The organism is Streptococcus porcinus (assembly GCF_900475415.1).
GTDB lineage: Bacteria > Bacillota > Bacilli > Lactobacillales > Streptococcaceae > Streptococcus > Streptococcus porcinus.
This window is the reverse complement of record NZ_LS483388.1, coordinates 1,861,788-1,919,458: the sequence shown is the minus strand read 5'-3', so window position 1 is coordinate 1,919,458 and position 57,671 is coordinate 1,861,788. Positions and strand designations below refer to the sequence as shown.

Below are 57,671 nucleotides of genomic sequence, written 5' to 3'. Positions count from 1 at the left end.
CTCCTATGACTGGGAGCGAGAAATCAATACAACAGATCCCAACTATTATAAGTGGACACAATGGATTTTTACGAAACTCTATGAAAAAGGCTTGGCTTATGAAGCCGAAGTACCTGTCAACTGGGTTGAAGAGCTTGGAACTGCAATTGCTAATGAGGAAGTACTACCTGATGGAACTTCAGAACGTGGTGGTTATCCAGTTGTCCGTAAACCAATGCGTCAGTGGATGCTTAAAATCACAGCCTATGCGGAACGACTTCTCGAAGACCTTGAAGAAGTAGATTGGCCAGAGTCCATCAAAGACATGCAAAGGAATTGGATTGGTAAATCAGTAGGGGCTAATGTCACATTTGCAGTTAAGGATTCTAGCGAAAGTTTCACTGTTTTCACCACTCGTCCTGACACCTTGTTTGGAGCTACCTATGCAGTTCTGGCTCCAGAGCATGCGCTTGTTGATGCTATTACGAGTACAGAACAAGCTGAAGCGGTAGCTGAATATAAACGTCAGGCAAGCCTTAAATCAGATTTAGCGCGTACAGACTTAGCCAAAGAAAAAACGGGTGTTTGGACTGGTAGCTATGCCATTAACCCAGTAAATGGACAAGCAATGCCGATTTGGATTGCTGACTATGTTTTAGCAAGCTATGGAACAGGTGCTATTATGGCCGTTCCTGCTCATGATGAACGTGATTGGGAATTTGCGAAGCAATTTGATCTTGACATTATTCCTGTTTTAGAAGGGGGTAATGTTGAGGAAGCAGCCTACACAGAAGATGGACTTCATATTAATTCTGACTTCCTAAATGGTCTCAACAAAGAAGATGCCATCGCTAAAATGGTTGCTTGGTTGGAAGAACAGCAAGTTGGCAATGAGAAAGTGACTTATCGCTTACGTGATTGGCTCTTTTCACGTCAACGCTATTGGGGGGAACCAATTCCGATTATACATTGGGAGGATGGGACTTCAACAGCTGTGCCAGAAGATCAACTACCGTTGATTCTTCCTGTAACGGGTGATATTCGTCCTTCAGGCACTGGTGAGTCGCCTTTGGCCAATCTTACGGATTGGTTAGAAGTGGTTCGTGAAGATGGTGTTAAAGGTCGTCGCGAGACTAATACGATGCCCCAATGGGCAGGATCTAGTTGGTACTATTTACGCTATATTGATCCTCATAATGATCAGGCTTTGGCAGATCCCGAATTATTAAAACAATGGTTGCCGGTTGATATTTACGTGGGTGGTGCGGAGCATGCTGTTCTTCACTTGCTCTATGCGCGATTCTGGCATAAGGTTCTTTACGATTTAGGGATTGTGCCGACTAAAGAGCCATTCCAAAAGCTCTTTAACCAAGGAATGATTTTGGGAACAAGCTATCGTGATCATCGCGGGGCGCTTGTGGCAACAGATAAGGTTGAAAAACGTGATGGTTCCTATTTCCACATGGAAACTGGCGAAGAATTAGAACAAGCACCAGCTAAAATGTCGAAGTCTCTTAAGAATGTCGTTAATCCTGATGATGTGATAGAAGAGTACGGTGCGGATACTCTGCGTGTTTATGAAATGTTCATGGGTCCCCTTGATGCTTCTATCGCTTGGTCTGAGGAAGGTCTTGAGGGCAGTCGTAAGTTCTTGGATCGCGTCTACCGACTTATTACGACTAAAACTATAGTTGCTGAGAATAATGGGGCTTTGGACAAGGTTTATCATGAGACCGTTAAAGCTGTTACTGAACAAATTGAAGTCATGAAATTTAATACAGCTATCGCTCAACTGATGATTTTCATTAATGCAGCTAATAAAGAGGAAAGTCTCTTTGTTGACTACGCCAAAGGCTTTATCCAATTAATTGCTCCATTTGCGCCTCACTTGGGGGAAGAATTATGGCATAAAGTGACTGGCTCAGAAGAATCATTAACCCATGTCGCTTGGCCTATTTGGGATGAGAGTAAGCTCGTCGAGAATGAAATTGAAATTGTTGTACAAATCAAAGGTAAAGTTAAAGCGAAGCTTTTAGTAGCCAAAGATTTACCAAAAGATCAATTAGAAGCTGTCGCTCTGGCTAACGAAAAAGTTCAAGTTGAAATTGCAGGTAAAGAAGTGCTGAAAGTCATAGTTGTACCTAATAAATTGGTTAATATTGTCGTGAAATAAGCCAGTTATTCCTTTTATGAATAATAGAATAAACAAAGTATCTCCTTAATTTTAGGGAGATACTTTTTTGATGCTTAAGACTCTGGTCCATTTTTGAACACAAAGCTGTGTGATACTTGGTCTTTTTTAAAACGCTTTCAATTTTTATAATAAAGATATAAAAATATTTAATAACTTTGAAAAGAGGTAGTCGTCATGGAATTGTTCCTAGCTCCCCTAAATTGGTTCTCGCAAAATATTTTGCAGAATCCAGCTTTTTTTGTAGGTCTTTTGGTACTGATTGGGTACATGCTACTCAATAAACCTCCGCATGAAGTTTTTGCCGGTTTCATTAAAGCAACAGTCGGCTATTTAATTTTGAACGTTGGTGCGGGTGGTCTTGTTACTACATTTAGACCGATTTTAGTGGCTTTAGCTAAGAAATTTGAATTGAAAGCGGCAGTTATTGACCCTTATTTTGGTTTGGCAGCAGCAAATGCCAAGTTGGAAGGTATGGGGTTCATTAGCGTTGCCACTACTGCCTTGCTGATTGGGTTTGGGGTTAACATTCTATTGGTAGCTCTTCGTAAAGTGACTAAGATTCGTACTCTTTTTATTACGGGTCACATTATGGTCCAACAAGCAGCAACTATTTCTGTTTTTGTCCTTCTTTTAATCCCGCAATTTCAAAATGCTTTTGGAGCATGGGCAGTAGGTATTATTTGTGGACTTTATTGGGCAGTAAGCTCTAATATGACGGTTGAAGCTACTCAACGCTTGACTGGCGGTGGAGGTTTTGCTATTGGCCACCAACAACAATTTGCGATTTGGTTCGTGGATAAAGTAGCTCCCTTCTTTGGTAAAAAAGAAGAAAACCTTGATAATCTGAAGTTACCAACTTTTCTAAGTATTTTCCATGATACTGTTGTTGCTTCAGCTACTTTAATGTTAGTCTTCTTCGGTGGGATTCTAGCTGTACTTGGTCCAGACATCATGTCTAATGTTAAGTTAATTGGACCTGGAGCTTTTGTACCTGCTAAGCAAGCCTTCTTCATGTACATTCTACAGACATCACTTACTTTCTCAGTTTATCTTTTTATCTTGATGCAAGGGGTGCGGATGTTTGTTTCTGAGTTAACCAATGCCTTCCAAGGTATTTCTAACAAACTCTTGCCGGGATCATTCCCTGCTGTTGATGTTGCAGCTTCTTATGGTTTTGGATCATCAAATGCAGTTCTTTCAGGATTTGCCTTTGGTCTTATTGGCCAATTGATAACCATTACATTATTAGTTGTCTTTAAAAATCCAATTCTAATCATCACAGGTTTTGTACCGGTCTTCTTTGATAATGCAGCTATTGCCGTTTTCGCAGATAAACGCGGTGGTTGGAAAGCAGCAGTTGCCTTATCCTTTATTTCTGGTGTGATCCAGGTTGCTTTAGGTGCTATTGCAGTTGGCTTACTTGATTTAGCTGGTGGTTACCATGGAAATATCGACTTCGAGTTCCCTTGGTTAGCTTTTGGTTATATCTTCAAATATTTGGGCATCCTTGGTTATATCGTCGTATGTCTCTTCTTCTTAGCTATTCCACAATTACAATTTGCTAAGGCTAAAGATAAAGAAGCTTACTACCGTGGTGAAGCACAACCAAAATAAAAGGGGTTTGTCCCTTGTTTGATTTGTCTTAGGATGGCTAAGCGCAAGAAAGAGATACTTATAACAGATAAGACTTGTTGACTATTCTATTGAGCAATAGTCAGCAAAGCTTATTAGGTTATTACACTATTTAAAAATAAACTCCAATCGTAAGAATTAATAACTAAATAGCTCTGCGATATATCAAAATGAAAGAAAAAGGAAAAAGATTATGGTTAAAATTTTAACAGCATGTGGAAATGGTATGGGATCATCTATGGTTATCAAAATGAAAGTTGAAAATGCTTTACGTCAACTTGGTGTAACGGATATTCAGTCTGCATCTTGTTCAGTCGGTGAAGCAAAAAGCTTAGCAGCGGGTTACGATATTGTGGTTGCTTCTAATCACTTAATTCATGAATTAGATGGTCGGACTAAAGGGCATCTGGTTGGTCTTGATAATTTAATGGATGACCAAGAAATCAAAGAGAAGCTTAGTCAAGTATTGTAAGCTTTTGATAAATCATTTGTTGAAAAGAAGCTTTTTGACTGACAGTAAAGAAAGGATATGACATGAACTTAAAACAAGCTTTTATCGAGAACAATTCTATTCGACTAGGCCTGTCAGCAGAAAGCTGGCAAGAGGCTGTTAAACTTTCAGTGGATCCCTTAATTGAAAGTGGTGCCGTTTTAGAAGAATATTATCAGGCAATTATTGATTCGACAGAAGAATACGGTCCCTATTATATTTTGATGCCAGGGATGGCCATGCCACACGCAAGGCCCGAAGCAGGTGTGCAAAGAGATGCTTTCTCATTAATTACATTAACCAATCCAGTTGTTTTCCCGGATGGTAAAGAGGTTCAGGTTCTGTTGGCTTTAGCAGCGACTAGCTCTGACATCCACACAACAGTAGCAATCCCTCAAATCATTGCACTATTTGATATGGAAAATTCAATTGATCGTCTTCTAGCATGTCAATCTTCTGAAGATGTTTTGGCTTTAGTAGAAGAATCAAAAAATAGTCCCTATCTTGAAGGTTTGGATTTGGAATCTTAAGGCTGACAGTCATGTCAAAAATATCGAACATTTAGAAAGAGGAATAGATAGTGTCAAAACATATCCCAAATTTACAAGTTGCTCTAGATCATTCTGATTTGCAAGGAGCTATTAAGGCCGCTGTTTCAGTTGGTCATGAAGTTGATGTTATTGAAGCGGGAACAGTTTGTTTGCTTCAAGTAGGTAGTGAGTTAGTGGAAGTTCTACGGAGTCTTTTCCCTGAAAAAATAATCGTTGCTGACACTAAGTGTGCTGATGCAGGCGGTACGGTCGCTAAAAACAATGCTCTTCGTGGAGCAGACTGGATGACTTGTATTTGTTGTGCTACTATTCCAACTATGGAGGCAGCCCTTAAGGCCATTAAAGAAATTCGTGGCGATAAAGGTGAGATACAAATTGAATTGTATGGAGACTGGACCTTTGAACAAGCACAATTGTGGTTAGACGCAGGGATTTCCCAAGCTATCTATCACCAATCCCGCGATGCTCTTTTAGCTGGTGAAACTTGGGGTGAAAAAGACCTTAAAAAGGTGAAAAAATTGATTGAAATGGGCTTCCGAGTATCAGTAACTGGAGGTCTAGATGTAAGCACCTTGAAGCTTTTTGAAGGGGTTGATGTCTTTACATTTATCGCAGGTCGTGGTATAACTGAGTCAGAAGATCCTGCTGCAGCGGCGCGTGCATTCAAAGACGAAATCAAACGTATTTGGGGGTAACCATATGGCGCGTCCTATTGGTATTTATGAAAAAGCTACGCCAAAACATTTTTCTTGGCGGGAACGCTTAGAATTTGCAAAAGATTTAGGCTTCGACTTTGTGGAAATGTCTGTGGACGAATCAGATGCTCGCCTTGCTCGGCTGGAGTGGAGCAAAGAAGAGCGTCTAGATATTGTTAAGGCTATTTATGAAACTGGGATTCGGATTCCAACAATTTGTTTCTCTGGACATAGACGTTATCCATTGGGCTCAAACGATCCGACTATTGAAACTAAATCACTTAATCTAATGAAACAATGTATTGAATTGGCTCAGGACCTGGGTGTTCGAACCATTCAATTAGCTGGTTATGACGTTTATTACGAAGAAAAATCACCTGAAACCCGTGCTCGTTTTATCAAAAACCTAAGAAAGGCTTGTGACTGGGCTGAAGAAGCGCAAGTCATGTTATCCATTGAAATTATGGATGATCCTTTTATCAATTCTATTGAAAAATATTTGGCAGTTGAAAAGGAGATAGATTCACCTTACCTCTTTGTTTATCCGGATACAGGGAATGTTTCTGCTTGGCATAATGATTTGTGGAGTGAATTTTACAATGGCCATAAATCTATTGCTGCTCTCCACCTAAAAGATACCTATGCTGTTACAGAAACCTGTAAAGGGCAATTTCGTGACGTTCCCTTTGGTCAAGGGTGTGTTGATTGGGAAGAGATGTTTGCTGTTATCAAGAAGACTAATTACAAGGGGCCTTTCTTGATTGAAATGTGGTCAGAAAATTGTGAGACGGTTGAGGAGACAGTGGCTGCTATCAAAGAAGCCCAAGCCTTCCTTTACCCACTTATTGAAAAAGCGGGATTGAGGTGACAGGATGAAAAATTTACAAGAAATGCGAGAACGTGTGTGTGCAGCTAACAAGTCTCTACCAGAACATGGACTTGTCAAATTCACTTGGGGTAATGTCTCAGAAGTATGTCGTGACCTAGGCTGCATTGTCATTAAACCCTCTGGTGTAGATTATGACCTATTGACACCAGAAAACATGGTTGTCACTGACCTTGAGGGAAATGTTATTGAAGGAGACTTAAATCCCTCATCAGACTTACCAACGCATGTACAACTTTATAAAGCGTGGCCTGAGGTTGGTGGTATTGTCCATACCCATTCTACAGAAGCAGTTGGTTGGGCTCAGGCAGGTCGTGATATTCCCTTTTATGGAACGACTCATGCGGACTACTTTTATGGTCCGATTCCTTGCGCTCGCTCTTTAACAATAGAAGAAGTCAATGGTGCTTATGAAAAAGAAACGGGTACTGTAATTCTAGAAGAATTTAGTAAACGTGAACTTGACCCGATGGCTGTGCCAGGGATTGTGGTGCGCAATCACGGTCCATTTACTTGGGGAAAAACGCCTGAACAAGCAGTTTATCATTCCGTTGTTTTAGAAGAAGTTGCTAAAATGAATCGTTTCACCGAACAGATTAATCCACGTGTGGAAGCAGCACCAAAATACATCATGGACAAGCATTATTTGCGTAAACACGGGCCTAATGCTTACTATGGTCAAAAAGGTGATGAGCACTGAGGTTGTCTTAACTCTGAAGAAGGGGAGAAACAATAACATAATACTTCGCTAACTATCCTTAGGTAAGTCGTATAGACTTACCTTTTTTTATTGTTACATTGGACAGATAAGATTTTTGAGTATAAGCGTAGTCGTCATCTGTCGTCGTTACTTGATAATTGCTTCAATCATGATATAATATGCGTAATGAACGATAGGATGATTAGGAGTTAGACATGTTTGAAAAGGTAACTATTAATGATATTGCTAAGTTAGTTGGAGTGTCAAAAGCTACCGTTTCTTATTACCTTAATGGGAACTATAAAAAGATGTCTCTAACGACGAAAGAAAAGATAAAGCAGGCAATTGATGTTACGGGCTACCAGCCAAGTAAAATTGCTCAGAGTTTAGTCACGCGTGATACACAGACTATAGGGGTAGTTATTGCTGATATTACCAACCCCTTTATCTCTTCGGTGATGAAAGGGATTCATGACACTTGCCAGCGATATGGTTATACGGTTAACTTCACTAACTCAGATAATAACCTTCAGATTGAGCTGGAGAACTTGCACCATTTAAAACAACAAGATGTGTCAGGTATCATTCTTGATTCCGTAGATCCTAATAACCCCTTTGTCAGTGCTTTTGATCCTCAAACCCTTGTCATGGTTGATAGGCAAGCCAACCAGCTTCAGTTTGATACAATTGTTTCTGACAATGAAGCCTCTACAAAACAATTTTTACAAGAGATGATTGCTGCAGGTTATCAGGAAATTTATTTTGTCAGTTTTCCGATTGAGGGAATTTCGACACGAGAATTGCGATATAAAGGCTTTAAAGAAATGGTTACAGCTAGTCAAGACCATTTAATCATTTTAGGTGAGGATGGCAGTGATGAGTATATTTTGAATATTATAAAGAATTCGTCTTCTAAGCCAGCCTTCTTGATGATGAACGGACCTACTCTTTTGAGTTTCATGAAAATTGTTAATCAGTCACCATATCATTATCCTAACGATTTTGGTCTGGGAACTTATGAAGACTTGGAATGGATGCAATTGTTGACGCCATCGGTGTCTTGTATCAAACAAGATTCTTATGGTATTGGTTGTTTGGCTGCGGATCACTTGATAACAAAGTTGAGAGGGGATAGATCTTCAGTTGCTAGTCCAGAACTGTTGGAAGTGGTTAACGAAATCATTATTCGTCACTCTTTTTAGAAATAATAGTGAGTCTAGAATTTCTAGACTCACTAAATTTTTAAAATAATTTCTTGTAAACGCTTGCTTTATTAGTTGGCTAGCGTTATAATAGTGATGTCTTTGGTTAACCGTTTAACGCAAAAGAAAAAGATTTTGTGTGTAACCGTTGCAGTTCAGGTCTTCGCCTCTATTTTTTTACGGAGTTGGTTAACCGTTTAACTCTAAAAGTGAGCTTGCTAAGGAGGTTTCATGCAGGTTAAAAAGTTATTAACAGATGATTTACCAGCTGCTTATGCTGTTTGCCGACTTCAGAAAGGAACTGCAGATTTTCTGTTAGTTGCTTCGGAAGTTGATGCTGCTTGTTTTGCTTATGATCTAAATCGAGGCCTTGATAAGCAAGTGGTTTGGCAGGATATCGGTGGAACGATGTCTATTGTACAAGTTCCGGGAACAATGAATTTTTTGGCGACACAGAAGTTTTATCCAGGTTTTAATGCTAAGGAATGTCAAATCATCTATGGTTTTTTCAATGGTAGCACTTGGAATATCCAAAAGATTGCAGATTTTCCTTATCTTCACAGATTTGATTTAGTTGAAAATCAGAGAGGAGAACTGTTATTTATTGGTGCAACTATTGCTAATTCGAAAGCTTTTGTCGAGGATTGGTCGGATAAGGGGCGACTTTTTGTGGGTAAGTTTGATAGTAAGTCATTATCGCTAGAGCAACTTAAAGAATTACCCTTGTGTCTGTTAAAGAACCATGGTTATTATAGAGCGAACTCAGAAGGTTATTCTTTGATTACAGCTGTAGAAGGGGTTGTTAAGCTGACTTATCCGGATTGTTCAGATACTGACGATTGGCGTTTAGATATTTTATATGGTCAGGAAACCAGCGACATTGTACAAGGAGATATTGATAATGATGGTCATATCGAGAATATAGTGATTCAAGGTTTCCATGGTGATCATTTGAGAGTGCTCTCTGAGGATTTCAATCACGAATTATACCATTACCCAGATTTAACTCCATTTGGTCACGCGATTTGGAGTGGAACTATCTCAGGTATTGCTTCTTTTGTTTTTGGCTGGCGGTCAGAAAAAGCAGAGCTTCGTGTTTTTAATTATCTAGATGGTCACTTTAAATCGTATTTAGTAGAAGCTGGGGTTGCATCAAGTAATTGTTTAGCTTTTGATAAAGATGGGAAGTCTTATCTGTTTTCTGCTAATAATGGTAGTCATCAGGTGGCCCTTTATGAATTATGTTTTTAAGGTCATAACCATATATTATAAATATTAAGGAGGATTTTATGACGAAAAAGAAAGTACTTGTTACAGGGATAGTCCCTCAAGAAGGACTGACAAAGCTCATGGATCAGTTTGATGTTACCTACTCAAAAGATGTACCGTTTTCAAGAGAGTATGTGCTTAAACATTTGAAAGATTATGATGCTTGGTTATTAATGGGGCATCAGGCTGACAAAGAGATGATTGATGCAGGAAAAAACTTACAGATTATTTCTTTAAATGCTGTTGGCTTTGACCACGTAGATATTGCTTATGCAAAAGAAAAAGGAATCACAGTTTCCAATTCTCCTCAAGCAGTACGTATACCGACTGCTGAAATGACTATTGCTTTAATGATGGCAACAACCAAACGTTTAGCCTTTTACGATAAAGTTGTAAGGGAAGGAAAATGGATTGATCCAAGTGAACGTCGTTATCAGGGGATGACTCTTCATGGGGCTACTTTGGGGATTTATGGCATGGGTCGCATCGGATCAACAGTGGCACAATTTGCAAAGGCTCTAGGTATGAATACTGTTTATAATGATGTTTATCGTTTACCAGTAGACCGTGAAAAAGAGTTAGGGGTCGCTTATCTAGAGTTTGATCAGCTTGTTAGTGAAGCTGATGTGATTACAATTCATGCGCCTTTATTACCATCAACTAGGCATAAGTTTGATAAAAATGTTTTCACGAAAATGAAGAATCGCAGTTATTTAATTAATGCTGCTCGTGGACCGATTGTTGCTGAGGAAGATTTGATTTGGGCACTTAAGGAAGGTCAAATTGCGGGTGCAGGACTCGATGTTTTTGAATTTGAACCAGAGGTATCTGAAGAACTACGTCAACTTGATAATGTTATCATGAGCCCGCATGCCGGAACAGGAACGATTGAAGGCCGTATTACCCTAGCTGAAGAGGCTGCTGCTAATATCCTATCTTTCTTTGATGGAAATGCTGTCAATGTTGTCAACGCATAAAATAAATCAGGCCTTACAGGTTTAGAAAAGGGATTTCATCTCTAAGTAAAATGTAAGCGCTTAATGTAAGTAAAAAGGTGACTCTATGTTAGAAGCTCTACACAAATTTTTCGAAGTTTTTGGTGCAGCAACGGTTGTACCTGCAATGATTTTTATTGTTAGTCTTTTTCTAAAAGTTAATCCTAAACGGGCTTTCTTCTGTGCTTTACGTGCAGGTGTTGGTCTAACGGGATTTGGCTGGATAATTTCGGCTTTTGCTCCAATGGTAACCAAATATATCCAGCAAATGGTTGAAACAACTGGACTTAACCTTCCTATTGTTGATATTGGTTGGCAGGCTGGATCTTTGACCGCCTTCTCTTCTGAAATTGGTTTGTCTTTCTTTGTCTTTGGTCTTTTGATTGAGCTTGTTTTATTCTTAACAGGTATTACTCGAGTGTTTGTACCTTCAAATTTATGGAATAATTTTGGTTACATGATTTGGGGGACAATGGCCTACGTAGCGACAGGAAACTTTGTTCTTTCTTTTGCTTTCATGGTTTTTGTTTTACTTTATTCGTTAGTGATGTCAGAAGTCTTAGCAGACCGTTGGTCAGAGTATTATGGAGTTAAAAATGCTACGATTAATTCTATTCATAATATTGAAACCCTTATTCCGGCTTTAATACTTGACCCCTTATGGAATTTGTTAGGCATTAATAAAGTTAAATTAAATCCAGAATCTTTGAAAACAAAACTTGGTATCTTTGGTGAGCCAATGACTTTAGGATTTATTTTAGGCTTAATCATTAGTATTTTAGGAAGTATAAAAAAACTTGCCTCTATAGAAACTTGGGGAGGAATCTTGTCCTTTGCTGTGGCATTGGCTGCAGTTATGACTATTTTTCCATTAATTACAGGCGTATTTGCTCAAGCATTTGCTCCCCTTGCTGAAGCTGTTGAACGAAACAAGAAGAAAGAAAATGAAGAGAGTTCAACTCTTTCTGATAAAAAACGTTGGTTTATTGCAGTGGATGATGGAGTAGGGTTTGGTGAACCAGCGACCATTATTGCTGGTTTGGTATTGGTGCCAATTATGGTCGTCATATCCCTTATATTGCCAGGAAATAAGGCGTTACCAGTAGTTGATTTGATTGCTATTCCTTTTATGATAGAGGCAATGATCGCAGTTACTAGAGGGAATATTTTAAAAGCTATTTTAAATGGAGTTGTTTGGTTTAGCTTAGGTCTGTATGCTGCTAGTGCACTTGGTCCGATTTATACCGACGCCGTTAAACAATTTGGAGCTGCTCTTCCTGCGGGAGTCACTTTGATTATGAGTTTTAACCTTCTTGCTCATCCGTTAACAGCGGTAGTCCTGTTTGCTTGGATTTCTGGTAATCCAATTTATATAGGTCTAACAATTGTCGTTTACTTAGCTTTCTTAGTTCTCCTACGAACAAGAAGAGAAGCTATCTATCGTTATTTAAAAGTAATGTCAGATAAAAACAGTGGATTTGAAGGCTCTAGCGAAAAAATTTTTATCTCAGAAGACTAGTTGTAATGGAGGAAATATACATGAAAAAAATTGATGGACATGCACATATTGTTAATACTATTGCTGGTTTTAATGGTAAAGGACGTCTAAATGCTATCGGCGATGGCTATGCTATTTGGGATGATGGAGATTTGATTAAATTAATTCCAGACGGCTATGGTGATCAATCGTTTACAGCAGAATCTTTTTTGAAATTTATGGATGCTAATGAGGTTGAAAAAGCAGTCATTCTACAAGGTCATCTCAATGGATACCAAAATTATTATACCCATCTTGCTATTAAAAAATATCCAGAACGCTTTACGGGAGCTTTTTCTGTAGATCCTTTCGCTGAAAATGCCATGCAGATTGTTCAACGTTATGTTGAAGTACTAGGTTTTCGTGCCATTAAATTTGAAATCAGCCAAGGTGGGGGTATTCACGGTTATCGTGGACAAAAAACACCATTTCGTTTAGATACAGATTCCCATGTTAGTCGTATTTTAACTTATCTCTTAAATTATCCTGGTTTTGTAGTGACCGTCGATTATGGCAATTGGGATCAAATCAGCCACCAACCTGATGCCATTGCTAATCTAGCTCGCCTATATTCAAGCCTTGATTTTGTCGTTTGTCACTTGTCATTCCCGCATGCTGATACACCAAATCGTCTGCGTGCAGAACTTAGCATGTGGAAGGACTTAGATAATGTCTATACTGATATTTCAGCTATTCAAGATATTGATAGTCCAGACCAATTTCCTTTTCCTAAATCTGAGCAAAATGTCCGTATTGCTAAAGAGATTCTGGGGGCAAAGCGTATTATTTGGGGAACAGATTCTCCTTGGTCAGCAACATTTAACACCTATGAAGAATTGGCAACTTGGTTAGAAGAAGTTGATATTTTTTCACAAGAAGAATTGGAAGATGTTCTCTATAACAATGCAGAACGTGTTTACTTCAAGCAGTCCGCTATTGAAGCTAATCAGCAAGCTATAGATCCTGTTACAAAAGATTTAGGTCTGTATTAAGAGATATTAGGAGTTTGGAACAATAAAGTGTTTCAAACTCATTTTGTCATTTGGAAACCTATGAACATTAGAGTTGTTTTGATATCAGCTCTCAACTATTGATAAATACAATATCCAAGTAAGTTATCATCAGGGAGAGCCAGTTGATATTTAAGAGGCTTACTCATTTTTATAAGAAAGGATAAGCGATGCGCTATTTTTTGAGTATTGATTATGGTGGAACAAGCACAAAAGCAATTTTATTTGATAATAAGGGGAGAGAAATTCTGGTGTCTTCTTTTCCAACTTTAAGAATAGAAAATAAACCTGGATTTCGCGAAATTGATTTGGAAACCATGTGGCAGGCCATCTGTGATTCTATCAAAGAAGTTATTAAAAAAGCAGCTATTAAGAGCTCAGACATTGCAGCGGTAGTGCCTATTGGTCATGGTAAAGGACTTTACTTGTTAAATAAAGACAAGGCAATTTTTTGCCACGGAATTTTATCAACGGATGAGCGTGCCAAAGATTTAGCAGCTAATTTTGAAACTAATATTGATGACCTTTGGGGGCTGACAAAGCAACATGTTGTAGGTGTTCAAAGTCCAGTTTTATTAAGATGGTTGAAAGAGTATGAACCTGCGATTTATGATCAGATTGGCTGGATTATGTCGGCAAAGGATTTTATTCGTTTTAAGTTAACGGGTAAAATTAATCAAGAATATGGCGATGCTTCAGGTAATCACTGGATAAATTTTCAAACAGGAACTTATGACCCAGCTATTCTAAGTTTTTTTGGCATTGATGAGATGTTTCAAGCACTGCCAAAGTTAGTGGATTGTAAGGATATCGTAGGTACAGTAACAAAAGAGGTTGCCAGTTTAACAGGATTAGTAGAAGGAACCCCGGTCTTAGGAGGCTTATTTGATATTGATGCATGCGCTATTGGTTCAGGTGTTTTAGAAGAAGACATGTTTAGTGTGATTTCTGGAACTTGGAATATCAATGCTTTTCCAAGCAAACAAGCGGCTAGTCAGAGTAGTGGTCAAATGAATTCTTCTTTTCCAAACTGTGATTTTTTGGTTGAAGCTAGTAGCCCAACTTCTGCTGGGAATTTAGATATTATTTTAAAAATGCTCATGTCAGAAGAAATGAAAAATATTGAAGAACATGGGGCTGAATCTATCTATGAGACTCTCGAAATATTTTTGGAGAACACAGATGCAACCTATAACGATCTTATTTTTCTCCCTTTTTTATATGGTAGCAATGTCTCCACAGATGCCAAGTCCTGTTTTTTTGGTTTAAGTACTCGAACTACCAAGTCACACATGCTACGTTCAGTTTATGAAGGGATTGCTTTTGCTCATAAACAACACATTGACCAACTTATCTTAGCTAAAGGTTCTGCTCCCCGGGTTATTAGAATGACTGGTGGAGCAACGCATTCAAAGGCTTGGGTTCAAATTTTTGCAGATATTCTAAACCTACCAATTGAGACAGTAGAAGCCAGTGAGGTAGGTGGTTTAGGGGGCGCTCTGATTGCTAGGTCGACCTTGGATAGTATTTCTTTGGAGCAAGCTGTGGCAGAAATGGTATCTGTCAAAGATTCTTATCAGCCAAATTCGGAACAAGGTCAGTATTACCAGAGAAAATATGACATCTATCAGCAATTATTAGGGGCCATGGCTCCCGCTTGGCAATCTTTAGCTGCCTTGTCGAAACTATCATAAAAAGAATAGAAAGAAAAGGAAATGTTTGAAAAAGAAAATCTTATTATCAATAGTATTGCATTTAAAGCCCAATTAGAAGCAGGGCTTTTACAAGAAAATCTCTTAGAGCAAGTTTTCGCAATGGGATTTAAAAAGTTTGAGATTCGTCGGGAGTTTTTAAAAAGTATTCCCCAAGAGTTAAAATCTTTAAAAGAAAAAGCAGACCAATTAGATCTAGTATTGTTTTATAGCGTTAATGAAAATCTACTAGTCAATGATAAGATTAACCCTAATTTAAATGGCTTAATACAAGAAGCAGGAATTCTTGGTGCTCCTTTTTTAAAGTTGAATATTGGTGATGCGACTAGTTTGACTTTAGCAACTCTGCAAGCTTTAAAAGAACTGCTATCAAGTGATATGAGAATTTTTGTAGAAAATAATCAAGATCCTAGAGGAGGGAGTCTCTCTAATTGCTCTTACTTTATGTCATTAGCCCGTCAAGTTGACTTACCTATAAGTTTCGTTTTTGACACGGCAAATTGGGCATTTCTTGGGGAATCCCTTTCCCAAGCGACTTTAAAGATGCGTGAGTTTACCACTTATCTTCATTGTAAAAATTATCAGAAAACATGGTTTGGTATAGAAAATAGTACTTCTTTATTTGAAGGGGAGATTGATATGGAACCTCTCATCTCACAATTTCCCAAAGCAAGATATCTAGCACTAGAATATATGACAACAAGTAACCAATTACTAGCTGATGCCCACAAATTAAACCAACTTAAGCGAGAGAGCTTTTAAAAAAGAGAGATGCAAAGTCGCTGAAATAATGATAAAATAGGCAAAGATAGATTTTAAGGGGAAGATTGAAATGGTGCTCTTGCTAGATAAAAAAAGCTACGATTTATTATCTTATTTGATTAAACTTGATAAGCCTCAGACAGTAATGGCCATTTCAAAAGCATTAGGACAATCACGGCGAAAGGTCTATTATCACTTAGAAAAAATTAATGAGGCTTTGCCTGAGGTGGTTAGTCAAATTATTTCCTTGCCACGCATTGGGATTCTCTTAGATCAGAAACAAAAAGAAGCTTGTCGATATTTACTGAAAGATGTGACGGATTATAACTATGTTATGAAAAGTGACGAACGCATGAAATTATCTGCTATTTTTATTGCGATTTCGACACAACGTGTCACAATTGAGAAGTTAATGCAGATTAATGATGTATCTCGTAATACGATCTTAAACGATCTAAATGAATTACGAGAGACTTTGGCGGCTTACGAGTACTCTATTCAACTGCATTCGACAAAGTCAATGGGTTATTACTTTGAATGTTATCCTTTGTCTTATATTCAATTTCTCTATAAGATGTTAGATGATATATACCACGGGGGCAATCAAACCTTCCTTGATTTCTTTCATCATAAATTAGAAGAACATTTAGCAAAGACAACTTATTTTTCAAGTGAGTTCACTCGCTTTCTTGATGACTACCTCTCTGATTCACAAGCTCAGCTGGGGAAGCGTATTAACAGTCAAGATAGTCATTTTATGATTCAAATTCTACCTTTTATCTTGTTAAGTTATCGTAATATGCGCTGTGATTATCAGGTCATTGAAACATTAAAAAAAGATTTTAATCTGATTTGGAAGCGTAAAGAATATTATATTGCCAAGGACCTAGCAAAAGAGCTATATAAACACTTTAAGTTGCATTTAGATGATATTGAAGTTGGCTTGGTAGCCATGTTAATGTTATCTTTTCGAAAGGATAAAGATAGTCATGTAGAAAGTCCAGATTATGATGATATGCGGACGACGCTTAGCCATTTTATTAAGGCTCTTGAAGATCGGTTTGATTTGCAGTTCACTCATAAACAGGAATTGATTAAACAACTAACCCAACATTGCAAGGCTCTGATTTACCGTAAGAAATATGGAATTTCATCAGTCAATCCTTTGACCGAGCACATTCAAAAAAAGTACCAAACTTTATATCAGGAAACAGTTTCTTGTGCCACTATTTTAGAAGAGGCTTGGGCAGTTCGCTTGTCAGACGATGATCTTGCATTTTTAACCATTCATTTAGGTGGGGAGCTTAGAAATAGTCTTGATAAAGTGGAAGAAACGCGCTTTATTATTGTTTCTGATGATGGCATTGCCATTCAAAAAATTGTTCTTCAGCAATGTAGTCAATACTTAAAAAGTGAGCATATTTTAGCAGTTTTTACGACAGAACAGTTTGAAAGTGTTAAAGATCTTTTAGATGTTGATGTTGTCATCACGACAAATCGAGATTTGGATAGTCCATTTACCACTATCGCTGTTGATCCCATATTAAATGATGATCATATTTTATCATTAATTCGTCTCGCTAAGCGGCAAAATATTAACAAAGAGTCACGTTTTACGGACCAATTAGCAAAATGTATCAGTCAATATATTGCTGATGAGTCCGAAAACTATGGCTTGAAAATGGAAATTGAAGCCCTTATTCATCGCGAGCTACTTCAAGATTTTAAGAATAGTTAGACATACCTCGACGCTTCCCAAGGACGGAATGACTGTTGGGGATTTTTTAGTTTCGTCACCTTTTAAAGCGTCCATTTTTGAACACATAGCTGTGTGAGACTTGGTCTTTTTTAGTTTTCGAGAGAGTAATATACTTAAAGTACATAAATCATTATTATCGGAGGAAAGTATTAATGGCAAAAGTACAAGACATTACTCGTGAATCGTGGATTTTAAGCACATTTCCAGAATGGGGAACATGGTTGAATGAAGAAATTGAAGAAGAAGTAGTTCCTGAAAACAATGTCTCTATGTGGTGGTTAGGGAATTGTGGTATTTGGATTAAAACGCCAGCTGGAGCTAATATCGTGATGGATCTTTGGTCAAATAGAGGGAAGTCGACTAAAAAGGTCAAAGATATGGTTCGCGGGCATCAGATGGCTAATATGGCTGGTGTTCGCAAATTACAACCTAATTTGCGTGTTCAACCTATGGTTATTGATCCTTTTGCTATTAATGAACTAGACTACTACTTTGTTTCTCACTTCCATAGTGATCATATTGATATCAATACAGCTGCAGCAGTTATTAATAATCCAAAATTAGCCCATGTGAAATTGGTTGGCCCGTATGAGTGTGGTGAAATCTGGAAAAAATGGGGTGTCCCTGAGGAACGAATTATTATTGTAAAACCAGGTGATAGCATTACAATTAAAGATATGAAAGTTACTGCTGTAGAATCTTTTGACCGTACCTGTCTAGTTACCTTACCTGTCGAAGGTGCAGATGCTCAAGGCGGTGAATTAGCTGGTTTGGCTGTAACAGATGAAGAGATGGCTCGTAAAGCTGTAAACTACGTTTTTGAAACACCAGGTGGAACTATTTATCATGGAGCAGATTCACACTTCTCAAATTACTTTGCCAAACATGGTCGTGATTTCTCGATTGATGTCGCTCTCAATAATTATGGTGAAAACCCACTTGGTATTCAGGACAAGATGACTTCTGTGGACTTGTTAAGAATGGCAGAAAATCTCCGTGCCAAAGTTATCATTCCTGTTCACTATGACATTTGGTCCAACTTTATGGCTTCAACAGATGAAATTTTGGAACTTTGGAAAATGCGGAAGGAAAGATTACAGTATGATTTCCATCCTTTCATATGGGAAGTTGGTGGAAAATATACTTATCCACTAGACAAAGATAAAATCGAATACCATCATCCAAGAGGCTTTGATGATTGCTTCTTAGAAGATTCTAATATCCAATTTAAAGCTTTGCTATAGCCTTAAAGTATTGAGCAAGTGGGATTACTATGAAGACAAAGTTACTTTGTCTTCTTTTTTATTTCCTCTTTCTTTACTAGCTTGAAACGATGAAGAGATATATTGTAGATTAAAAGACAGAAGGCTACTGGTAAAGGTAAGCTTAAGTATCCCTTCTCATTATAATCGAATACTAAGTATGGCTCCTTCTCTCAATTCAAATAATAGCTGAGCTAAGCCATCAAAAGGATTTTATGTTAAAATGTAAGAAAATAAGGAGAGAAATGAGGGGAGTCTATGAAGAAAGTATTATTAATAGTTAATCCAGCTTCTGGTGGCGAACAAGCCAAGGAATTTGAAAAAGAAGTACGTGATAAATTAACAAATCATTTTGATCATGTCGACACCCGATATACAGAGGATATCGGTGACGCTAAAGCTTTTGCACGAGAAGCTTCGGAAAAGCATTATGACAGTGTTTTTGTCATGGGTGGAGATGGGACAGTTAATGAAGCAGTCAACGGTATTGCTGAGCAAGGCTATGTGCCAAAGTTTGGATTTCTACCACTGGGAACAGTCAATGATTTGGCTAGGGCTTTAGAGATTCCCCTAGATCCTCAAAAAGCTATTGATCGCTTGAATTTTGAGCAGACTCGTTCTTTAGATATTGGTAAAGTAAATGACAGTTATTTTACCAACATTGTGGCTATTGGTAATATTCCAGCTTCCATTAATAATGTGGATGACAAACAAAAAACGCTTCTTGGGCCAATGGCCTATGTCATTTCAGGAATGAAGGAAATTTTAGGGAATAAAACTTATGATTTTGAGATGATAACACCTGAAAAAAGAAAAGAAATTAAAGGATCCTTGATTTTAGTCGGATTAACTAATTCAGTTGGTGGCATGGATCGTTTTACCTCAGAGGCTGAGGTGGATGATGGCTTCTTACATTTGGTATTTACTAAAGATCAAACTCTTTTAGAAACTTTAAAAGCGTTACCGACACTACTTTCAAAAGATGATCAAACTGATGATATTGTGGCTTATGAAAAAGTCAAACAGGTAACCATTACTGTTAAAAATGAGAAATTGCAAACAAATGTTGATGGAGACCAAGGTGACTATCTCCCTGTAACATTAAAAGTCCTTCCTAGTCACCTTCAAGTATATACTTGTTTATCATAAAAAAGTTGTGGAATACAATCCACTTCTTTTTTTATGCGGTCACTTGTTGTTCTGAAGGCGTTCTTGTAGGTTATTTGTCAATAGTAGCAGAGGAAAGAAAGCGATTGCTAAGGGATTTTCGGTCATTTCAGCAAGGGTTCAGAGTTGACATAAGTGACCACACATGGTATTATCGTATATGTTCTGTTTGGAATATGAAAGGTTTCGTTGATAATTATGAGAAAGTAAAAAGTGTTTTCTACATTATTATTATGAAACTGTTAAAGAAAAAATAAGAGAGGTTTACGATGGGAAATATACTAGAAGTTAGGCATCTGACAAAAATATTTGGAAAAAAGCAAAAAGTTGCCTTAGAGATGATAAAGCAAGGGAAAAGTAAAACAGAAATCTTTAAGAAAACAGGGGCAACTGTAGGGGTCTATGATGCAAGCTTCGATGTCAAAGAAGGCGAAATATTCGTTATTATGGGGCTATCAGGGAGTGGTAAATCAACTTTAGTTCGAATGCTTAATCGATTGATTGAACCTTCTGCAGGAGCAATTGAACTTGAAGGAAAAGATATCTCAAAAATGAATGCAGAAAATCTCCGAGAAGTCAGACGTCATGATATTAATATGGTTTTTCAAAGCTTTGCTCTTTTCCCACATAAAACAATCTTAGAGAATACGGAGTTCGGATTAGAATTAAGGGGAGTGCCAAAAGCGGAACGCCAAGAGAGAGCTGAAAAAGCTCTTGACAATGCAGGTTTGCTTAGTTTTAAAGATCAATACCCAAATCAGTTATCAGGTGGTATGCAACAGCGCGTAGGCTTAGCAAGAGCACTTGCAAATGGCCCTAAAATACTTTTGATGGATGAAGCTTTCTCTGCACTTGACCCGCTAATTAGACGTGATATGCAAGATGAATTGGTAGATTTACAAGATTCAACTGGTCAAACCATTATCTTTATCAGCCATGATTTAAACGAAGCGCTGCGTATCGGTGACAGGATTGCTTTGATGAAGGATGGTCAAATTATGCAGATTGGCACAGGAGAAGAAATTTTAACTAATCCAGCCAATGATTTTGTTCGTGAATTCGTAGAAGATGTTGATCGCTCTAAAGTTTTAACCGCACAAAATATTATGATTAAACCATTTACAACAACAGTGGAGATTGATGGCCCGCAGGTTGCTCTAAATCGCATGCATACTGAAGAGGTTTCGATGCTTATGGCAACGAATCGTCGTCGTCAACTTGTTGGTACTTTGACGGCTGACGCCGCTATCAAGGCAAGAAAAGAAGGTTTACCTCTAGAAGCAGTAATTGATCGTGAGGTTAGAACTGTTGATAAAGACACTACTATTACAGACATCATGCCATTAATCTATGATTCATCAGCACCTATTGCTGTTACTGACGATCAGAATCGCCTCTTGGGTGTTATCATTCGTGGGCGTGTCATCGAAGCTTTGGCTAATATTCCAGAAGAAGATGATACCACAATCATTAGAACGGTAGATAATGAGCAAGAGGTCACAGACCAACCCCTTAATAATGGGGTGGCAATGGCAGAGCAATCTGAGTAAGAGGGAGATAATATTTTGGGAAATATATTAGAAACAAAATTACCAGTGGCTAAGCTGGTAGAAAAATTAACAGAATGGCTAACTCATACTTTTTCTGGTTTGTTTAATTTTCTACAAACCATTGGAAGTTATGTAATGGATTGGATAACAAGTGTACTTTTATTTATTAATCCCTTACTATTTATTGTACTAGTAACAGCAGCTGTTTTCTTCTTAGCTAAGAAGAAATGGCCTTTGGCAACCTTTACCTTTCTTGGTTTGCTCTTTATCTATAATCAAGGTTTATGGGAACATTTGATTAATACTTTCACCTTAGTCTTGGTAGCCAGTTTAATTTCAATCATTATAGGAATTCCACTGGGGATTTGGATGGCTAAAAGTGCTACCGTTAGACAAATTGTTAACCCTATTTTGGACTTTATGCAAACCATGCCAGCCTTTGTTTACCTTATTCCGGCGGTTGCTTTCTTTGGTATTGGGATGGTTCCGGGAGTTTTCGCATCTGTTATTTTTGCCTTACCTCCGACTGTTCGTTTTACCAACTTAGGAATTAGTAATATCTCAACAGAGTTGGTAGAAGCGTCAGATGCTTTTGGTTCAACCCCTCGCCAAAAATTATTAAAAGTTGAACTTCCTTTAGCTAAAAATACCATCATGGCGGGAATTAACCAGACTATGATGTTAGCACTTTCTATGGTTGTTACAGGATCAATGATCGGTGCCCCTGGTCTTGGTCGTGAAGTCTTATCAGCCTTACAACATGCTGATATTGGTACTGGTTTTGTTTCTGGTTTGGCTTTAGTTATTTTAGCGATTATTCTAGACCGTACAACACAAAGTATTAACAGTAAGCAAGAAGATAAAGCAGCAGCTGGCAAAACCAATAAAATAGTTGGTTTGCTAGCCTTGGGATTTTTTATCATTGCAGCCCTTGGCCAAACTATTGTAAGTATGAGTTCAGGTTCAGGTGAAAAGGGTGAAAAGGTCAAGATTGCTTATATGCAATGGGATTCAGAAATTGCTTCAACTAATGTTATTGCTGAAGTTTTAAAACAAGAAGGCTATCGTGTAGAAATGACGCCACTAGATAATGCTGTTATGTGGCAAACCGTTGCTAATGGTAATGCGGACTTTACAGTAAGCCCTTGGTTGCCCGTCACACAAGCCGAACATATGAAAAAATATAAAAATCAAGTGGATAATTTAGGTCCTAACCTGAAAGGAACTAAATTAGGTCTGGTTGTTCCCAAGTATATGAAAAATGTAAACAGTATTGAGGATTTATCGGACCAAGCCAAGAAAAAGATTACCGGTATTGAGCCAGGTGCAGGGATTACAACTGCTACACAAAAAACATTAAAGGCTTATCCAAACTTGGCTGACTGGGAGTTAGTCTTATCTTCAACCGGTGCCATGACGACTTCCCTAGACCAAGCTATTAAAAACAAGGAAGAAATTGTTGTAACCGGCTGGTCACCACACTGGATGTTCTCTAAATACGATTTGAAATACCTTAAAGATCCTAAGAAAACTTTAGGTTCAGAAGAAAATATCAATAGTATTGCTCGTAAAGGTCTGAAAAAAGACATGCCAAAACTTTATAAGATTGTCGATAAATTCCACTGGACAATAGCAGATATGGAGTCAGTCATGTTAGATATGAACAACGGTATGAAACCAGAAGATGCTGCTAAAAAATGGGTTAAAGCTAACCAAGATAAAGTTAAAAAATGGATTAACTAAAAGAATTGCCATAAAAAACCTTTGAATCATATTCAAAGGTTTTTTGGTGATTGCTTTAAAAGGTCAAAGAGACTAGGCTTGTGTTATAATAAGGCTATGGAAAACAAGAATAAACTATTATTAATTGATGGCTCTTCAGTGGCCTTTCGTGCTTTTTTCGCTCTTTACAATCAAATCGATCGTTTTCGAAATCAGTCTGGCCTTCACACCAATGCTATTTATGGCTTCCACCTTATGTTGGATCATATGATGAAGCGGGTACAGCCGACCCATATTTTGGTGGCTTTTGATGCAGGTAAAACAACTTTTCGTACTGAGATGTATGCTGATTACAAGGCTGGTCGTGCTAAAACGCCAGATGAATTTCGCGAGCAGTTCCCTTATATCCGTGAGATGTTAACAGCTCTTGGCGTCCCTTTCTATGACCTGGCTAACTACGAAGCTGATGATATTATCGGAACTCTTGATAAAATGGCAGAGCGGACAGAAGTGCCATTTGATGTCACCATTGTTAGTGGTGACAAAGACTTGATTCAACTAACTGATGCTAATACTGTTGTTGAAATCTCAAAAAAAGGAGTGGCAGAATTTGAAGAATTCACGCCAGCTTATCTCAAGGAGAAAATGGGACTGACTCCTGAGCAATTTATTGATTTAAAAGCATTGATGGGTGATAAATCTGATAATATCCCTGGGGTCACTAAAATTGGAGAAAAAACAGGCCTCAAGTTACTACATGAATATGGTAGTTTAGAAGGTATCTATGCTAATATTGATCATTTTAAGGCTTCTAAAATGAAAGAAAACTTGATTAATGACAAGGAACAGGCCTTTTTATCTAAAACCCTTGCAACAATCAATACAGATGCACCGATAACTATCGGTTTAGAAGATTTGATTTATCAGGGACCAAACGTTGATGCTTTAGCTGCATTTTACGATGAGATGGGCTTTGTGCAATTGCGGACAGCTTTAAAAACGCAATTACCAAGTTCTTCAGTTATTGAAATGAACTATCAGGAAGTCATTGATAATGTGACGGACGAGATGTTTGCTGAAGATAGTTTTTTCTACTTTGAAATCCTAAAAGATAATTATCACCGCGAAGCTATAACTGCTTTTGCTTGGGGGAATCAAGAGGCTATTTATGTCAGTCAGAATCCTGAATTGTTGCGTCAGCCATTGTTTACAAAAGTTTTAGAGAAACCAATTTTTACCTATGATTTCAAGAGGGCAAAAGTTCTTTTAAATCATCTGGGAATAGAGATTCCCGAGGCTGCTTTTGATGCACGTCTCGCCAACTACCTTTTATCGAATGTTGATGATAATGAATTAGCTACTATTGCTAGGTTACATACTAGTATCAGTTTAGAGTCCGATGAGGCTATCTATGGGAAAGGTGTTAAACGTGCTTTTCCAGCTAAAGATCTTCTTTTTTCCCATTTAGCTCGTAAGGTGGCTGTTCTTGCGGCTAGTAAGCCAGTTATGCTGGAAAAACTGGCGGATAACGGACAAAGTGACCTCTATTACAAGATTGAGTTGCCATTAGCGAATGTTCTAGCTAAGATGGAAATTGCTGGTATAAAAGTCAATAAACAGACTCTTATGGAAATGGCCGAGCAAAATAGGAATGTTATTGACGCTTTGACACAAGAAATTTATGACTTAGCAGGTGAAGAGTTTAATATTAATTCACCAAAACAATTAGGTAGTATCCTTTTTGAGAAAATGCAGTTACCTTTAACAATGACTAAGAAAACTAAAACGGGTTATTCAACAGCTGTTGATGTTTTGGAACGATTAGCTCCGATTGCACCAATTGTTGCTAAGATACTTGATTACCGACAAATTACAAAATTGCAATCAACCTATTTGATTGGTTTACAAGACTATATTATGGAAGATGGCAAAATCCATACGCGATATGTCCAAGATTTGACGCAAACAGGCCGCTTATCAAGTACTGACCCCAACCTACAGAATATTCCAATTCGAATGGAACAGGGGCGTCTAATCCGTAAAGCCTTTACCCCATCTAGTGATGATTCGGTTCTCTTAAGTTCTGATTATTCACAAATTGAATTACGTGTCTTGGCGCATATATCAGGTGATGAACATTTGATTGCTGCTTTTAATAACAATGCTGATATTCATACAGCGACGGCTATGCGTGTTTTCGGTATTGAGAAAGAAACAGATGTTACTCCAAATGATCGTCGTAATGCCAAGGCTGTTAATTTTGGTATCGTTTATGGTATCTCTGATTTTGGGCTTTCAAACAATTTGGGGATTAGTCGTAAAAAAGCGCGTGACTATATTGACACCTACTTTGAACGTTACCCAGGTATTAAGGCATATATGGATTCTGTGGTTCGAGAGGCTAAGGACAAGGGTTATGTTGAAACACTCTTTAAGCGTCGTCGTGAATTACCGGATATCAATTCTCGTAATTTCAACGTAAGATCTTTTGCGGAGCGAACAGCCATTAACTCACCTATTCAAGGGAGCGCAGCTGATATTCTTAAAATAGCCATGATTAACCTAGATAAAGCCCTAGCCGACAGAGCGTTTAAGGCTAAAATGTTACTTCAAGTGCATGATGAAATTGTCCTTGAGGTACCTAATCAAGAATTAGTTACTGTTCGGCAACTGGTCAAGGAAATAATGGAAGATGCTGTTGACTTGGCGGTACCCTTACGTGCGGACGAGAATTCAGGCCAATCATGGTATGAAGCCAAATAAGCCTTGAAGAGTCTAGGGGTTAAAGTTTTTTTAGCGATCTAATATTTTTATGTTATAATGAAAGGGAAATTGTACTGACAGTGATTGTAAAGGTCACTTATGATAGGAAAATGAGGAAATCAATGACTTATACCTTTCAAAATCCGCCAGAAGAAACACTCAAAACCTACCTTAGCCAGGCTAAAACAATTGCTGTTGTTGGACTTTCAGATCGACCTGAAACGGCTGCTTATGGTGTTGCTAAGTTTTTGCAGGCAATGGATTATCAGATAATCCCCGTCAACCCTAAACTGGCTGGTCAAACCGTTTTAGGACAAAAAGTTTATGCAAGCTTACAAGACATTCCCATATCTATTGATATTGTTGATGTTTTTAGGCGTAGCGAAGCTTTGCCACAAGTTGCAGAGGATTTTATCGAAACGGATGCAAAGGTTTTTTGGGCACAATTAGGCCTCCAAAGTCAGGAAGCTGAGAAGCTCTTAAGGGCTAGTGGGCACCAAGATATTGTCATGAATAGATGCCTCAAAATAGACTATCGGAATATTATATTGAATCAAGATTAAAACTACCCGCCAAAATAGATTGTTAGGAGATTGCTTATGGATGTTCATTCACATAACCAACAAGCTTTAGATGCCTTTGAAAATGTTTTAGAGCATCTACGAGAAAGACATATTAGAATTACAGAAACGCGTAAGGCTATTATTTCATATATGGTTTTGTCAACAGAGCATCCAAGTGCGGACAAAATTTACCGCGATTTAAAGGGCGATTTTCCTAACATGAGCTTGGCCACCGTTTACAATAATTTAAAAGTATTAGTAGATGAGGGATTTGTTTCTGAAATTAAAATTTCCAATGATTTAACTACATATTATGATTTTATGGGCCACCAGCATGTTAATGTGGTTTGTGAGGACTGTGGTAAGATTGCTGATTTCATGGATGTCGATGTAATGGATGTAGCTAAGGAAGCTTATGATCAAACTGGCTATAAAGTTACTCGGATTCCTATCATCGCTTATGGCATCTGTCCAGAATGTCAGAAGAAAAGTAAACGACTCTATTAATCAATGTAAAAAACCAACAAGGATATAAAACTTGTTGGTTTTTTCATATATCAATGAAAGAAGATGATTTATCTAGATTTATTTTAGGCATTATCTCTGCTATTTTGCCTCTTCCTTAGAAACCTTAAGGTCTTCGTAGAAATAGAGTTCAGAGGTTGTTAGGTAAGGATAGAGATAAATGATTAATAACCCAAAAGATAGTAATAAGAGAATAAACCATCCTAGAAAACTAAGATGTAAAAGAAAATTTTTCCACTTGTAACCTTTTGTTAAGGAGACACTTTGATCAATGATATCTGATGCTCCAGTATAGCTTCCATTTTGTAATTGATCAAACAGAATATACTGACTTTTTGAATAGGCATATTGACGATTAATAGCAATAGCAAGACCAATAAGGCTAGTAATAACCCCAATAACAATGGGGAGAAGCGCTACCGATAAACCATTCGTCTGATAGAGATAGATACCTAAGGCTGTGATTGCTAATCCGAGGAGTAAAATAAGTGACCAAACCAATAAAAGGAGCCAACGAATTAAGCTAAGAAAGAGAATTTTCCAGAAGAAAGGCCTAGAAAAGCTGAGACCTAAATCATTAAACGATACTCGGTTTTGTTGGCGTCGGATGACCTTTAAGATGGTAAAAGCAGCGGAGAGGCCTAGTAAGCTTGAGATAATATTCAGAATGGTTGGGAAGATTGAAGCAAAGATAGACAGTTGAATTTGTTCTTCAATTAAATAATTTTGATGAATTTGAATACTAATTAAAAAGAAAATAAATAAAATGGGAAGAAAAAATAATTGGTATTTACCAGGCAAGCCTTTTAGTGTGGCTTTAGCTTGGTTTTTGTATTGAGATAACTTCATTTAGCCTCCTTTTAGTATATTTTATTATAGCATAAGTTAGAATGCTTTTCGACTACCAGATTGTTCCTTAAAGGTCATGACAATCCCTCTTTTTTTTGATAGAATAATAGAGCTGTAGACGAAAAAGACTAGGTCATACTTAGTTTGATCAAAGCGCAAGACTGTTATTCTTGAAAGCGAGGAAAAAATGACTGATTATCCAATAAAGTACCGTCTCATAAAAAAAGAAAAACATACTGGGGCTCGCCTTGGGGAAATTATTACGCCCCACGGAACTTTCCCAACGCCTATGTTTATGCCCGTTGGTACACAGGCTACTGTTAAAACACAATCTCCTGAAGAGCTCAAACAGATGGGCTCAGGAATTATCCTCTCCAATACCTACCATTTGTGGTTACGACCTGGAGATGAATTGATTGCAAAAGCTGGAGGGCTTCATAAGTTTATGAACTGGGACCAGCCTATTCTAACGGACTCAGGTGGTTTCCAAGTTTATTCTCTAGCTGATTCTCGTAATATAACGGAGGAAGGGGTAACCTTTAAGAATCATCTTAACGGTTCAAAAATGTTCCTCTCACCAGAGAAGGCTATTTCAATTCAAAACAATCTGGGTTCTGATATCATGATGAGTTTTGATGAATGCCCACAATTCTACCAACCTTATGATTATGTCAAAAAATCAATTGAAAGAACAAGCCGTTGGGCAGAAAGAGGTCTCAAAGCTCACCGTCGCCCACATGATCAAGGTTTATTTGGAATTGTTCAAGGAGCTGGTTTTGAAGATTTACGTCGCCAATCAGCAGCTGACTTAGTCGCTATGGATTTCCCTGGTTATTCCGTTGGTGGTTTGGCTGTTGGTGAATCACATGAAGAGATGAATGCTGTTCTTGATTTTACAACACCTTTACTACCAGAAAATAAACCGCGCTACTTGATGGGGGTAGGAGCGCCAGATAGCTTGATTGATGGTGTTATCCGTGGTATTGACATGTTTGACTGCGTACTACCAACCCGTATCGCTCGTAACGGAACTTGTATGACTAGTCAAGGACGTTTAGTTGTTAAGAATGCTAAATTTGCTGAAGATTTTACTCCCCTTGACCATGATTGTGATTGTTATACTTGTCAAAATTATAGCCGAGCTTATATTCGTCACTTGCTGAAAGCAGATGAAACATTTGGTATTCGTCTGACAAGTTATCATAACCTCTATTTCTTGGTAAATCTTATGAGAAAAGTTCGTCAAGCTATTATGGACGATAACCTTTTGGAGTTTCGTGAAGATTTCCTTGAGCGTTATGGCTATAATGTTTCTAACCGGAACTTTTAAAAAAACAGAGTTTAGCTCTGTTTTTTTAGTGTTCTACTGTTACCTATTTTATTAAAGGAGGTTGACAAAGGTTTTTTTTTTCATTAAACTGATAGACAGAAAAGAGATATTATGGATTATTATGGAATGGATTTAGATCATGAATCACGTTGCTGTCATTATCATGGACCTAAAGATATTGCTGCCTTAAAATGCCAAGCTTGTCAAAAATATTATGCCTGTTACCAGTGCCACGATAGTTTAGAGGATCATAGTTTTAGCCCCAGCGGCAAGACTGAACTATTTCCAGTATTATGTGGCTCCTGTAAGAGTCAGCTGAGCTTAGAGGCTTATGAAGGGGGCTATTGTCCCTATTGTAACAAAGCTTTTAATCCAAAATGTGCTTTTCATAAAGCTATCTATTTTAAAAAGGAGTAAAGATGTTTACAACCAAAGACTTAGCCTACATGGCTATGATGACAACCTTGATTATTATTCTTGGATTTATCCCTCCAATTCCACTAGGCTTCATTCCTGTTCCTATCGTTTTACAAAATATGGGAATCATGCTTGCAGCTTTGCTATTGGGTGGCAAAAAGGGAAGTATGTCCGTTCTTTTATTCTTATTAGTTGGATTTTTTGTTCCAGTTTTTTCAGGTAAAGCCACGACAGTTCCAGTGTTTATGGGACCAACCGCAGGGTATGTTTTTGCTTGGCTTCTAGTTCCCTTTCTTTTTGCTTTTCTTTTTAACCTGTTTAAAAAGCAGAGTAAACTCATGATTTTTGCCCTCATTTGGGTGATAGGTGTACTCTTAGTAGATATCTTTGGGGCTATTTGGTTGTCCATTCATACAGGAATGCCAATTGGTGCGGCATTGGTCTCAAATCTTGCCTTTATTCCAGGAGATACTATTAAGGCAGCACTTGCAACTCTTCTTGCATTAAAGTTAAGAGAGTCATACATTAATATTCGGTAGTGAGTAAATAAAGACTTTGTTCTTTGTTTAAAAACAGGCCTTCAGGGGGGCTTGTTTTTTATTCTTCAAGAAAGCTAGAAGTGAGGATTTCTGATATAATAATGGAAATGAAGAAAGAAGGTTTAGTCTTATGAAAATTACAACCTTAGGCTCTTGGGGAGGATATCCTTATAAAGATCAAGGGACAACCTCATATCTTTTGACTGGCCATGATGGCTTTCAGCTTTTAATGGATGCTGGTAGTCGTGCTTTAAATGAATTAGAAAAAGTAGTGAGTCCTCTAGATTTAGATGCCGTTATCATCAGTCATTATCATCCTGATCATGTGGCTGATTTGGGTGTTCTTCGTCACTATCGTCAACTCTACCCCAAGCAGCTATGGGAACCTAAACTATTACCTATTTATGCACACAATGAAGACCAAACTGAATTTGCCAAATTAAGCTTACCAGATGTCTCTGTTGGTATAGCTTATGATGTGGAAGGTTCACAATCCATTGGCCCTTTTGATATTTCCTTTATTAAAACGGTTCATCCTGTTGTTTGCTATGCTTTTCGTATTGTCGAGCGACAAACAGGACAGGTTTTAGTATTTACGGCAGATACCGGTTATTTTGATGATTTAGCCTCATTTGCAGCAGATGCAGACCTCTTTTTGGCAGATGTTTATCTTTATGAAGGTAATGAAAATCATATAGCGCACTTAACCACTAAAGAAGCAGGGCAAATTGCTCAGCAAGCTAAGGTAAAAAAACTAGTTCTCACCCATATGCCTCCTGTTCCACCGCAGGGTATTAATCCAAGTCGTCACCTCGAAATATTAAAAGAGGAAACGCAAAAATATGCAGGCTCTATTCCAGTAGAATTAGCCTTTCCTCATAAATCATGGGACTTAGGAAGTATGAACTAATGGCATATAGTCAAGATGAAAAAGAATTTTTCATGCGTGAAGCTTTGAAAGAGGCCGAGAAATCTTTGGTAAAAGCTGAAATTCCAATAGGTTGTGTCATTGTTAAGGAAGGAAAAATTATCGGACGCGGGCATAATGCCAGAGAAGAGCTAAATCAAGCTATTATGCATGCAGAAATTATGGCAATTAATGAAGCAAATGTTCACGAAGGAAATTGGAGATTGCTAGAAACTAGTCTTTTTGTAACGATTGAACCCTGTGTTATGTGCAGTGGTGCTATTGGGCTAGCAAGGATACCGCATGTGATTTTTGGAGCCCCCAATCAAAAATTTGGTGGTGCAGGGAGCTTATACCAGATTTTAACGGACCAAAGACTGAATCATCGGGTGGAATTAGAAAGTGGTCTTCTAGAAGCAGAATGTGCTCAAATTATGCAGGATTTTTTCCATCAGAGCCGTCTCCAGAAGAAAGAAGCTAAAAAGTTAGTTAAAGAGCATGCAAGTTCAGGTCTTGCCAATCAGTCCTTTTAATGGTAGAATATTAGGTGGAGCAACACTTGTGCGTGAAGTGGGTCAGGGGAGGAATCCAGCAGCCCTAAGCGATTTCGGGTGTGTGCTCTATTTTTTCTTTTTATGGGAAGCGCTATTTTCATGTGTTTTTTCTGAAAGTAGAGAAAGCTTTCAAACATTGTGAAAAAATCTTCAAAACGATTGAAAAAACGATAACAAAGAGTTAATATAGTAAATGAAGGCAAAAATTATAAGGGGTATATTATGTCACATATTAAATTTGATTATTCAAAAGTCCTTGGACAATTCGTTGCACCGCATGAATTAGACTACATGCAGATGCATGTTTCTGCAGCTGATGCGGCTTTACGTCAAGGAACAGGTCCTGGAGCTGAAATGACAGGCTGGTTAAATTTACCAGAAGATTATGACAAAGAAGAATTTGCTCGCATTCAAAAAGCAGCTACTAAAATCCAATCTGATAGTGAAGTACTCGTCGTTATTGGTATCGGTGGGTCATATCTTGGTGCGCGTGCTGCTATTGATTTCTTAAGCAATTCATTTGTTAACTTGCAAACTGCTGAAGAACGTAAGGCACCACAAATCCTCTACGCTGGGAACTCAATCTCTTCTAACTACCTTGCTGATTTAGTGGACTATGTTGCTGATAAGGATTTCTCAGTTAATGTGATTTCAAAATCAGGTACAACCACCGAACCTGCGATTGCTTTTCGTGTTTTCAAAGAACTTCTTGTTAAAAAATACGGTCAAGATGAGGCTAACAAACGTATCTATGCTACAACCGATAAGGCTAAAGGTGCTGTCAAGGTTGAAGCTGACGCCAATGGCTGGGAAACTTTCGTTGTTCCAGATAGCGTAGGTGGTCGCTTTACGGTCTTAACCCCAGTTGGTTTACTTCCGATTGCTGCTTCAGGTGCAGACATTACTAAATTGATGGAAGGTGCTAATGCAGCTCGTCAAGCTTATTCTTCAGAAAAAATCTCTGAAAATGAAGCATATCAGTATGCTGTTATCCGAAATATTCTTTATCGTAAAGGCTACATCACCGAAGTGTTTGCCAACTACGAACCGTCACTTCAATACTTTAGTGAGTGGTGGAAACAATTAGCTGGTGAATCAGAAGGTAAGGATCAAAAAGGTATTTATCCAACTTCAGCTAATTTCTCAACAGATTTACATTCCTTAGGACAATTTATCCAAGAAGGTTACCGTAATCTCTTTGAAACTGTTATTCGTGTGGATAAACCACGTAAAAATATTACTATTCCAACTGAAGCAGCTGATCTTGATGGTTTAGGCTACTTACAAGGAAAAGATGTGGACTTTGTCAATAAAAAAGCGACAGATGGTGTCCTTCTTGCCCATACAGATGGTGGTGTTCCAAATACCTACTTAACGATCCCTAACCAAGACGAGTTTACGTTAGGCTATACCATTTACTTCTTTGAAATTGCAATTGCACTTTCAGGTTATCTAAATGGTGTTAACCCATTTGATCAACCGGGTGTTGAAGCTTACAAGAAAAATATGTTTGCCCTACTTGGTAAACCTGGATTTGAAGAACTAGGTGCAGAGTTAAATGCTCGTCTTTAAAAGTCATACTTTAAAAGCCCTTAAGGGCTTTTTTATTTGGGCTTGATTAGTATCACAAATTTTAAGAGTTGGTAAAAAAGGCTGTCTTAATTCCAGCTTGAAAGCGTTTTATAATTAACTAGTAATTATAAAAAAGGAGGAATGGAATGATAGACTGGTTAAATATTGCTGGTAAGGCAGTGATTGTTACGGGTGCCTCATCTGGCATTGGTAAAGCTATAGTGGAGGAACTCTTGGAGCTAGATGTTCTGGTTGCGAATTTTGATATTGTAGACAATGCTTTAAAGCATCCTAATCTGATGTTTGTTCAGGTGGATGTGACTTCTCGTAAAGAAGTGGAAAATGGTGTCTCAAAAGTTTTGGAGCGGTTTGGTAAGATAGATGCATTGGTTAATAATGCCGGAATTAATATCCCGCGTTTATTAGTTGACCCGAAGAATCCTCGTGGTCAATACGAGTTAGACGATGAGACTTTTGATAAAATAACAACTATTAATCAAAAGGGCCTTTATTTAGTTAGTCAAGCAGTTGGCCGAATTTTAGTAGAACAAAAAGCTGGTGTTATCATTAATATGGCATCTGAAGCGGGGCTTGAAGGTTCTGAAGGACAAAGTGTTTATGCTGCTACAAAAGCAGCAGTCTATTCTTACACCCGCTCATGGTCAAAAGAGCTAGGGAAACACGGAGTACGTGTTGTTGGAATAGCCCCTGGTATTATGGAGGCTACAGGCTTAAGGACATTCGCTTATGAAGAAGCTTTGGGATATACTAGAGGAAAAACTGTTGAAGAAATTCGTGCGGGATATTCATCCACAAGTACGACACCACTTGGACGCAGTGGTAAACTCAGTGAAGTTGCGGATCTTGTTGCCTATTATATTTCTGAGCGATCAAGCTATATTACTGGAATTACGACCAATGTAGCAGGTGGGAAGACAAGAGGATGATATCCCTTTAGAAAGGATAGTCGTGGCATTAGTTAACCGTTGGTATGACATCTTAGAAACGTTAGTGATTCAAAATCAGATAACATTTGATGATTTAAGAAAGCGGCTACAGATTAGTCCACAAACACTAACAAAAAGTATTGAACAACTAAATACAGTTCTAGATGGTGACATTGAAATTATTCAGCAGAATAATCTTATTGAACTGGCTGTGTATGATTATGCAAGGTTTGAAACCATATTAACTGGAAGTTTACGCAAAGCAAGTGATTTTAACTCAGCTAGTAAACGAGTTGCTTATATCTTGAAGCGTTTGCTTGAGGCGACCTCTCCCATAATTATCGACGATTTGGCCGAAGAACTAGCTGTAAGTAGAAGTACAATCAATAAAGACTTAAAGACTGCCAAAATGATTGCTGGTGATTACCAAGTCTCTATCAAGGGTATTCCAAACCGAGGGATCCAAATTTATGGAGCAGAAATGCAATTAAGGCTTTTATTTATCCACCATGTCTACAATTATTTTGATCCGGAAATTTTAAAAAAAGATAGCTACTCCTTCTTGGAGAAAGTCTATTCATCTTATCGTCTTCCACGAAAAATTCAAGAATTGTTGACAAAAACAATTACTATAAGTATCAAACGAATTCAGGAAAATCATCACTTATCAACGGCTATCCCTTTCTATAGTAACGAAGTTAATTCAACAAGGTTTATGGAAGAAATCGTTTATCATTTAGAGTTGGATTATCATATCTCAATGAGCTACTTTGAACGGAACTTCATCTCTTTTGCTCTTAATACACAGTACATAGAAGGGCTGTCTTATCAAGAAGGGACGCTAGATCCAGACTTTATTAACTTGTATCAAAAGATGATTGCGCAAGTAAAGGACAGGCTACTGGTTCATTTTGATGACCATAAATTATTTCTTGAGATGCATACCCATCTTAAATTTTTAATTAATCGTTTGATTTTTCATATCCAAGCAAACGATCTTTTTCACGGAGAAATTCAACACAAGTACCCCTTGGCTTTTGAAATGGCGACTGTAGCTGGCAAGGTTTTAGAAGAAATCTTTTCAACTCCCCTTGAGTTATCTGAATGTAGCTACTTAGCCCTTTACTTTGAACTGATTATGCGTGAGAAGGATAAGATTAGAGAAAAAAGCTCAAAAAAAATAGCAGTTGTTTGTACTACAGGTAGGGGAACAGCTCATTTGATTTGTCAGCGTTTAGCAAAAGTTTTAGGTCCAGATATTGAAATTTCTCAATTCTCAGAGGAACAGTTTAATCCAGAAAAAGATGATAATTACTTTGCAATTTTTACAACAGTACCCCTTAAATTTGGCCAGTTAAAATCTCCACTGGTCCAAATTACTAATCTATTTAACGATCAATGGTTACAAAATGAATGGCAAAGGGTACATTATTTCCATCAAAGACGATTGCAGAGCAATATTATCCGTTTCATGAGATTGCAACCAGAAGGAACCTATCCAGATATCTTGACAAAAATGGCTGATGCTTTAGTTAAAGAAGGTTTGGTTGATTGTGGCTTTACTGAAAGAATTATCCAGAGAGAAAGAGTCCAGTCAACCATATTTGGAAATCAGATTGCCCTTCCCCATGCTCTTAACCAGCTAGACAAAAAACCAACGCTGATGGTAGGTATTTTAGATAGGCCTTATCAAGGAAATGGCCAGCAAGTAACCCTGATTTTTATGGTAGCCATCCCTGCAAAAATTGAAGAAGAAATGGAGTCGGAGTTGCTGGAACTTTATGACGATATCTTTAGGATTTCAAATGATCCTATCTTAAAGAGGGAATTAATGTCGCTTGAAACGCAAGAAGCTTTTATTCAATTGACTGAAGAAAGAGGAATTTTTTGATGGATACGATTATTGTCTTCGTTATTATAGTTATAGTAGCATATCTTGTTCAAATCATATTAGGAATGAAGCAGTTAAAGCATTTCAATCAAGTTTACGCCCAGCTTCGCCAAAAAGGTCGTGTAGCAATTGGTCGCAGATCAGGTAAAATCAAAGCGGGCACGCTTGTTATGTTTGCCATAGATCAAGCCGGTACTGTTCTAGATGCACGTAAAATGCAAGGCGTAACTGTTGCTGCTCGCTTTAAGGAAATGCCACAATTTATAGGTCAAGATATCCACTATTTTGACAGTTATAATCCCTTGATTCGTCGGGAAAATAAACTTCTTCAGGTTGCTATTGAAGATGCTAGAAACTTGTTTTTACGAATTGAGGCTGGGTCTTATCAAGAAGTTCCAAAATATGGTTCGGCACTTGATCTTGACATCCATGTGAAGGGACTAATGACACGCTTAAAATATCAGCTAAAAAAATAAAAGGAGTTTAAAATGGATTATATTACAAAATTTGCAGAAGGTTTTATGAAACTTTTTCAATTAGGTGGTGAAACCTTTATTAGTTGGATGACAGGTATTGTTCCTGTAGTATTAATGCTTTTAGTTGCTATGAATGCCTTTATTGCCTTATTAGGTGAGGAGCGTGTGAATAAGCTAGCAGCTGTATCTGCTAAAAATCCTATTAGTCGTTACATGATTCTTCCCTTTATCTCAGCTTTTATGCTTGGGAATCCAATGGCTATCAGTATGGGACGCTTTATGCCTGAATATTATAAACCTAGTTATGTTGCTTCGCAAATGCAATTTTGTCACACGTCCAATGGCGTTTTTCCTCATATTAATCCCGGTGAGTTATTTGTTTGGTTAGGGATTGCGACAGGTATTAAAACATTAGGATTAAGCCAAATGGAATTAGCTGTTCGTTACTTACTTGTAGGTCTAATCATGAACTTTATTGGCGGCTGGGTAACTGATTTTACTACCGCTTACGTTGCCAAGCAACAAGGGGTGACACTAAGTAAAACAGTGAAACTTGATTAAGAAAAAGGAGTTTAAGAAAATGGTTTATAAAAGTATAAAAGTTGTTAAAGGTAGTGGTGGCTATGGTGGTCCACTTGTTATTACTCCCACTGAAACCAAGCACAAATTCATCTACATCACTGGTGGAGGTGAAAAACCAGAAATTGTTGACAAAATCGCTTCATTAACAGGTATGGAAGCTATTAATGGCTTTAAAACTTCTATTCCCGATCAGGAAATTGCCTTAGCTATTGTTGACTGTGGTGGAACTTTACGTTGTGGGATTTATCCTAAAAAAGGGATTCCGACAATTAATATTGTAGCTACAGGGAAAAGCGGTCCCTTAGCGCAATACATTACAGAAGATATTTATGTCTCTGCTGTAGGGCTCAATCAAATTTCAACAACTGATGAAACAGCACCTCTTAGTGAACTCAGCCAAGAAGTTTCCTCAAAGGGGAGCTACGACACCAGTAAAAAAATTACAGAACAACGGGCAGAGTCTAGTTTTGTTGCCCGCATAGGTATGGGAGCAGGTAAAGTCGTTGCCACTTTTAACCAAGCAGCTCGTGATGCTATTCAAACAATGTTAAATACTATTTTACCATTTATGGCTTTTGTTTCTCTTTTAATTGGGATTATTCAAGGGTCAGGAGTTGGTAATTGGTTAGCCAAGTTAATGGTTCCCTTGGCAGGAAATATTTGGGGGCTTGTTATTATTGGTTTTATTTGTTCATTACCATTTTTATCACCATTGTTAGGTCCGGGTGCTGTCATCTCACAAATTATTGGTACTTTAATTGGTGTTGAAATTGGTAAGGGAAATATTCCACCCCAAATGGCTTTACCAGCTTTATTTGCTATCAACACACAAAATGGCTGTGATTTTATCCCGGTCGCACTTGGTTTAACTGAGGCAGACTCAGAGACTGTTGAAGTTGGTGTCCCATCTGTTCTTTATTCACGTTTCTTAAACGGGGTGCCGCGTGTCATTGTTGCATGGATTGCCAGTATAGGACTTTATCAATAAAATAGTTTTCAAAAAAGATAAAAGAAGGGATGTTAAAATGGTTAAAGTATTTGAAACCAAGATCATAGCAGTCGGACCAGAAGCAGAAGAAATGATTAGAAATGCCAATATGTTGATTCTCTTTGGACAAGGAGCTCCAGAAGATCTTGCTGAATTTTGTTACACTATTGATAATAAAACGCTTCTTGGTAATATTGAGCCCGGAGGAAAGATAATGATTGATGAAGATGAATATCACATAACGGCTGTTGGTAGCCTAGTTACTAAAAACTTAAAAAATCTTGGGCATATAACGATTTCGTTTGACGGGGAACAACAAGCCTCTCTACCAGGGACTTTACATGTACTGGGCTCAACCTCACCGAATATAGGGTTGGGAAGTCGTGTTCTCTTTATGCAATAAAGTGATTCGCATCTACCATTTCTATTATCCCTAAATTAATTTAGCCCCTACGGGGCTTTTTGGGTCTGAAAACAGCTCTAAAACGATCACGCATTTAAACAAAAACAACAAAAAAGATTTGACAATCACGATGTTTTAGTATTTTAATTGAGCTGATAGAGGATTTAAGAGGCCCCTAGAATATCTTCAAATTGATAAAATTCACATAGGTGATTATCTCAATAAGGCAAAAAAAGGTAACTCGAAGCGAGTTACCTTGGAGATTTATGAAAAGGATAAATGAAGTAGGAACTTATTTATCCCCACGGTTTAGGAGACCGTTATTTAGGAATGACTATAATATACTACCATTACCTTAAACAATTCTTAAATTATGTTCAAAGAATTTTTGTTTGTTTAACTTTTTGAGTAAAATAGGGCTGATGGAATTAGGATACTAACTTTTAATTCAAGCAGCAGAAATTGGCTTAAACCTTAAAGTAGCTGATAGCTTATCAAGAGAATGTTCCCGTAGTTGTTTAGGTAATATAAATAAAAAAGGTTTATGATTTCGATGAATTTAAGCTTTCGTTAAACGTCAATATAGCATTAGAAATCTTTCTAACTGTTGAAATTGTGTTAAAATAAGCCTATGATAAAAAAAGATATTCGTAATAAGGTTCTAGGAACCCTAAAAGCTATGGACAAAAAAGAAAAGTATCAGAAAGATCTGGCCTTGCTAGAGGCAATGGTATCAACTTCTACCTATCAGTGTGCTAAAGTTGTAGCTACTTACTTAGCCATGCCAACTGAGTATGAAACTGCTCTTCTCATTAAGCAGGCACTTAGTGATGGGAAATTGGTTTTAGTACCTAAAACCTATCCAAAGGGAGAGATGGATTTTGTAGCTTATGACCCTAAAAAACTTGAAAAGACTTCTTTTGGTTTACTTGAGCCAACAAGTGCAATAGTTGTATCTAAAAAGGATATTGATATGATACATGTCCCAGGGGTTGCTTTTAATGCTGAAGGGTTTAGAATTGGCTACGGTGCGGGCTATTACGACCGTTATCTGAGTGATTATCAAGGAGCAACCATTAGCACTATCTATGATTGTCAACAGATTGAATTTCAAGCTGAATCCCATGACGTTGCTGTTCAGGAGGTTCTTGTGATATGACCTATAATTTGAAAAAGAGTCCGGTTACCTTCTTCTTTTTATCCCTTACGATTTTGGTTTTTCTTGCTATGCAATACTATTATGGACAGGCAGCCAGATCGCCTCAAGCGGTCTTTCACTTTGGTGGTATGTTTGGTTTAGCTGTCAAAGCGGCGCCTAATCAAATTTGGCGTCTATTGACTCCGATTTTTGTCCATATCGGTTGGCAACACTTCCTTTTAAACACGCTAACCCTCTTCTTTATTGGTCAATTAGCAGAAGCTATCTGGGGATCAAAAAATTTCTTTCTTCTCTATATTTTATCTGGGGTCATGGGAAATCTCCTTACTTTGCAATTAAGTCCAGGTGTAGTTGCTGCAGGTGCATCAACATCCTTATTTGGAATTTTTGCAGCGATTGTGATTTTGGGTATTTTTAGCGAAAATCACCATTTGAAAACTTTTGGGAAGTCCTATCAGACCTTGATTATATTAAATCTAGTGTTGAATATCTTTATGCCTAATGTTAGCCTAGCAGGGCACCTTGGTGGAGTCTTAGGTGGTGGCCTCTCGGCTATTTTTCTGGCGAACCAAGTTGATCCGTTGTTAGCAACTAAAAAGCAACAAGGGATAGCAGCTTTAGTCTATGGGGTAATAAGTATCTTTATTTTAGTAGGTATTTTTATCTAAGTTTATGAAAATAAGCAACTACAAACTTGTAGTTGCTTATTTATTAGTCTTTAGTTTTTGATTTAGTTTCTAGAGCATGTCCAAGTTTGATGATATAGTCTTTAAGATCCTCTTTTACTTGAGGGTGTTTTAGAGCATAGTCAATTGATGTTTTCATAAAACCAAATTTGTCACCCACGTCATAACGTTTGCCAGTGAATTCACGGGCAAAGACACGCTGAGTTTTATTTAGTGTATCAATAGCATCAGTTAATTGAACTTCATTTCCTGCACCTGGAGCTTGGTTTTCAAGAATGCCGAAAATTTCTGGAGTGAGCAAGTAACGACCGATGATAGCTAGGTCACTTGGAGCATCTTCTGGTTTTGGTTTTTCAACAAAATTGTCAACGCTATACAAACCATTAACAGCCTTTCCGTGTGGTGCAATAACGCCATAAGATGAAACATCGGAATGTGGAACTTTCATAACAGCGATGGTTGCAGCATGAGTTGTCTGGTAGTCGTCCATCAGTTGTTTAGTCAAAGGAACAGCTTGATTATCTGTGATATCCATTAAGTCGTCGCCCAACATCACAATAAAAGGTTCATTGCCCACAAAGGCTTTAGCTTGTAAAACAGCGTCACCTAGTCCACGGGGGTGGCTTTGGCGAATAAAGTGTAGGTTGATTGAAGTTGTTTCGTCAACCAATTTTAGTAATTCAGTTTTACCTTTAGCTTGCAGATTATATTCCAATTCAAAGTTTGAGTCAAAGTGGTCTTCAATAGAGCGTTTAGCTTTACCAGTTACAACTAGAATCTCTTCAATACCAGATTTGAGAGCCTCTTCGACGATGAATTGAATGGTTGGTTTGTCAACGATAGGTAACATTTCTTTTGCCAAAGCCTTGGTTGCTGGCAAAAAACGCGTTCCTAAACCTGCCGCCGGGATAATTGCTTTTCTTACTTTAGTCATTTATGTCTCCTCTTGATAATAGAAATTAATGCCATTCATTTTCGGATTTAAATTCGTTAGACATCATGCCAAGGATGCTTTCTTTGATGTCGGCTCCTTCGTAAATAGATTTATAAATTGCGGTGGTAATCGGCATATAGACACCTAACTCTTGCGCAATCTCATAGGCTACCTTTGTAGTAGAAATTCCCTCAATAACCATTCCCATGTTACGTTCAATATCTTCTAATTTTTCTCCGCGCCCAAGTGCGTCGCCGGCACGCCAGTTGCGAGAATGGACAGAGGTGCCAGTTACTATAAGATCTCCGACTCCTGATAGTCCACTGTAAGTTAGGGGATCAGCGCCAAGTTTTACACCGAGACGGGTGATTTCAGCAAGTCCGCGTGTAATGACCGCCGCTTTAGCATTATCACCATAACCTAAACCATGTAATGCTCCTGCGCCAACGGCAATAATATTTTTAAGGGCGCCAGCGGTTTCAACACCGACGACATCTTTGTTAGTGTAAAGACGAAAATAGTGGTTGCTAAAAATGGACTGAACATATTTAGCGGCTTCCAAATCAGTAGATGCAGCAGTAATTAAGGTGATGTCACGAACAATAGTTTCTTCAGCATGACTAGGTCCAGATACAACAACAACATCACTCCGTAAGTGCGTTGGAACTTCTTCAGAAATGACCGTTGAAAGGCGCTCGTGGCTGCCAGGTTCAAGTCCCTTTGAAGCATGCATCATGATAACTTTATGGTCTAAGGTTGCGGCAACTTGCTTAGCCACTAAACGAGTAACTTTCGTTGGTACAACGAATAAAACAGCATCAACATCTGTAAGTGCCTCTTTTAAATCAGTTGTCGCTTTAATAGATTTATCAATAACAATGTCTTTAAAATAACGACTATTAGTATGTGTAGCGTTGATTTCATCAATTTGTTCTTGGGAATCTCCCCAAAGGCACACATCGTGACCGTTGTCATTTAAAACTTGTGCAAGTGCTGTCCCCCATGAACCTGGTCCCAAGACTGCAATTTTTTCTTTTTTCATTTCCATCTCCTTTAAGAGTCATCACTTCATTATATCATAAGAGCTATTATTACTCTATTAGAAAAGGGTATAGAAAGCCTCTGGGTATAGGGTGGAAAATTAATCTCATTTTTCTTAATATTAAAGGACATATTCCTTGACAATAGTTCTTAAGAGAACTAAAATGGTCATCATGAGAACTAAGGAGGATAATAATGTCACGGATTATTGCTGATCTGAGAGATTTAACTCATCAAATAGAACAAATTAGTGAAGAAATTGCCCAAAAGTATAATCTTGCTCACTTAGCTGGACCTCAAGGACATGTTTTAATCTTCCTAAGCAGAAACTTTGAAAGAGAACTATTTGTTAAAGATATCGAAACAGAACTTGGAATTTCAAAATCAGTCGCCAGTAACCTTGTTAAGCGGATGGAAAAAAATGGGTTCATTGAAGTCATCCCATCGCAAACAGATAAGCGTTATAAACAAGTTGTAATGACGCAAAAAGGAGTGGAAAAATTACCACTTTTACAAGAATGTCGTAAAGATGTTGAAAATTATTTTTTTAAGGAAATCACAACGGAAGAATTTAACGTTGTCCGAAAAGTAATAGATCAACTCAAACAAAATATGCTTGACTATAAAAAAGGAGAAGAAGATGCTTAAAAAAGCCATTCTTAAATATAAGTGGTATGCACTGGGCTCTTTTGTGATGATTATTGGTGTGGTAGCTAGTACTTTGTTACAGCCACATTATCTGAAAGATGTCCTAGAAGCTGTTATTAAAAATGATAAAGAAAAAATAGCACAAGTTGGGATTTTGCTGTTGATTATTGCCGGAATCGGTTTAATTGCTGGGACAGTCAATACCATTTTATCAGCTAAAATCGCCCAAGGTGTTTCAGCTGATATTCGGGAAGAAACTTTCCGTAAAATACAGAGCTTTTCTTATGCAAATGTTGAAAAATTTAATGCAGGAAACTTAGTAGTTCGAATGACTAATGACGTGAATCAAATTCAAAATTTAGTCATGATGCTATTCCAAGTTCTCTTTCGGTTACCAATTTTGTTTATTGGCGCCTTCTATATGGCTGTTCAAACGTTACCCAAACTGTGGTGGATTTTGGTCTTAATGGTGATTTTGATTGCTATTATTATGGCCTTAGTTATGAGTCAAATGGGGCCACGTTTTGGTAAATTTCAATCCTTAATGGATAAGATTAACCGTATTGCAAAAGAAAATCTTCGTGGTGTTCGTGTGGTTAAATCTTTTGTTCAAGAACGTGAGCAATACGCTAAGTTCAAAGAGACATCAAATGAGTTACTTGGGTTAAATCTTTTTATTGGTTATGGTTTCTCAATGATGCAACCAGCTTTAATGCTGGTATCTTATCTGGCAGTCTATGTCTCCATTTTGATTGTTTCTGGAATGGTGAAGACAGAGCCGACAGTTATTGGTAGTATTGCTTCCTTTATGACTTATATGATGCAGATTATGTTTTCTATCATTATGGTTGGTTTTATGGGGATGCAAGCAAGTAGAGCATTTATTTCTATTGGCCGTCTTAAAGAAGTCCTCGATACTGAGCCAGCAATGACTTACGTTAATAGTGAGGACGAAACAGAAATTTCTGGTGATATTGTCTTTGAAGAGGTTAGTTTCACCTACCCTAATGAAGAAGAGCCTACTTTGAAGGATATTTCTTTTTCTATTCAATCTGGCCAAATGGTAGGTGTCGTTGGAGCTACTGGTGCTGGTAAATCAACATTGGCACAGCTAATTCCACGTTTATTCGATCCTCAGAAAGGTCGTATCTTAGTTGGTGGTAAAGATCTTAAGAGCTTAAGCCAGCAAACATTAAAAGAAAATATTTCTATCGTTTTGCAAAAAGCTATCCTCTTTTCTGGTACGATTGCCGATAATTTGCGCCAAGGTAATGCTAAGGCTGATTTTGACACAATGCAACGTGCAGCAACAATTGCTCAAGCTAGGGAATTTATTGATCGTATGGATGATGGTTATGAAAGTCAGGTTGAAGAACGTGGTAATAACTTCTCGGGCGGGCAAAAGCAACGAATGTCCATTGCGCGTGGCGTTATCAATAATCCGAAGATTTTAGTATTAGATGATTCAACATCAGCTTTAGATGCTAAGTCTGAAAAATTAGTTCAAGATGCCTTAAATCACGACCTAAAAGGCACAACAACAATCGTTATTGCTCAAAAAATTTCATCTGTGGTCAAAGCTGATATTATTTTGGTTCTTGATAATGGTCGTTTGATTGGTCAAGGTAAGCATGCGGATTTAATCGCAAATAACGCTGTTTATCGTGAAATTTATGAAACACAAAAAGGTAAGGAGGAAGACTAATGAAGACAGCGCGTTTTTTCTGGTTTTATTTCAAACGCTATAAAATCTCTTTTGTTTTTATAGCAATAGCCATTATTCTAGCCACTTACCTTCAGGTCAAGGCCCCTGTTTTTCTCGGGGAGTCTTTAACGGAGCTTGGCAAACTTGGTCAAAAGTATTATGTGGCTAAAATGGCTGGTCAATCAGCATATCACCCTGATACATCTGCTTTTATGGCTGTTATGACTAAACTTTTATTGGCATATCTTTTTACAGCACTAGCCAATCTGGTATATAGTTTGCTCTTTACACGTATTGTAGCGCACTCAACCAACCGGATGCGTAAGGGTTTGTTTGGAAAATTGGAACGCTTAACCGTTTCTTTCTTTGATAGTCATAAGGATGGTGCCATTCTTTCTCGCTTTACCAGTGATTTAGATAATATTCAAAATTCCCTGAACCAGTCCTTAGTCCAAGTTGTGACCAATATTGCTCTTTACATTGGTTTAGTTTGGATGATGTTTCGCCAAGATACCCGTTTAGCCCTCTTAACAATGGCAACAACGCCTCTTGCGCTTATCTTTTTAGTTGTTATTATCCGTCTAGCTAGAAAGTATACAGATATTCAGCAAAAAGAAGTATCAGCACTTAATGCTTACATGGATGAGAAAATTTCTGGTCAAAAAGCAATCATTGTTCAGGGTGTCCAAAAAGAAACAATTGATGGCTTTGTAGAGCATAATGAAAAAGTCCGAGCAGCAACCTTCAAAGGTCGCCTTTTTGCAGGGCTGCTCTTTCCAGTCATGAACGGGATGAGCTTGCTGAATACGGCAATCGTTATATTTATCGGTTCAAGTATAGTCCTCAATGACAAATCGATTTCAATGGCTGTTGGACTTGGATTGGTTGTGACCTTTGTTCAATTTTCACAACAATATTACCAGCCGATTATGCAGGTAGCTGCTTCATGGGGCGAACTTCAGCTTGCTTTCACAGGCGCTAGCCGTATCCAAGAAATGTTTGATGAGGCTGAGGAAATCAGACCTCAGAATGCTCCGCTTTTCACCGAGTTAAAAGAAGAAGTTGCCATTAGCCATGTTGATTTTAGTTACAAACCTGGTAAAAAGGTGCTTTCTGATGTGACCATCAAAGCTCCTAAAGGCAAGATGATTGCCGTTGTTGGTCCGACAGGCTCAGGTAAGACCACTATTATGAACTTGATTAATCGTTTTTATGATGTTGATAGTGGTTCCATTACTTTTGATGGGATTGATATCCGTGATTACGACCTAGATAGTCTTCGGAAAAATGTCGGCATTGTCCTACAAGAATCTGTTTTATTTTCTGGTACGATTGCTGATAATATTCGTTTTGGGAACGAGAGTATTAGTCAGGAGATGGTAGAGATCGCTGCGCGTGCTACCCATATACATGAATTTATCAAGTCTCTTCCTGAAGGTTATGAGACCATGGTCACAGACGATGAGAATATTTTCTCTACTGGACAAAAACAATTAATTTCCATTGCTAGGACACTGTTGACCGATCCACAAGTTTTAATTTTGGATGAAGCTACTTCCAACGTTGACACTGTAACCGAAAGTAAGATTCAAAAAGCTATGGAAGCTATTGTAGCTGGTAGAACCAGTTTTGTTATCGCCCATCGCTTGAAAACAATCTTGAATGCAGATGAAATTATTGTTCTTAAAGATGGTAAAGTTATCGAACAAGGAAATCATCATGAATTGTTACATCAAAAAGGTTTCTATTCAGAACTTTACCACAACCAGTTTGTCTTTGAATAAGAGAAAAAAGTTGAGTTTCTTCTCAACTTTTTTTGATTTACAAAGTGACTTGTAGTATCCTATCAATATGGAAGACTGTATTGTAGAGGAAAAATAAGATGATTAACGTTGAAGATGTATTGAGTAAGGCTAAACCAAATCAAAATATTAATTATGACAAACTCATGCAAGAAATGCGTAAAGATTGGTTAAAAAAAGAGATTAGACCACGTATTCTAATGCATGTTTGCTGTGCTCCGTGTTCGACATATAGCTTGGAATATTTAGCTGATTTTGCTGATATAACAGTCTACTTTGCGAATTCCAATATTCACCCTAAAACGGAATATCAACGAAGAGCACTAGTCACACAAGACTTTATAAAGGCATTTAATGAAAAAACTGGACATAAGGTTGCCTATATAGAAGAACTCTACCAACCTAATAACTATATCCAAAAAGTAAGAGGACTTGAAGACGAGCCTGAGGGTGGTGCACGGTGTCGTGTTTGTTTTGATTATCGTTTGGATTTGACAGCCAGAAAAGCTGTAGAGCTGGACTTTGATTATTTTGCTAGTGCCCTAACTATAAGTCCTCATAAAAATGCCAGTTTAATTAATCAAATTGGTATCGATATTCAAAAATGTTACCGAACCAAATATCTTCCAAGTGATTTTAAGAAGAATAATGGCTATCGTCGATCGGTTCAAATGTGTCAAGAATATGATATTTATCGCCAATGTTATTGTGGCTGTGTCTACGCAGCTAGGTCACAAGGAGTTGATTTAAAACAAGTAAAGATGGAAGCAAAGGCTTATTTAGATCGGAAACAAAGATTAGAAGAATCAGATGCTTCGGTAACAATTCCATTTATCTATCAAGGCAAAGAAATCAAGAGCAAGTAAAAAACAACTTTTGTTATGAAAAGTTGTTTTTTGATTTAAATTTAATGCTCAGAAGCACCTGACGTAGCATCAGCTTCAGCGACTACGGAGCTGGTAGCTCCAGTATCAGAAGCACCAGAGGTTGCATCAACGTTTGTGTGAGAAGTAGGTGTTGCGTTAACTTTTCCTCCTACCAAATGTTGACCTGTTTCTTTCAAATACCAGTCCAACCATGGTTTGAAATTGAAAACAATTTCGTTGATGCCTGAGAATGAGCCATCAGGATAATACATGGCTTGATAATTATGTGTATTGATGACTTCAGCTGGAGAGCCAGGGACGATGGTGCGCACATATTCTTCATTACCATTACGTAGAGAACCGATTACCCACTCCACATTTTTCATACGTCCAGGTGGAAGCGAACCATGGACAGTTGATAAACGATTGCCGACTTGTTCAGGAAGACGCTTTGCATACATAGTTTCAGGATCTTGATGAGCATTATTATAGTATAAAAATTGGTTATTATCGTCTGAGTAGGTTAATTCAAATGGCATAGCTTTTAAGAACATGTTAAGTTGGTTGACTGTTAGGAGACCATGATCCAACTTGACATAGGTGTCTCCTTCAACAGCATTGACAATTTTAGCAGCTTTTTCCAACCAGTCAGGATCATCTGGATCGACTTCCTTGATTGTTGTTGAAATTGGTTTCCCACAATCCAAGTCCTCAGGCTCAATTGCTTTAGGTTGACGGAGCGATGAGACAACTTTTACATATTTAATAAAATTATCTAGGCAACTTTCTAGGAACAAGACAGTCCCCTCATTACTAATATTGCCATTATTATCAAAAGCCTCTTTAGCCTTGCCTAGCAAAAATTCATTTCCTGGAAGAGTAAATGCATTAACACCAGGTGCTTCTAAGATTTTGCGAAGGTGAACTTGGGCTCGTGAGGTCCCTTGATCATAATAAGAGGCGCCAACAATCATAACCGGCTTATTTTCAAGTGGGTGAAGCTTAAAGGATAACCATTCAAGTGTACTCTTTAGAGCGGGTGTAATCGTATGGTTGTGTTCTGGTGTTGCAATAATGACACCATCTGCACGTGTGATTTTATGGTAGAGGTATCTAATAGCAAAGCAATCAGATTGATCTTGATCTTGGTTAAACATGGGAATATCTTTGATTTCTAAAACTTCAATCTCACATTTTAATTTAAAGTGGCGTCTCATAAACTCTAATAACATACGGTTGTAAGATTGTTCTGCATTTGAGCCAACAATAGCGACAAATTTCATAGTAAGGTCCTTTCTTATTACAAGTTTTCCCAGTCAAAATCCTCAGCCTCTTTACGTAGAAGTTCCTGAGCATGCGATAGCTTTCCAGCAATCTTAACAAAAATTCGGAAATCATCAAAGATAGCATCCAATTTTTGAATGGTTTCTAAATCAAAGAGATTACCGTTAGCATCAAATGCTTGTAAAGAATGGGAGAGTAGAAACTCATCTGGCAGAACAGTTGCTTTTAACTCAGGAGCATTTAAGATTTGCCGTAGTTGCAATTGCGCCCGCGAGGACCCCAAAGTTCCGTAAGAAGCCCCGGTGATCATCACTGGCTTACCAAGCAAGGGATAAATTCCATAAGATAGCCAAGCTAAAGCATTCATCAATGAAGCGGGTACTGAATGGTCGTATTCGGGTGTACCGATAATGACACCATCGGCTTCTTCAATTTTAGCAGCCATTTCGGTGACTATTTTAGGCAACTCTTTGTTAGCAGGTTTATTGAAGAGAGGAAAATCTTTGATTTCCATTAATTCAATTTCTGCTTTATCTGCAAAATGATTTGACATATATTGGAGAAGTTGACGGTTAGTGGAATGACTTGAATTTGTACCAACAAGACCAATGACTTTCATAATAATTCCTCTATTTCTAAAATTTCAAGAACTTTTTCTCATTATAATGATAACGCTTTAATATAATAATAGCAATTATTTTCTGAATTATTCATTTATATATGATCTAAGCTTAGAAAACATAGAAAGAGCGAGTCCCTTTTATTTTTGATATAATAGTAAAAAATGAAAAGGATTATCATGAAAAAAACATTATATATCAGTGCTGGCTGCCTTAGTTTTGCCTTGGCAATCTTAGGCATACCCTTGCCATTATTACCGACAACACCTTTACTTTTACTAGCGGGCTTTTGTTTTTCGCGTAGTTCTGATCGCTTTAACAACTGGTTACGTAGCACTAAAGTTTACAAATATTATGTAGGTGACTACCTTGAAACACGGATTATCCCCCGTACTCGTAAAAAACAAATTCTCGTTCAAGTTTGGATATTAATGGGAATCTCGATTATTTTTATGCCTTTTATTTGGATGAAAATCATTTTCTTTACCATAACGACTATTATGTCTGTGATATTATTCCGATTTGTTCCAGAGAAGTGAGGCTAATGACGTTTAATTAGTAAGAATAATTAAATGTTTTTTTGTGGTCATTTTTGCTATTCTTTTACGAATAAGTTATAATAGAGAGAATAAATTTGTAGAGAAAAGGATAAAACATAATGAAAATTCGTGGTTTTGAGTTAATTACGGAATATGCTGACGCTGCTCAGCTATTACCCAAAAGAGAAACAAAACATGCGGCAGGTTACGATTTAAAAGTAGCCAAGGCTACAGAGATTGGCCCAGGTGAGATAAAACTAGTTCCAACCGGTGTGAAAGCTTATATGCAAGCAGGGGAGGTTCTTTATTTATATGATCGCTCATCAAATCCTCGCAAAAAAGGCTTAGTATTGATTAATTCTGTTGGGGTTATTGATGGCGACTACTATAATAATGATAATAATGAGGGACATATTTTTGCGCAAATGCAAAATATTACTGATCAAGTAGTCTCTCTAGAAGTCGATGAACGGATTGTTCAAGCGGTTTTTGGTCCGTACCTTCTAGCGGATGATGATCAGGCAGATGGTGTTCGTACAGGTGGTTTTGGTTCAACCGGTCACTAAGAAGCCTCTTAGTAAGGAAAGTATATATGGCTAAGAAAAAAGCAACCTTTGTCTGTCAGGAATGTGGTTATCACTCTCCTAAATATCTAGGACGTTGTCCCAATTGTTCAGCCTGGTCTTCATTTGTAGAGGAAGTTGAAGTCCAAGAGCTTAAGAATGCGCGTGTTAGCCTAACGGGTGAAAAGAGTCGTCCTGTAAAGCTGAAGGATGTTGATAATCTCAATTATTCCCGTACTCAGACTAACATGGATGAATTTAATCGAGTTCTTGGTGGAGGAGTCGTTCCAGGCAGCCTTATCCTGATTGGTGGAGATCCGGGGATCGGGAAGTCAACCTTACTCTTGCAAGTTTCGACTCAGCTGGCTAATAAAGGAACAGTTTTATATGTGTCTGGAGAAGAGTCGGCAGAACAGATAAAATTGCGAAGTGAACGTCTAGGGGAGATTGATAATGAATTCTATCTCTACGCTGAGACCAACATGCAAGAGATTAGGATTGAGATTGAGAAAATTCAACCTGATTTTTTAATTATTGATTCCATTCAAACCATTATGAGTCCTGATAGCTCAGGTGTTCAAGGGTCTGTTAGTCAGGTTAGAGAAGTAACAGCGGAACTCATGCAATTAGCGAAGACTAATAATATTGCGACCTTTATAGTTGGGCACGTTACTAAAGAAGGAACTATAGCAGGACCAAGAATGTTGGAGCATATGGTGGATACAGTCCTCTATTTTGAAGGTGAACGTCATCACACCTTTAGAATTTTGAGGGCTGTTAAAAATCGTTTTGGCTCGACCAATGAAATTGGTATTTTTGAAATGCAATCAGGTGGGCTGGTTGAGGTTACTAATCCTAGTCAAGTTTTCCTAGAGGAACGCTTAGACGGTGCCACAGGCTCAGCTATTGTGGTTACTATGGAAGGTAGTCGACCGATTTTAGCTGAGGTCCAATCTTTAGTAACCCCAACTGTTTTTGGTAATGCTAGGAGGACAACAACAGGATTAGATTTCAATCGGGTTAGTTTGATTATGGCTGTTTTAGAAAAGCGCTGTGGCTTGCTGTTACAGAATCAGGATGCCTATTTGAAGGCTGCTGGAGGTGTTAAGTTAGATGAGCCGGCCATTGACTTAGCTGTGGCTGTGGCCATTGCTTCAAGTTATAAGGAACTGCCAACTAATCCTCAAGAGGCCTTTCTAGGAGAAATTGGTTTGACGGGTGAGATTAGACGGGTGACTCGTATTGAACAAAGAATTAATGAAGCAGCTAAACTTGGATTTACCAAGATTTATGTCCCTAAAAATGCTTTACAAGGATTAGATATTCCTCAAAATATAGAAGTTGTTGGTGTATCAACGGTAGGAGAGGTTCTTAAAGCGGTCTTCTCTAAAACTTAGAAGTACTAGTGTCAATTCTACTATCTTAATCTTAGGTCTCTAAAATTATTGGTCTAGGGAAATTAATCAGGGGTAAATGCTTAGAGTTTTTAAGTTTAAAATGATATGATGTCACAAACTGGTAGTTTATCGCTACATTTACTAAGGAGAAATTATGTCATATTTTAAAAGTTTTATGTCAGCTAATAGTGCCTATGTTGAACTTCATGGAATAGCCCACCTACCACTTAAGCCTAAAACGCGTGTTGCCATCGTGACCTGTATGGATTCTCGCTTGCATGTTGCCCAAGCTTTAGGGTTAGCACTTGGTGATGCCCATATTTTGAGGAATGCTGGCGGTCGTGTGACAGATGATATGATACGATCTTTGGTTATTTCACAGCAGCAAATGGGGACACGTGAAATTGTGGTATTACACCATACGGACTGTGGTGCTCAAACTTTTACCAACCAAAGCTTTGCAGAACATATTCAACAAAAGCTTGGAATAGATGTATCAGACCAAGATTTCTTACCCTTCCAAGATGTAGCAGAATCAGTCCGAGAGGATATGCGTCTGTTGCAAGAATCTCCACTTATTCCAGATGATGTTGACATTAATGGAGCTGTCTATGATGTTGATACTGGTAAAATGACACAAGTTTTTTAATATTATAAATTATAAGAAGAGTATTATTTAATGGCAAGACTCACCTTGTTGCTTGGAGTAGGAACCATACTTTAACTTGTAGCAATTCCCTTTATCTATACAAAGGATATGAGAAGCGATGAGTATAAAAAATTGTCCTCAGTAATTTCACGATATCGTTTTACTCAGTCTGTGTAAGGCTGATTTCCTTCACTCAGGCCCATAAAATGTGCTATAATAGATGTGATTTGAATCATTCATTAGTATATTAAATCAAAAAACAAGTTCAACTTTAGTGTTACTTGTTTTTAACTGGCTCTAATGATGTCTAACAGAAAGAGGAGAAATAGAATGTCTAAACCAATTCGTGTGCGCTATGCACCAAGTCCAACAGGGTTATTGCATATTGGTAATGCCCGTACAGCACTCTTTAATTATCTATATGCCCGTCATCATGGTGGCACTTTTATCATTCGTATTGAAGATACTGACCGCAAACGCCACGTAGCAGATGGGGAGCGCTCCCAGCTTGAGAACCTTAAATGGTTAGGTATTGATTGGGATGAGAGCCCTGAAACTCATGCAAACTACCGTCAGTCAGAACGTCTTGAGCTCTATCAGAAATATATTGATCTTCTTTTAGAAAAAGGCTTAGCCTATAAATCTTATGTCACAGAAGAAGAACTAGCCAAAGAACGCGAACGGCAAGAGGCAGCTGGCGAAACACCTCGATACATTAACGAGTTTATTGGCATGTCTGAAGAGGAAAAATTAGCTTATATCGCAGACCGTGAAGCCCAAGGCATTATCCCGACAGTTCGCTTAAAAGTCAATGAGTCAGGTATCTACAAATGGACCGATATGGTTAAAGGTGATATTGAATTTGAAGGTGGTAATATCGGTGGCGATTGGGTCATACAGAAAAAAGATGGATACCCAACTTATAACTTTGCCGTTGTTGTTGATGACCATGATATGCAAATTTCACATGTTATCCGTGGAGATGACCATATCGCGAATACTCCAAAACAACTAATGGTTTATGAAGCCCTCGGTTGGGAAGCGCCAGTATTTGGTCACATGACCTTGATTATTAATTCTGAAACTGGGAAAAAGTTATCCAAACGTGATACTGACACTCTCCAATTTATCGAAGATTATCGCAAAAAAGGCTATATGCCTGAGGCGGTATTTAACTTTATTGCGCTTTTAGGCTGGAACCCTGGTGGGGAAGATGAGATTTTCTCACGTCAGCAATTAATTGATCTTTTTGATGAAAATCGCCTTAGCAAATCACCGGCAGCCTTTGATCAAAAGAAAATGGATTGGATGAGTAACGATTATCTGAAAAAAGCTGATTCTGCCAAAGTCTTTGACCTTTGTAAGCCTTTTTTGGAAGCTGCTGGTCGTTTAACGGACAAAGCTGAAAAATTAGTGGAACTTTATCAACCACAATTGAGATCGGCTGATGAAATCGTGCCTTTAACAGATCTCTTCTTTAGTGATTTTCCTGAGCTAACGGAGGCTGAAAAAGAGCTTATGGCTGGTGAAACAGTTCCGACAGTTTTGAAAGCCTTTAAGGAAAAATTGGAAGCTATGTCAGATGAAGAATTCCAACCGGAAAATATTTTTCCACAGATTAAGGCTGTTCAAAAAGAAACCGGCATTAAAGGGAAAAACCTTTTCATGCCAATTCGTATCGCTGTTTCAGGGGAGATGCATGGACCAGAATTGCCAAATACCATTTATCTTCTTGGTCGTGAAAAATCAATTGAACATATCAATAACATGCTTTAAATCAGGGCTGTTGACTTTTTGTCAAATCTAATGAGTTAAGACTTAGAGAGGACCAACCAGGTCTTCTCTTTTTTCTCTTTAAGGCTAGCTAGTTATGGAGTAGCTAGGATGCTACTTTAGCTGTATATCAAAGGTCGATAGAAGGTTACTTTTCTATTATAATTTCTTTTGGAACGGAATTATAAAGAGGATATTTTTAAGTTTCTAATTGTTTAGGAAAGTTTTTGGCAGAGCTTTCTAGATAAGCAATTAGACAATTTTAGAAGTAGTAGTTGAAAGTAATACCTGTTTTTGAAATATTTGTAATAAAAAAGGTATAATTCTTGAGAACTTTATATGATAGAATATATGAGTTACATAAATCACGAGGAAAGGAAGTTCAATGACGCCCATTCAGTTACTGGGATTTCAGTTATCGATTATAGTGTTTTATTTTTCTGAAATTAGTGTTCTGAGTTTTTTTTCAGATTTAAAACTTTCTTTTTGGAAAAAAATGCTGATTACAGCGGTTGCTTTATTCTTTAATCAAGTACCTATATTAGCTCCTCTCTTAATTGATCCGTTACTCTTTTGGGTAATCTTAATTATACATGGGTACCGTGTGTTTAGCTATCGAACCCTATATCTAGCGTTGGCTCCTAGTGTCTTTGTAGATTTGGTGTCACGCTTTTTAGCCTCCTGTTTGATTCCTTATCTTTTTCAGATACATGTTCAGGTGACAAATCATTTGTGGATTAATTTGTTGGCTTATCTTTTGCTCTTTCCAAGTCTTCAATTGTTTTCATATTTGATTGGTAAGGATTATAAAAAGATATATGAAAATGAATATTCTGAAGATGCCAAGCGATTTGTTGCGATTATGCTGATTTTTATCTTCGCTTATTATATTGATATTTTTTTTATTTTAGGTTTTGAAGATCCATTTCTGTTTTATCTGTATCCAAATAGTGTTCCTCGTTCTTATCAAATTTTTTATCTGACATTTTCGATCATTTTTTTATTTTTATTAGCTTATTTTAACCGTCTCTCCAAGCTACATTTAGAAAGGGCATTGAGAAGAGAAAAAGAGAACTACATCGAAAATTTAGTGCATTATGGCAATCATTTGGAAAAGTTGTATAAGGAAATTACTGTTTTTAAAGATACTTATTTTAACAAACTAGCTATTTTAGGGAAAGCTATTGAAGCAAAAGATATTTCCTTAATCCGAAATGTCTATGAGTCTACGGTTACAGAAGCTAGAGAATATTGGGATGATAAGCACTATAACATTTCAAAATTGAGCAATATAGGCATGCCTTCTATTAAGAGTCTCTTGTCGGCAAAAATTATAAAAGCTGAAAAATTAGGGATAACAGTTAATCTAGAGGTTCCAGATCACATTAATAATACTTATATCTCTCGTTTCGATCTTTTGCTTCTCATATCTATTTTCTGTGATAATGCTATTGAAGCTGCGATTGAGTCAACAGCTAAAACAATCACTATTGCTTATTTTAAATCAGAGGGAAAACAGATTTTGGTTGTTGCAAACTCCTGTTTAGAAAAGCGAGTTAATATTAATCGTATTTTTAAAGAGGGGGTTTCAACAAAAGGTAAAGGACGAGGGATCGGATTAGCTAACGTTTTAAACATAGTACAAAAATACTCTAATCTAAGTTTAAGTACTCAAAGTAAGAATTATACTTTCCAACAGCTCATAACAATTACAAAAGAAAGCGGAGTTTAAATGGTGAACAATTTACAGGTTATTCTGTTTTGTTTTATTGTGTTTATGGCAGATTGGTTCATTTTTCAAAAATGCACTAGTATCTCATTATCCCTATATAAAATTTCTGGACTTTTTATCATTTTTTTAATTTTAAATTTTTTGACAGCTAGCTTTATTATGGTAGATCCTATATTGTTAGTACTTGTTAGCCGCTTTTTTCACCCGAGTAAAAGGTGGTCAGAACATATTTTTTATGGCTTTTTTTCGGTCATGCTCGTAGAAGTGGTATTTCGAGTAATATCAGGAATTATTTTACCTATTGTGACTGGTTTGACGGGGGACAAGATTGTTTCTAATTTTACTTTACTAGAGATATCCTACCTATTAATCCTTCCTGTGGCTAATCTTTTTAATTTTATGTTTGGATTTAATTTTAACCTGATAAGGTTTATTTCCCATAATAAACTTAAAACATGGTTAATCGGTATGAACTTTGCTATGGTAGCCTATTATTTAATTATTCATTTTTTTGCTCATTTTGACACAGCTTATCAATCCTATTTTTTAAATTATCGAACTTTATTTATTTTCATTTATTTAGTTATTATGATGACTGTAGTTATCAAACTAGACCGCTTTGCTAAAGATCAACTAAAAGCCGAAATTAGACAAGCGGAAAGAGAAAGGGTTCTTTATTTAGAAAACTACAATAATCATATTGAACAACTCTATCGTGATATTCGGACGATAAAACATGATTCTGAAAATATTATGATTAGTTTAAAAGATAGTATTGATCGTGGTAATCTTGCTGATATTTCTTATGTTTATCGTAATATTGTTAGAGAATCTGGCAAAGCTATGGAAGTTTTAGGTCCAGATTTTAATTCTTTAGGAAACATAAAAGAAGCTGTTATTAAATCATTGATTAATGCAAAGTTGCTTGAAGCAAAGCAGCAAGAAATTGATGTTTATCTAGAAATTCCCGATACTATAAGTGAAAATTATATTGAAATATTAGATCTAGTTCCACTTTTATCAAAATTATTTGATCATGCGATTATAACGGCAAAAGGTAGCAGAAGGCCGTTTATTTCAGTTGCCTATTTTCATCAGGGTAAGAAGCAGTTTTTCATTATTGAAAATAGTACAAAAGTAAAGAGAGTTGACATCAGTCAATTATTTGACGACAATAGAAGAAAGTCTGAAAGTAAAATATCAGAAAGTTCAGTCTATATCTCTGACATACTAGCTGACTATCCCAAAGTCGTTTTTTCCTCAAAAAGTGACCATTACCGCTTAAGACAATGTTTAGAAATGGATGATTAGAATGAATATTTTTATATTAGAAGATGACTACATCCAACAGGGTCGGATTGAGTCAGTCATTGAAGAGATTTTAAAAGAGCAGAAAATAACGAAATCATATATGGAGGTTTTTTCTAGTCCGCAAAAGCTTCTAGATAGCATTCATGAACGTGGGGAACACCAACTTTTTTTCTTGGATATTGATATCAAAGGTGAAACAAAAAGAGGTTTAGAATTAGCAGCAGAGATTCGAATGTTAGATACTAACGCGATTATTGTCTTTGTTACAACGCATTCTGAATTTGCTCCTATTTCATTCAAATATAAGGTTTCAGCCCTTGACTTTATTGATAAGGCTGTTGATAATGTCCAATTTAAAGAACAAATTCAAGAATGTATCCTCTATGCGAGACAAATGATGTCAAGCTATGAGACAGAGGAGGTGTTTTTATTTGAAACACCTCAAACTCGTCTTCGATTGCCCTATAAAGATATTTTGTATTTTGCCACTTCAACAACCCCTCATAAAGTTTGCCTTTGGACTCAGACAGAACGTTTAGAGTTTTATGGTAACTTAGCGGAAATTCAAGAGGTTGCTCCTAA

53 protein-coding genes and 1 other RNA gene (2 of these 54 cut by a window edge) are annotated in these 57,671 nt (G+C 37.4%); 49 read left to right on the top strand and 5 right to left on the bottom strand.

The window, feature by feature from the left end; all coding sequences use genetic code 11:
• The 22 genes from leuS to perR all read left to right on the top strand — a co-directional run.
• Positions 1-2,152 carry the 3' portion of a leucine--tRNA ligase gene (leuS, locus tag DQM45_RS09555; RefSeq protein ID WP_003085116.1) on the top strand. The gene continues 350 nt to the left of window position 1, outside the view, so 2,152 of the gene's 2,502 nt are visible here — the last part of the coding sequence; the start codon falls outside the window, past its left edge; it ends in the stop codon at positions 2,150-2,152.
• Between the two features lie 195 nt (positions 2,153-2,347).
• Positions 2,348-3,787 carry a PTS sugar transporter subunit IIC gene (locus DQM45_RS09550; RefSeq protein ID WP_003082939.1) on the top strand — a complete coding sequence of 480 codons (1,440 nt, stop codon included), beginning with the start codon at positions 2,348-2,350 and terminating at the stop codon, positions 3,785-3,787.
• Positions 3,788-3,998: 211 nt separating this feature from the next.
• Positions 3,999-4,277 (top strand): PTS sugar transporter subunit IIB, encoded by a 279-nt coding sequence (locus tag DQM45_RS09545; protein WP_003083203.1) that lies wholly within the window; start codon positions 3,999-4,001, stop codon positions 4,275-4,277.
• A gap of 62 nt (positions 4,278-4,339) precedes the next feature.
• Positions 4,340-4,825: a PTS sugar transporter subunit IIA gene (locus tag DQM45_RS09540; RefSeq protein ID WP_003084677.1), complete on the top strand. Its 486-nt coding sequence runs from the start codon at positions 4,340-4,342 to the stop codon at positions 4,823-4,825.
• Between the two features lie 50 nt (positions 4,826-4,875).
• On the top strand, positions 4,876-5,541 hold the full coding sequence (locus tag DQM45_RS09535) for a 3-keto-L-gulonate-6-phosphate decarboxylase UlaD (protein WP_003082663.1): 666 nt from the start codon (positions 4,876-4,878) through the stop codon (positions 5,539-5,541).
• Positions 5,542-5,545: 4 nt separating this feature from the next.
• On the top strand, positions 5,546-6,409 hold the full coding sequence (locus DQM45_RS09530) for an L-ribulose-5-phosphate 3-epimerase (protein WP_003084503.1): 864 nt from the start codon (positions 5,546-5,548) through the stop codon (positions 6,407-6,409).
• Between the two features lie 4 nt (positions 6,410-6,413).
• Positions 6,414-7,127, top strand: a complete 714-nt coding sequence (locus tag DQM45_RS09525; RefSeq protein ID WP_003085874.1) for an L-ribulose-5-phosphate 4-epimerase — start codon at positions 6,414-6,416, stop codon at positions 7,125-7,127.
• A gap of 215 nt (positions 7,128-7,342) precedes the next feature.
• Positions 7,343-8,329 (top strand): LacI family DNA-binding transcriptional regulator, encoded by a 987-nt coding sequence (locus tag DQM45_RS09520; RefSeq protein ID WP_003084292.1) that lies wholly within the window; start codon positions 7,343-7,345, stop codon positions 8,327-8,329.
• A 231-nt stretch (positions 8,330-8,560) separates the two neighbouring features.
• Positions 8,561-9,580, top strand: a complete 1,020-nt coding sequence (locus DQM45_RS09515) for a hypothetical protein (RefSeq protein WP_003085310.1) — start codon at positions 8,561-8,563, stop codon at positions 9,578-9,580.
• 38 nt (positions 9,581-9,618) lie between these two features.
• Positions 9,619-10,575, top strand: coding sequence for an NAD(P)-dependent oxidoreductase (locus DQM45_RS09510; RefSeq protein WP_003083825.1), 957 nt, complete (start codon positions 9,619-9,621; stop codon positions 10,573-10,575).
• Between the two features lie 85 nt (positions 10,576-10,660).
• Entirely contained in the window at positions 10,661-12,112 is a 1,452-nt protein-coding gene (locus DQM45_RS09505; protein WP_003084588.1) for a PTS galactitol transporter subunit IIC, read from the top strand.
• 20 nt (positions 12,113-12,132) lie between these two features.
• The gene (locus tag DQM45_RS09500; RefSeq protein ID WP_003083427.1) at positions 12,133-13,122 is read left to right on the top strand and encodes an amidohydrolase family protein; all 990 of its coding nucleotides are present in this window, start codon (positions 12,133-12,135) and stop codon (positions 13,120-13,122) included.
• Between the two features lie 188 nt (positions 13,123-13,310).
• Positions 13,311-14,834: an FGGY-family carbohydrate kinase gene (locus tag DQM45_RS09495; protein ID WP_003084942.1), complete on the top strand. Its 1,524-nt coding sequence runs from the start codon at positions 13,311-13,313 to the stop codon at positions 14,832-14,834.
• 21 nt (positions 14,835-14,855) lie between these two features.
• Positions 14,856-15,614: a sugar phosphate isomerase/epimerase family protein gene (locus DQM45_RS09490; protein ID WP_003082856.1), complete on the top strand. Its 759-nt coding sequence runs from the start codon at positions 14,856-14,858 to the stop codon at positions 15,612-15,614.
• A gap of 73 nt (positions 15,615-15,687) precedes the next feature.
• Complete coding sequence (locus tag DQM45_RS09485; protein WP_172601691.1) at positions 15,688-17,352, top strand: BglG family transcription antiterminator; 1,665 nt, start codon at positions 15,688-15,690, stop codon at positions 17,350-17,352.
• A gap of 173 nt (positions 17,353-17,525) precedes the next feature.
• Positions 17,526-18,617 carry an L-ascorbate 6-phosphate lactonase gene (gene ulaG / locus DQM45_RS09480; protein ID WP_003084163.1) on the top strand — a complete coding sequence of 364 codons (1,092 nt, stop codon included), beginning with the start codon at positions 17,526-17,528 and terminating at the stop codon, positions 18,615-18,617.
• A 276-nt stretch (positions 18,618-18,893) separates the two neighbouring features.
• Positions 18,894-19,784 carry a diacylglycerol/lipid kinase family protein gene (locus tag DQM45_RS09475; protein WP_003083325.1) on the top strand — a complete coding sequence of 297 codons (891 nt, stop codon included), beginning with the start codon at positions 18,894-18,896 and terminating at the stop codon, positions 19,782-19,784.
• A gap of 287 nt (positions 19,785-20,071) precedes the next feature.
• Positions 20,072-21,352: a quaternary amine ABC transporter ATP-binding protein gene (locus DQM45_RS09470; protein WP_003084551.1), complete on the top strand. Its 1,281-nt coding sequence runs from the start codon at positions 20,072-20,074 to the stop codon at positions 21,350-21,352.
• A 15-nt stretch (positions 21,353-21,367) separates the two neighbouring features.
• Complete coding sequence (locus DQM45_RS09465; RefSeq protein WP_003082944.1) at positions 21,368-23,095, top strand: ABC transporter permease/substrate binding protein; 1,728 nt, start codon at positions 21,368-21,370, stop codon at positions 23,093-23,095.
• A gap of 96 nt (positions 23,096-23,191) precedes the next feature.
• Complete coding sequence (polA, locus tag DQM45_RS09460) at positions 23,192-25,837, top strand: DNA polymerase I (protein ID WP_039984939.1); 2,646 nt, start codon at positions 23,192-23,194, stop codon at positions 25,835-25,837.
• 122 nt (positions 25,838-25,959) lie between these two features.
• Positions 25,960-26,400 carry a CoA-binding protein gene (locus DQM45_RS09455; protein WP_003084295.1) on the top strand — a complete coding sequence of 147 codons (441 nt, stop codon included), beginning with the start codon at positions 25,960-25,962 and terminating at the stop codon, positions 26,398-26,400.
• A 36-nt stretch (positions 26,401-26,436) separates the two neighbouring features.
• Positions 26,437-26,907 carry a peroxide-responsive transcriptional repressor PerR gene (perR, locus tag DQM45_RS09450; RefSeq protein ID WP_003082724.1) on the top strand — a complete coding sequence of 157 codons (471 nt, stop codon included), beginning with the start codon at positions 26,437-26,439 and terminating at the stop codon, positions 26,905-26,907.
• Positions 26,908-27,006: 99 nt separating this feature from the next.
• Here perR and DQM45_RS09445 read toward each other — a convergent pair whose 3' ends face one another.
• Entirely contained in the window at positions 27,007-27,774 is a 768-nt protein-coding gene (locus tag DQM45_RS09445) for a DUF975 family protein (RefSeq protein WP_003083102.1), read from the bottom strand.
• Between the two features lie 187 nt (positions 27,775-27,961).
• On the opposite strand from DQM45_RS09445, the gene tgt reads away from it, so the two are divergent.
• The 15 genes from tgt to DQM45_RS09370 all read left to right on the top strand — a co-directional run bounded on the left by tgt (position 27,962) and on the right by DQM45_RS09370 (position 40,207).
• The gene (tgt, locus tag DQM45_RS09440; protein ID WP_003082759.1) at positions 27,962-29,104 is read left to right on the top strand and encodes a tRNA guanosine(34) transglycosylase Tgt; all 1,143 of its coding nucleotides are present in this window, start codon (positions 27,962-27,964) and stop codon (positions 29,102-29,104) included.
• Positions 29,105-29,215: 111 nt separating this feature from the next.
• Entirely contained in the window at positions 29,216-29,521 is a 306-nt protein-coding gene (locus tag DQM45_RS09435) for a CHY zinc finger protein (protein WP_003084773.1), read from the top strand.
• A gap of 2 nt (positions 29,522-29,523) precedes the next feature.
• A complete protein-coding gene (locus DQM45_RS09430; protein ID WP_003084131.1) occupies positions 29,524-30,060 on the top strand; it encodes a biotin transporter BioY in 537 nt (178 codons plus the stop codon).
• Between the two features lie 130 nt (positions 30,061-30,190).
• Positions 30,191-30,970 carry an MBL fold metallo-hydrolase gene (locus DQM45_RS09425; protein ID WP_003085832.1) on the top strand — a complete coding sequence of 260 codons (780 nt, stop codon included), beginning with the start codon at positions 30,191-30,193 and terminating at the stop codon, positions 30,968-30,970.
• Complete coding sequence (tadA, locus tag DQM45_RS09420) at positions 30,970-31,500, top strand: tRNA adenosine(34) deaminase TadA (RefSeq protein ID WP_003083820.1); 531 nt, start codon at positions 30,970-30,972, stop codon at positions 31,498-31,500. Before DQM45_RS09425 ends, tadA begins: the two co-directional genes overlap by 1 nt.
• Before the next feature lie 9 nt (positions 31,501-31,509).
• Positions 31,510-31,599: signal recognition particle sRNA small type (gene ffs, locus DQM45_RS09415), an RNA gene on the top strand.
• A gap of 144 nt (positions 31,600-31,743) precedes the next feature.
• Positions 31,744-33,093 carry a glucose-6-phosphate isomerase gene (locus DQM45_RS09410; protein ID WP_003085392.1) on the top strand — a complete coding sequence of 450 codons (1,350 nt, stop codon included), beginning with the start codon at positions 31,744-31,746 and terminating at the stop codon, positions 33,091-33,093.
• Between the two features lie 146 nt (positions 33,094-33,239).
• Positions 33,240-34,040, top strand: coding sequence for an SDR family oxidoreductase (locus DQM45_RS09405; protein ID WP_003083774.1), 801 nt, complete (start codon positions 33,240-33,242; stop codon positions 34,038-34,040).
• 22 nt (positions 34,041-34,062) lie between these two features.
• Entirely contained in the window at positions 34,063-35,931 is a 1,869-nt protein-coding gene (locus DQM45_RS09400; RefSeq protein WP_003084204.1) for a BglG family transcription antiterminator, read from the top strand.
• Positions 35,931-36,407 carry a transcriptional regulator GutM gene (locus DQM45_RS09395; RefSeq protein ID WP_003082632.1) on the top strand — a complete coding sequence of 159 codons (477 nt, stop codon included), beginning with the start codon at positions 35,931-35,933 and terminating at the stop codon, positions 36,405-36,407. The genes DQM45_RS09400 and DQM45_RS09395 overlap by 1 nt, the downstream gene beginning before the upstream one ends.
• 12 nt (positions 36,408-36,419) lie before the next feature.
• Positions 36,420-36,968 (top strand): PTS glucitol/sorbitol transporter subunit IIC, encoded by a 549-nt coding sequence (gene srlA, locus DQM45_RS09390; protein ID WP_003083532.1) that lies wholly within the window; start codon positions 36,420-36,422, stop codon positions 36,966-36,968.
• 19 nt (positions 36,969-36,987) lie between these two features.
• Entirely contained in the window at positions 36,988-37,977 is a 990-nt protein-coding gene (srlE, locus tag DQM45_RS09385; RefSeq protein WP_003085845.1) for a PTS glucitol/sorbitol transporter subunit IIB, read from the top strand.
• Between the two features lie 37 nt (positions 37,978-38,014).
• Positions 38,015-38,380 carry a PTS glucitol/sorbitol transporter subunit IIA gene (locus DQM45_RS09380; RefSeq protein WP_003082819.1) on the top strand — a complete coding sequence of 122 codons (366 nt, stop codon included), beginning with the start codon at positions 38,015-38,017 and terminating at the stop codon, positions 38,378-38,380.
• Between the two features lie 631 nt (positions 38,381-39,011).
• A complete protein-coding gene (locus tag DQM45_RS09375) occupies positions 39,012-39,539 on the top strand; it encodes a 5-formyltetrahydrofolate cyclo-ligase (RefSeq protein WP_003084205.1) in 528 nt (175 codons plus the stop codon).
• Positions 39,536-40,207, top strand: a complete 672-nt coding sequence (locus DQM45_RS09370; RefSeq protein ID WP_003083360.1) for a rhomboid family intramembrane serine protease — start codon at positions 39,536-39,538, stop codon at positions 40,205-40,207. The genes DQM45_RS09375 and DQM45_RS09370 overlap by 4 nt, the downstream gene beginning before the upstream one ends.
• 43 nt (positions 40,208-40,250) lie before the next feature.
• Here DQM45_RS09370 and galU read toward each other — a convergent pair whose 3' ends face one another.
• Positions 40,251-41,159 (bottom strand): UTP--glucose-1-phosphate uridylyltransferase GalU, encoded by a 909-nt coding sequence (galU, locus tag DQM45_RS09365; protein ID WP_003084898.1) that lies wholly within the window; start codon positions 41,157-41,159, stop codon positions 40,251-40,253.
• A 25-nt stretch (positions 41,160-41,184) separates the two neighbouring features.
• Positions 41,185-42,201: an NAD(P)H-dependent glycerol-3-phosphate dehydrogenase gene (locus tag DQM45_RS09360; protein ID WP_003085218.1), complete on the bottom strand. Its 1,017-nt coding sequence runs from the start codon at positions 42,199-42,201 to the stop codon at positions 41,185-41,187.
• Positions 42,202-42,395: 194 nt separating this feature from the next.
• On the opposite strand from DQM45_RS09360, the gene DQM45_RS09355 reads away from it, so the two are divergent.
• From DQM45_RS09355 to DQM45_RS09340, 4 genes are all read left to right on the top strand, one after another.
• Positions 42,396-42,848 (top strand): MarR family winged helix-turn-helix transcriptional regulator, encoded by a 453-nt coding sequence (locus DQM45_RS09355; protein ID WP_003083307.1) that lies wholly within the window; start codon positions 42,396-42,398, stop codon positions 42,846-42,848.
• Positions 42,841-44,553, top strand: coding sequence for an ABC transporter ATP-binding protein (locus DQM45_RS09350; RefSeq protein WP_003083771.1), 1,713 nt, complete (start codon positions 42,841-42,843; stop codon positions 44,551-44,553). The genes DQM45_RS09355 and DQM45_RS09350 overlap by 8 nt, the downstream gene beginning before the upstream one ends.
• Positions 44,553-46,337: an ABC transporter ATP-binding protein gene (locus tag DQM45_RS09345; protein WP_003083254.1), complete on the top strand. Its 1,785-nt coding sequence runs from the start codon at positions 44,553-44,555 to the stop codon at positions 46,335-46,337. Before DQM45_RS09350 ends, DQM45_RS09345 begins: the two co-directional genes overlap by 1 nt.
• A 98-nt stretch (positions 46,338-46,435) precedes the next feature.
• Positions 46,436-47,221: an epoxyqueuosine reductase QueH gene (locus DQM45_RS09340; protein WP_003084247.1), complete on the top strand. Its 786-nt coding sequence runs from the start codon at positions 46,436-46,438 to the stop codon at positions 47,219-47,221.
• 41 nt (positions 47,222-47,262) lie between these two features.
• Here DQM45_RS09340 and DQM45_RS09335 read toward each other — a convergent pair whose 3' ends face one another.
• Positions 47,263-48,504, bottom strand: coding sequence for an NAD(P)H-dependent oxidoreductase (locus tag DQM45_RS09335; protein ID WP_003085911.1), 1,242 nt, complete (start codon positions 48,502-48,504; stop codon positions 47,263-47,265).
• Between the two features lie 17 nt (positions 48,505-48,521).
• On the bottom strand, positions 48,522-49,124 hold the full coding sequence (locus tag DQM45_RS09330) for an NADPH-dependent FMN reductase (protein ID WP_003084465.1): 603 nt from the start codon (positions 49,122-49,124) through the stop codon (positions 48,522-48,524).
• A 180-nt stretch (positions 49,125-49,304) separates the two neighbouring features.
• Between DQM45_RS09330 and DQM45_RS09325 the strand changes: the two genes are divergently transcribed.
• The 8 genes from DQM45_RS09325 to DQM45_RS09290 all read left to right on the top strand — a co-directional run.
• Complete coding sequence (locus tag DQM45_RS09325; RefSeq protein WP_003084218.1) at positions 49,305-49,664, top strand: YbaN family protein; 360 nt, start codon at positions 49,305-49,307, stop codon at positions 49,662-49,664.
• A gap of 119 nt (positions 49,665-49,783) precedes the next feature.
• Positions 49,784-50,230 carry a dUTP diphosphatase gene (locus tag DQM45_RS09320; protein ID WP_003084849.1) on the top strand — a complete coding sequence of 149 codons (447 nt, stop codon included), beginning with the start codon at positions 49,784-49,786 and terminating at the stop codon, positions 50,228-50,230.
• A gap of 26 nt (positions 50,231-50,256) precedes the next feature.
• Positions 50,257-51,624, top strand: coding sequence for a DNA repair protein RadA (gene radA / locus DQM45_RS09315; RefSeq protein WP_003082860.1), 1,368 nt, complete (start codon positions 50,257-50,259; stop codon positions 51,622-51,624).
• A 154-nt stretch (positions 51,625-51,778) separates the two neighbouring features.
• Entirely contained in the window at positions 51,779-52,273 is a 495-nt protein-coding gene (locus DQM45_RS09310) for a beta-class carbonic anhydrase (RefSeq protein WP_003085238.1), read from the top strand.
• Positions 52,274-52,603: 330 nt separating this feature from the next.
• Positions 52,604-54,049, top strand: a complete 1,446-nt coding sequence (gene gltX, locus DQM45_RS09305) for a glutamate--tRNA ligase (protein ID WP_003085032.1) — start codon at positions 52,604-52,606, stop codon at positions 54,047-54,049.
• 382 nt (positions 54,050-54,431) lie between these two features.
• The gene (locus DQM45_RS09300; RefSeq protein WP_003084981.1) at positions 54,432-55,778 is read left to right on the top strand and encodes a GHKL domain-containing protein; all 1,347 of its coding nucleotides are present in this window, start codon (positions 54,432-54,434) and stop codon (positions 55,776-55,778) included.
• On the top strand, positions 55,779-57,089 hold the full coding sequence (locus tag DQM45_RS09295; protein WP_039984698.1) for a sensor histidine kinase: 1,311 nt from the start codon (positions 55,779-55,781) through the stop codon (positions 57,087-57,089).
• A gap of 1 nt (position 57,090) precedes the next feature.
• Positions 57,091-57,671, top strand: partial view of a response regulator transcription factor gene (locus DQM45_RS09290; protein WP_003085561.1) — the 5' portion only. Its footprint extends 157 nt past the window's final position; the window shows 581 of its 738 coding nt (coding positions 1-581); its start codon is at positions 57,091-57,093; its stop codon lies off the right edge, out of view.

What these genes read in the sequence shown, in the direction of transcription:
- tgt (WP_003082759.1), top strand. Translation starts at nt 27,962, where the DNA reads ATGACTGATTATCCAATAAAGTACCGTCTCATAAAAAAAGAAAAACAT.
- DQM45_RS09355 (WP_003083307.1), top strand. Translation starts at nt 42,396, where the DNA reads ATGTCACGGATTATTGCTGATCTGAGAGATTTAACTCATCAAATAGAA.
- DQM45_RS09330 (WP_003084465.1), bottom strand. Translation starts at nt 49,124, where the DNA reads ATGAAAGTCATTGGTCTTGTTGGTACAAATTCAAGTCATTCCACTAAC.
- DQM45_RS09500 (WP_003083427.1), top strand. Translation starts at nt 12,133, where the DNA reads ATGAAAAAAATTGATGGACATGCACATATTGTTAATACTATTGCTGGT.
- DQM45_RS09505 (WP_003084588.1), top strand. Translation starts at nt 10,661, where the DNA reads ATGTTAGAAGCTCTACACAAATTTTTCGAAGTTTTTGGTGCAGCAACG.
- radA (WP_003082860.1), top strand. Translation starts at nt 50,257, where the DNA reads ATGGCTAAGAAAAAAGCAACCTTTGTCTGTCAGGAATGTGGTTATCAC.
- DQM45_RS09425 (WP_003085832.1), top strand. Translation starts at nt 30,191, where the DNA reads ATGAAAATTACAACCTTAGGCTCTTGGGGAGGATATCCTTATAAAGAT.
- DQM45_RS09470 (WP_003084551.1), top strand. Translation starts at nt 20,072, where the DNA reads ATGGGAAATATACTAGAAGTTAGGCATCTGACAAAAATATTTGGAAAA.
- tadA (WP_003083820.1), top strand. Translation starts at nt 30,970, where the DNA reads ATGGCATATAGTCAAGATGAAAAAGAATTTTTCATGCGTGAAGCTTTG.
- DQM45_RS09405 (WP_003083774.1), top strand. Translation starts at nt 33,240, where the DNA reads ATGATAGACTGGTTAAATATTGCTGGTAAGGCAGTGATTGTTACGGGT.
- DQM45_RS09445 (WP_003083102.1), bottom strand. Translation starts at nt 27,774, where the DNA reads ATGAAGTTATCTCAATACAAAAACCAAGCTAAAGCCACACTAAAAGGC.
- DQM45_RS09495 (WP_003084942.1), top strand. Translation starts at nt 13,311, where the DNA reads ATGCGCTATTTTTTGAGTATTGATTATGGTGGAACAAGCACAAAAGCA.
- DQM45_RS09545 (WP_003083203.1), top strand. Translation starts at nt 3,999, where the DNA reads ATGGTTAAAATTTTAACAGCATGTGGAAATGGTATGGGATCATCTATG.
- ulaG (WP_003084163.1), top strand. Translation starts at nt 17,526, where the DNA reads ATGGCAAAAGTACAAGACATTACTCGTGAATCGTGGATTTTAAGCACA.
- DQM45_RS09550 (WP_003082939.1), top strand. Translation starts at nt 2,348, where the DNA reads ATGGAATTGTTCCTAGCTCCCCTAAATTGGTTCTCGCAAAATATTTTG.
- DQM45_RS09490 (WP_003082856.1), top strand. Translation starts at nt 14,856, where the DNA reads ATGTTTGAAAAAGAAAATCTTATTATCAATAGTATTGCATTTAAAGCC.
- galU (WP_003084898.1), bottom strand. Translation starts at nt 41,159, where the DNA reads ATGACTAAAGTAAGAAAAGCAATTATCCCGGCGGCAGGTTTAGGAACG.
- DQM45_RS09435 (WP_003084773.1), top strand. Translation starts at nt 29,216, where the DNA reads ATGGATTATTATGGAATGGATTTAGATCATGAATCACGTTGCTGTCAT.
- polA (WP_039984939.1), top strand. Translation starts at nt 23,192, where the DNA reads ATGGAAAACAAGAATAAACTATTATTAATTGATGGCTCTTCAGTGGCC.
- DQM45_RS09410 (WP_003085392.1), top strand. Translation starts at nt 31,744, where the DNA reads ATGTCACATATTAAATTTGATTATTCAAAAGTCCTTGGACAATTCGTT.
- DQM45_RS09370 (WP_003083360.1), top strand. Translation starts at nt 39,536, where the DNA reads ATGACCTATAATTTGAAAAAGAGTCCGGTTACCTTCTTCTTTTTATCC.
- DQM45_RS09530 (WP_003084503.1), top strand. Translation starts at nt 5,546, where the DNA reads ATGGCGCGTCCTATTGGTATTTATGAAAAAGCTACGCCAAAACATTTT.
- DQM45_RS09520 (WP_003084292.1), top strand. Translation starts at nt 7,343, where the DNA reads ATGTTTGAAAAGGTAACTATTAATGATATTGCTAAGTTAGTTGGAGTG.
- srlA (WP_003083532.1), top strand. Translation starts at nt 36,420, where the DNA reads ATGGATTATATTACAAAATTTGCAGAAGGTTTTATGAAACTTTTTCAA.
- DQM45_RS09335 (WP_003085911.1), bottom strand. Translation starts at nt 48,504, where the DNA reads ATGAAATTTGTCGCTATTGTTGGCTCAAATGCAGAACAATCTTACAAC.
- DQM45_RS09310 (WP_003085238.1), top strand. Translation starts at nt 51,779, where the DNA reads ATGTCATATTTTAAAAGTTTTATGTCAGCTAATAGTGCCTATGTTGAA.
- DQM45_RS09345 (WP_003083254.1), top strand. Translation starts at nt 44,553, where the DNA reads ATGAAGACAGCGCGTTTTTTCTGGTTTTATTTCAAACGCTATAAAATC.
- DQM45_RS09395 (WP_003082632.1), top strand. Translation starts at nt 35,931, where the DNA reads ATGGATACGATTATTGTCTTCGTTATTATAGTTATAGTAGCATATCTT.
- perR (WP_003082724.1), top strand. Translation starts at nt 26,437, where the DNA reads ATGGATGTTCATTCACATAACCAACAAGCTTTAGATGCCTTTGAAAAT.
- DQM45_RS09350 (WP_003083771.1), top strand. Translation starts at nt 42,841, where the DNA reads ATGCTTAAAAAAGCCATTCTTAAATATAAGTGGTATGCACTGGGCTCT.
- DQM45_RS09375 (WP_003084205.1), top strand. Translation starts at nt 39,012, where the DNA reads ATGATAAAAAAAGATATTCGTAATAAGGTTCTAGGAACCCTAAAAGCT.
- DQM45_RS09455 (WP_003084295.1), top strand. Translation starts at nt 25,960, where the DNA reads ATGACTTATACCTTTCAAAATCCGCCAGAAGAAACACTCAAAACCTAC.
- DQM45_RS09525 (WP_003085874.1), top strand. Translation starts at nt 6,414, where the DNA reads ATGAAAAATTTACAAGAAATGCGAGAACGTGTGTGTGCAGCTAACAAG.
- gltX (WP_003085032.1), top strand. Translation starts at nt 52,604, where the DNA reads ATGTCTAAACCAATTCGTGTGCGCTATGCACCAAGTCCAACAGGGTTA.
- DQM45_RS09540 (WP_003084677.1), top strand. Translation starts at nt 4,340, where the DNA reads ATGAACTTAAAACAAGCTTTTATCGAGAACAATTCTATTCGACTAGGC.
- DQM45_RS09430 (WP_003084131.1), top strand. Translation starts at nt 29,524, where the DNA reads ATGTTTACAACCAAAGACTTAGCCTACATGGCTATGATGACAACCTTG.
- DQM45_RS09475 (WP_003083325.1), top strand. Translation starts at nt 18,894, where the DNA reads ATGAAGAAAGTATTATTAATAGTTAATCCAGCTTCTGGTGGCGAACAA.
- DQM45_RS09510 (WP_003083825.1), top strand. Translation starts at nt 9,619, where the DNA reads ATGACGAAAAAGAAAGTACTTGTTACAGGGATAGTCCCTCAAGAAGGA.
- srlE (WP_003085845.1), top strand. Translation starts at nt 36,988, where the DNA reads ATGGTTTATAAAAGTATAAAAGTTGTTAAAGGTAGTGGTGGCTATGGT.
- DQM45_RS09380 (WP_003082819.1), top strand. Translation starts at nt 38,015, where the DNA reads ATGGTTAAAGTATTTGAAACCAAGATCATAGCAGTCGGACCAGAAGCA.
- DQM45_RS09515 (WP_003085310.1), top strand. Translation starts at nt 8,561, where the DNA reads ATGCAGGTTAAAAAGTTATTAACAGATGATTTACCAGCTGCTTATGCT.
- DQM45_RS09325 (WP_003084218.1), top strand. Translation starts at nt 49,305, where the DNA reads ATGAAAAAAACATTATATATCAGTGCTGGCTGCCTTAGTTTTGCCTTG.
- DQM45_RS09295 (WP_039984698.1), top strand. Translation starts at nt 55,779, where the DNA reads ATGGTGAACAATTTACAGGTTATTCTGTTTTGTTTTATTGTGTTTATG.
- DQM45_RS09340 (WP_003084247.1), top strand. Translation starts at nt 46,436, where the DNA reads ATGATTAACGTTGAAGATGTATTGAGTAAGGCTAAACCAAATCAAAAT.
- DQM45_RS09360 (WP_003085218.1), bottom strand. Translation starts at nt 42,201, where the DNA reads ATGAAAAAAGAAAAAATTGCAGTCTTGGGACCAGGTTCATGGGGGACA.
- DQM45_RS09320 (WP_003084849.1), top strand. Translation starts at nt 49,784, where the DNA reads ATGAAAATTCGTGGTTTTGAGTTAATTACGGAATATGCTGACGCTGCT.
- DQM45_RS09300 (WP_003084981.1), top strand. Translation starts at nt 54,432, where the DNA reads ATGACGCCCATTCAGTTACTGGGATTTCAGTTATCGATTATAGTGTTT.